This window comes from Vibrio phycocola (assembly GCF_054404255.1).
Genome location: NZ_JBTAMQ010000004.1, coordinates 288,358 through 346,028 on the forward strand (window position 1 = coordinate 288,358; position 57,671 = coordinate 346,028).

Here is a 57,671-nt window from a genome sequence, read left to right on the forward strand (position 1 = left end):
TAACGCCCAGCTTCTGCTGACTTTCATCAACTAAGCCTATGTGGATTTCGGCATAGTTATTTTCGTCGATGTTAAACCCGACGTGAGATTCCCAATCGTTTCCAAGTTCGATAGCAATCGCAGCACCTTGTTGGTCAAAGTCTTGCTCAAATTGACCAAGTTGAGGCTGCTCTAAATTATCGGGTGCCATTTCAAGAAAAATATCGTAGGCAGTATCGATAACATCGTCGTAGCTTAGTAATTGACTCATTTATTTATGCTCGACCCATAAATTTACGTTCAGCGATATTGATAACGATGCGTTCACCGGATGCAATGTATTCAGGAACTTGAACCACTAAGCCGGTTGTTAAACGAGCGGGTTTGGTACGTGCGGATGCCGACGCGCCTTTTATTGAAGGGTCTGTTTCTTCAATAACCAATTCGACTGATGATGGAAGCTCAATAGCGGCTGGTTGGTCGTTGACAAGAATAACGAATAAGCCTTGAACGTCTTCATTAATGAACGCTAGGTCTTCTTCAATATCGGACTTTTTGAATGGATATTGAGTATAGTCTTCGTTATCCATGAAAATGTAGTCATCGCCATCTATGTAGGAGAATGATGAGGCACGTTTATACATATCGACGGTTTTTAGCATCTCGTCACTTTTAAATGACTCTTCAACTTTTCCGCCAGTCGCAAGGTCTTTAAAACGGAACTTGAAAATTTTTGCACCGCCACGGCCACCAGGAGTAGTGATATCAAAATCTTTAACGAGCAGAATTTTTCCATTTAGGCTAACTGCAGAGCCTTTTTTAATGTCGCTTGCCTTTGGCATTGTGGTATTTCCTTCACTATAATTTGGCGTCATTATACCTAACCAAGGCTAAAAGGAATAACCTAAATAAGGCTATTTTGATGAACAAAGCGCTCAAGGTGTCTATGATTGCCGTAATTAATGTTTAATTGCGTATAATATATGTCTTCAAATATCGATTTTATATAGGATTTTTATCACGACCATGGTTCTAGATGTCATTGATAGTACCGCACCGTTACAAGTGGAATACCAGCCTGCGGTGAACGAGATCGTTCGTGCTCTTAAGCAAGGGTTGGGGGATAACTTACATAGTCTATATCTTTACGGGAGCATCGCTAGAGGAAGTGCTCGACCCAATCGGTCGAATGTCGACGTTGTTGTTGTAACGCATCGAGAGTTAGGATCGAATAAAGCAACGATATTCAATACGATACGTTGGCGCTTTCAAACAAAATATTCATTTATTACTGATGTGAATATAAAAACGGCATTGGTGAGCGAGGTAGCTTCACTCGAGAGCCTGTTTTCCTGGGGATTCTTATTACACCATTGTTCAATTTGTTTGCATGGTGATGACTTAGGTGAATGTTTTGGTGATTACGAACCGAGTTGGGAAATTGCTAAATATTGGAATATGGATATTGCTGAACGTCTTGAGTGGCATCGTGACAAGGTCGCAAAGGCTTCCAGTGCCGAACAACAGATTGAAGCCCAACAACAAGCTGCGAAAAAACTTCTCAGAGCTGCGTATGGAGTGGTGATGCATCGTGATAAAAATTGGTTCGATGATCCTCAACAATGTGGTCACGAATTTTTGCGCTATTACCCAGATAAGGCGATTGAAATACAGCGTCTTTCGATTTTACTGGAAACGAAATTGATTCCTAAACGATCGGTGGTCGGTTTGTTAGATAGCTTTGGCCAGTGGCTGGTAAAAGAATATAAAAAAACCGAGTTTCGTATTGGTTAGTCAATAGTACCGGCGGTTAGAATAGCCCTAATTGTGGCTTGATTAAATTATCAAATTCTAAGCCAATAAAAGGTAATATTGCGTTCGCAACTGGTTTAAGTTGCTTCTCGATATAATGGTCATAATCAATAATGCCATTTAGGTATTCTTTGGGCGCTGGTCCTTCAACTGTAATGACATATTCAATCGTACCTTTATTTTGATATTGAAGTTGCCGTCCTAATTGCAAATTTATTTCGTCGGCTTTTCGCGCGGCTCGTACTTGAGGAGGAATATTTTTTTGATACTCCGAAAGTTTGCGCCTTAAGCGTTTTCGGTAGACTAATTGTGCGTCAAATTCACCATTTAAGGTGCGCTCGACCATGGAGCGTACGTAAGACTCAACAGGTTGTTGATTAAACACACGTTGATATAACTCACGTTGAAAAGTTTGAGAAAGCTCAGTCCAGTCAGTTCTTACACTTTCAAGCCCTTTAAATACCATTTCATCTGAGTCATCAGCGTGTTTAATTAGGCCAGCATAGCGTTTCTTCGAGCCGGTTTCGGAACCACGAATCGTTGGCATTAAAAAGCGACTAAAATGTGTTTCAAATTCAATTTCAAGATGACTTGTTAGTGAAAACTCTGTATCCAAATAGGATTTCCACCATTGATTGATGCTTTCGGCTAACTGTCTGCCAATGATGTTCGCCTGTTGTGGACAATGCTCGTTTCCAAGTGCCACAAACGTCGAATCAGTATCACCGTAAATCACCTCGTAACCTTGTTGTTCAATTAAAGTTCGAGTTTTCTGCATGACTTCTTGCCCTCGCATTGTAATGCTGGAAGCCAGTCGTACATCAAAGAAACGGCACCCAGATGAACCTAACACTCCGTAGAACGAGTTCATGATAATTTTTATAGCTTGGGATAGCGGTTTATCTTGATTGCGTTTGGCCAGATCACGTGCTTGCCAAAGTTGTTGAATTAATTCAGGTAAAATATGATTTTGACGGTGGAATTGGCCGCCACAGAATCCCAACACAGCTTGATCTGGTGCTTTGCCTATCTCTTGTCGCAAACCTTTGATAAGTCCCAACGGGTCAATAAGAAAGGACAGAATCAAAGAAGGGTAGAGGCTCTTATAATCGAGAACCAAAACCGATTCGTAAAGCCCGGGCTTAGAATCCATCACGTAACCGCCAGGACTTGCTTGCCAGTTTTCACTTTGTAGATTTGGTGCTACATAACCAGCACGGTGTAACCGAGGAAGATAGAGATTGGTAAATGCAGCGACGGAACCCCCCATTTTATCCAATTCAAGTCCAGTTAATCTTGAACGCTGAATGGCGAAATCGAGCAGGTGAGTATGGTGAAAGATTCGAGTAACTAATCGGCAATCTTGGAGATTGTAATGGGCAAGCTGAGGTTTATCTTTACGGAACATATGATTGATCTCAGCCATACGATCATGAACGTTGTGGATGGCTTTACCTTCACCTAAAAGTTGCTGAGATACGGCCTCTAGTGACCAAGACGGGAAGTGATAGGTCGCGGTCTTTAATGTATCGATTCCGTCAAGCACTACTCGTCCGGGGACCGATATGAAGCCTTGATTAGAAATCGACGACTGTCGAAAATAGCTGCTGCTGTTTCCCCGTCCTATATTCAATTTGAGTTGGTGGTGGTGCGCGCGTTTGTGAAGCAGGCGAAAATCAAAATCTATAATGTTCCACCCAACAATGATATCTGGGTCATACTGGCGAAACCATTCAATTAACTGTAAGAGAAGCTCTTTTTCATTGTTGACCCATTGAATGTGGCATGAATAGTTATGAACTTGAGGAGCGCCAATCATAATAACGCGTGAATCCAGTTCACTTTCAAGTCCAACCGAATAAAGAATGCCTTTCTCTGAGCATTCGATGTCCAATGAAACCATGGTTAACTCAGGAACAAATTCGGCCGATTTACATTTAGTACCACGTATTAGGTGAAAACTATTTTTGTTATGTGCTTCACCGGTAAACTCAATACTGCCTTGGATGAACCGTTCCATCAAGTATCGGTCGACGAGGCGAATATCACCTTCCCAGACTCCAAGATCAGCAGCACTTAAGAGTTTAACAAAATGCTGGCTTTGTTTGATGGTGTTGAGGTAGCAACCAAGTACAGGACTTTCTCCAAAGGTTTGTAGGTCAAGGGGCTTGAACTCAACATCGATTTTGTTTTCATGCGCTATCTTTTGGGCATCATCGAGGTTCATCTGTTTTATAAAGCAGATGACTTTTTCTCCGTGAATTTGAAGTAATTTGATGCCCGACGAGGTCTTTACCCAAAGTTCAATTTGAGTTTGTTGGTGTATATCTCTGGCATGACGGCTAAGAATGAAGCCTTGGTCTCGAAACAAATTGTTTGCTCTGTCGATAATGAGGTAGTGATTGTATCAAAGCTTGGAAGGTGAAATAACCTCAGATTTTATCGATATTGAATGATAATGAGATTTCCCTTTATGATCTTTTCTACGAGATTGATATAATGTCTCAAATTAAAGAGTCGTTGAGAATTATAGTGACGTTTAACTCTTTGAATTGGTGTTGTATACAATGACTTGAAGATTATGAGCTTGATTCTCAATTGATTTAGGCTCATAGTCGACAGTTAAAATTGCACTCTGAATCACCGTTGATAACAGCGGTGACTCAGAGTGTTGTGTTGAGCCAAATGATTTTGGAGAGACAAGTTTGATTAGTGTTTTCCTGGTTGATGATCACGAACTGGTTCGCACAGGGATAAGACGTATTATTGAAGACGTCCGTGGAATAAGTGTCGCAGGGGAAGCAGACAGTGGTGAGCAGGCGGTTAAGTGGTGCCGCAATAATAATGCTGATGTGCTATTAATGGACATGAATATGCCCGGTATTGGTGGCCTAGAAGCAACAAAAAAAATCATACGTTATAATCCGGATGTTCGCATTATTGTGCTAACCGTGCACACAGAAAATCCGTTTCCGACAAAAGTAATGCAAGCAGGAGCAGCGGGCTACCTTACTAAAGGAGCGGCTCCTGATGAAATGGTGAATGCTATTCGTGTGGTCAATAGCGGACAACGTTATATTTCACCAGAAATTGCGCAACAAATGGCATTAAGCCAGTTTTCACCAGCGGCGGAGAATCCGTTTTCTGAACTCTCTGAACGTGAGCTTCAGATTATGATGATGATAACCAAAGGCGAAAAAGTTACGGATATTTCAGAACAACTGAATTTAAGTCCAAAAACCGTCAACAGCTACCGTTATCGACTTTTTGCCAAGTTAGATATTAGTGGGGATGTCGAGTTGACTCATTTAGCAATACGACATGGAATACTCGATACCGAGAGCCTATAGTGTCTGAACGATTTGATTCTGCTTCTTTTCTAAAAGATGTTACCAGTCAGCCCGGCGTTTATCGCATGTATAACGCCGAGTCTGAAGTTATCTATGTTGGTAAAGCGAAAAATTTAAAGAATCGTTTATCGAGTTATTTTCGTAAAAAAGTCGATCGTGAAAAGACGCGAGCTTTGGTTTCCCATATCACCAAAATTGATGTGACGGTCACCCACACTGAGACCGAGGCTCTGATTCTTGAGCACAATTATATTAAGCAATACTTGCCAAAATATAATGTGTTACTTCGAGACGATAAATCCTATCCATATATTTTTATTAGTCAGCATCGTCATCCTAGGCTGTCGATTCATCGTGGAGCGAAAAGAAAAAAGGGTGAGTATTTTGGCCCTTATCCAGATTCTGGAGCCGTGCGACAAACTCTCCATTTGATGCAAAAAATTTTCCCGGTTCGCCAGTGTGAAGACACCGTGTATGCGAACCGGACTCGCCCTTGTTTAATGTATCAAATTGGTCGTTGTGCTGGTCCTTGTGTTAGTGCGCTGATCAGTGACGACGATTACGATGAGCTTCTTGAACACCTGAGGCTTTTCCTGAAAGGTAAAGATAACCAAGTTTTACAGACTCTAGTAGGCAGAATGGAAAAAGCCAGCTCTGATCTAGAGTTTGAGATGGCTGCAAAGTACCGAGACCAAATTCAAGCCATTCGCCGAGTTCAAGAGCAGCAATTTGTCTCCGAAGATAGCTTAGACGATATTGATGTTGTTGGTTTTGCACATGAATTTGGTTTGGCGTGTGTTCACTTATTGATGATTCGTCAGGGAAAAATTTTAGGTAGTAGAAGTTATTACCCTAAGATCCCAGCCAATACCCCGACGGATGAAGTATTCGATAGTTTTATTAATCAATACTATCTATCGCAAACAGAAGGGCGGACATTACCTGCCAAGATAATTGTAAATAAAGGGTTAATTGCCGATGAAAGTTTGTCAGCAGTACTGACAGAGATGGCAGGGCGAAAAATACGATTCTTAATTAACCCAGGTTCTGCTAGAGGACGTTATTTAAAGCTTGCGAACACCAACGCTTTAACCGCTATCACCACCAAGCATAATTCAAAGCTAACGATACATCAAAGGTTTATAGAACTGCAGCAGGCGCTAAAGTTGGATACGATTCAACGTATGGAGTGCTTTGACATTTCTCACACGATGGGAGAAAGCACGATTGCCTCATGTGTGGTATTTAACTCTGAAGGCCCAGTGAAGAGTGAATATCGTCGTTTTAACATCAGCGGTATTACTGGTGGAGATGATTATGCTGCGATGGAAAAGGGGTTGTTGAAACGCTATCAGAGACAAATTGATGTCGAGAACATTCCTGATATTGTTTTTATTGATGGTGGTAAGGGACAACTTTCTCGAGCTTATGAAACCATACAGGCTTGCTGGCAAGATTGGCCTAAACACCCATTATTGATTGGGATCGCTAAAGGGGTCACGCGCAAACCGGGCCTTGAAACATTAATCACGGTAGCTGGAGAAGAATTTCATTTACCCAGTGATTCACCAGCGTTGCATTTGATTCAACATATTCGAGATGAAAGTCATAATCATGCGATCAGTGGTCATCGAGCGAAGCGTGGAAAAACTCGTCGTACGAGCTCACTTGAGGGAATCGAAGGAATTGGACCCAAGCGACGACAAGCATTACTCAAGTATATGGGTGGATTGCAGGAGTTAAAGCGAGCAAGCGTTGAAGAAATAAGCAAAGTGCCCGGTATTAGTCGCACTCTGGCAGAAAATATCCATCAGGCATTGAAACAATAGTAAAAATCCATCACCATAACCACGTTTCCCATTAGAGCGATAGATATGCGTCTTACAATTCCAAATATGTTATCTCTTGTACGGCTTGGATTAATTCCTGTTTTCGTGGTCGTATTTTATTTGCCTTATGAATGGGCGCATTTTGCTGCGGCTTTGATATTTGCCGTTGCAAGTATCACAGACTGGCTTGATGGAATGCTGGCCCGAAAGCTTGGGCAAACAACGCGTTTTGGGGCATTTATTGACCCAGTTGCTGACAAGGTGTTAGTCGCTACCGCTTTAATTTTGATCACCGAAGATTTCCATACGTTTTGGATAACGGTTCCTGCAATGACGATGATTGCACGTGAGATTATTATTTCAGCGCTTAGGGAATGGATGGCGGAGATCGGAAAGCGAGCCAATGTTGCTGTTTCATGGGTTGGCAAGGTTAAAACGGGAACACAAATGACCGCGTTACTGGCTTTAATTTGGAGCTATAACGAATGGATGGTTTGGCTTGGTTATGCGGCAGTGTATGCAGCAATGTTCCTTACTTATTGGTCTATGGTTCAATATTTGAGTGCAGCTAAAGCCGATTTGTTACATCCCGATGCTCAGTAACATCAATAACTTTTTTATTCTAAGCTGAATAGTATTATTCAGCTTTTTTTTTGCTCCCTCCTTTTTTATTTACAGATCACATTTTGACATAGTGTACTTCACGTTCCCAATCGGGTGTTTTTCCTTTTTTAATTATCATCTTAGTTAGATCTACTCTTTTATTTATGCTCGTCTATCTTGCGGTAAAGGAATTTAGGGGCTTTTTTGTTAAAGATTTGTAAGCGACTGGTGTGGCTATGACTATACTTTAAGTAATCTAGGTTTCAGTAAGCCCATTAGGTGATGATCAAAATGAAATTTACAATAAAAAGTCGACTTATTATTCTTACTTCTCTTCCTGTTTTATTAATAGCTGTTGCTATGTTTACCTTGAACTATTTTGAGGCGAAGAAGTTAAGCAAAGCGCAAAGTGAATTAAGCTATAACTATGCAATCGAAATGAAAAAGGAAGAACTAAAGTCTTACGTTGAAATTGCAACCAATACCGTTGTCACTTTAATTAAGTCTGGTGGTTCAAAAGAAGACGCGATTGTTTATTTGAAAAATATGCAATCTGGACCAACTTCATTTTTTGGTTATAGCCCATCAGGGGTTAGGCTATTTTCCGGTACAAATAAGGGGATTGGAAAAAACTTCTGGGACTCTAAAGATGCGTTAGGCAAAAATCATGTACAGGCATTAATTAATAACGCTAAAGAGGGAGCTGGAAAACATACCGCGTATCACTTCCCAAAGCCAAATTCAGATGTTCCTTTACCTAAACTAAGTTATTCAAGTTATATACCTGAACTTGATATGGTGATTGCAACAGGGTTCTATATTGATGATGTCGATCTTCTCGTTGCTAACATGGTTGAGCAAACCAATGCTCAATTAGTCGAAAGTAGCATTAATACCTTAATTATACTTGCGGTACTGATCGCCGTTGTCTATGGATTTAGTTATGCCGTCAGCAGAAGTATACTGACCCCCCTAAAAGTATTTGGTGACTCTATTGAACGTTTTGCTCAAGGAGATGCCGATTTAACGGCGAGAATTGACAAGTTTAACGTGCCAGAATTTGAAAAACTACGCAATAATTTCAATCTGTTTGTTGGCAATTTACATGATTTAGTCAGCAATGTTACTAGGGTTACAAATGATGTTGAGCATGAAACAAATGAAATGACGCAACGTGCACAGTTAGTGAATCAACTTAGTGCGGATCAACGTGTTGAAACCGACCAAGTGGCAACAGCAATGACCGAACTGACCAGTTCAGCCCATGAAATCTCTCAAAATGCTGCTGAAGCGGCCCAGTCTGCAGAAGTAGTGGAAAGTAGCTCCGACAATGCATTGAAGACAGTGAATTCCGCGGTCGATTCTGTTGCGAGCCTAGCTGATGAAATTGCAGAGGCAAGTAATGTTATATCGCAGCTTGAGCATGATGTTCAAAATATCTCAACTGCGCTTGAGGTCATTCAAAGTATCGCCGAACAAACGAACTTGTTAGCTCTTAATGCTGCGATTGAAGCAGCGCGGGCTGGAGAGCAAGGTCGTGGGTTCGCAGTGGTTGCGGACGAAGTAAGAAACTTAGCAAGTCGTACTCAGGACAGTACTGGTGAAATCAATGAGATGATCTGCAAGTTGAAACACGCTTCAGATGCGTCGGTTAAGGCGATGCAATCCAGCCAAGAAAGAGGGCTGTCGACTGTTGAGGAAGCGAATGTTGCTCGTGAGTCAATAGAGCAAATTCGTCAAGCTATCGGCAATATTATGGATATGAATTCTCTTATCGCAACCGCAACTCAAGAGCAAAGCGTCGTCGGCCAAGAAATATCTGAGCGCATTGTTGTTATTTCAGAGAAGAGCAGCGAATCATCGGAATACGCGAAGACGAACAGCGGAGCGAGCCACACATTGAAGGTCAAAGCATCAGAGCTCGGCGATTTGGTTAACCGATTCCAATTATAAACTGTGTCAAAAAAGCTAATGAGAGTTCATGCTACATGAGCTCTCATTTTTGTTTGTTGAGTCATAGCTGGGCTGGGTAATCGAGCTAGAATCGCTTTAACTGACCACCAGATAATCGTCATAAATATAAGCCCCAGATACCCATCAATCGCATAATGCCATGCTAGGTGTACCGATCCTATTTCAATGATACCCGCATAGACCCAAGCCAGTACGCCAAGTTTTCGATTTATATTAAACAGTGACATGGCCATTAATGATGCAATTGTGACGTGCATACTAGGCGCGGCCGATATGCCTGCTCCCATACTATTAGTATTAGATTGATAGCTTTCCCATAGTAAGTCCTGAGTATCCAGTGCCCACACATCAGGTAAATAGCTTATAGTTTTTAACCAATCATTTTGCTGATGTAACCTTTCCATTAATTGGAAAAATAAATCGGTATCGGGAAAAAAGTGACCATAATAACAAGGTCCGACAGATGAAAATAATAGTCCGCCGATGTTGCCATTAATAACCCAAGCCAGACAGAAAGAGATAATCACTTGTTGGCGTAAACCTGGTTTATTCACTAATAACATGAATGAAATAAAAAAGATCGAAAAGATAAAAAACCACAGGTTATACATTAGGTTAATAATTGATGTGGCGATTGGGTGTGAAAACCAAGAGTGAGTCAAAACCCATGGCGTATGGCCAAAATGCAGCCATTGATCTGCATTGGCTAACCAGGTATCGAGATAGTATGGTACCACTGCGGGGATTGAATATTTTGTATTAGTGTATACCGAAAACACGATCGATATCATGAGTGCTAGCAGAGCGAAGTTGATGGCTTCTCGCCAATAAACGAAAGGAAGGGCGACTAATTTACCATAGGCTTTTAGTGGGTGAGGGTCGCGCTTACCAATCAGGTAAAAAAAATAGCCACAAAATCCAACGGCAGCAGTAACTCCAATAGCATTCATAATGGCTTTCAGATAGAGCCATAAATCGTAAGCTTGATCACGAATATAAATATGATGATATATCGAATAGCAACATAAGATGATGAGGCCTGTAAAGTAGATATATCTGTCTCGCACGATAGGTTGAACTAAATGCTTTATAAATGGCATTACTACAGTCTCTTTATTTATATTGTTTAACCAGAGGAGCGCTATTTGCTTGATTTACGGCATCTGACAACACCCCAAAACGGCGATATTCATCGATCATTTCTCTTAAAAGTGGTGTGATTTCCGTTTCTGTTATCCCAGATTCGACGATAGGTTCATACATTAGCTGAATCAATACGACGTCTAATGGCGATAAGTAATTTTCTGGTGAAGCATCGTTAAACACCGAGGGGTATGCTTGCTCGGTATCGTTTCTTAGTCCTAGCGCTTGAGTTGTTTCCTCGATGACGCAAGAGACTAGCTTTCCATGTTGCCTAGCCCGATCTACGGGGATAACAACAATCGAACGAGCAATAGAATAATCCTGCTGGCTAATCGCACTACCAAATAAGCATAGTGCATTATCAGTATGTTTCCCGGATTCTTTTCCCATCGTTTTGTTAACTAAAGCTTTCCATCGTGACTGCGTTGTAAAGTAAATAACAAAATTTGCGCGTTGCTCTGACGATGCTTTCGAAATCGAGAGATCGGTCAGTTCTCTAAGTTGTTCAAAATGGAGTTCGACCAGTTCTTGATGAAACACTTTGTCGTTTGTATCATGATGGACCCAATAGTGTATTGGCTTCTCCCATTTTGACAGTGGGTACGTACCACGTCGGAATTCATCATTGAAGACGACTTGTTTAAATGCTCTTTCGACAAAAAAGGTATCTAACCAAGTATTGGTTGTGTTAGCGGATGAATAAAGCGAGAACAATAGGCAGAAACAGAGTAGGGAGATTGCTCGCATCATTAATATCTCTTTATGATTTGGTCGACGTGTATAAGGGTGACTTACTAAAATGACTGTCGATCATACGTCGAGTTACATTATGTTTCGGAGCTGTCAGTACATCCTGAGTTGGACCGGACTCGACAATTTCACCTTGATGCATAACCACAATCTTGTCGGTGATGTGTTTGACTATGCCAATATGTTGGGACACATAGATAAATGAAACTCCCATCTCTTCTTGGAGTTCTAGAAACAAATTAATAATCTGCGAGCGCATTGCCATATCTAGGCCGTTTAGTGCTTCATCGGCGATGATGATAGAAGGCTGGAGAATTAAAGCTCGTGCTAAACAGACTCGCTGTTTTTGTCCGGTTGCGAGCATTTGAGGATAGAAGTAGGCATGCTCTGGTAGAAGACCCACTTTTGTTAGCGTTGTTTTTACACGCTGTGACCTTGCTTCTGCTGTCATATCTGTATTTCGTTTTAAAGGTCCTTCCAATATACGCCCAATTTGAATTTTCGGGTTCAGCGATGTATTAGGATCTTGGAAAATCATCCGAACGAGCCTACATCGATTGGCGTAGTCACCGTATTTCAATGGCTCACCATTGACCAATATTTCCCCACCACTTGGTTCGACAACACCGGCAATCATTCGAGCAATGGTCGATTTCCCTGAACCATTTTGACCGATGAAACCAATAGTTTGACCTGCCTCTAAGCTGAAACTAACGGGTTTAACCGCTTGCTCTATTTTTTTACGAAAGAACAGCCGTGAGCGAGTTTCAAAGTTTTTTGAAAGGTTTCTAACCTCTAATAGTGATTCTGTCATGGCTGTTTTTCTTCATTAGTATTGAGTGGAAAATGACATGAAAACTTATGGCCTTTTATCTTTTTAGAACGAGGCATTTCCACACATTGACGACGAGCATAAGGACAGCGAGGTCCTAAACGACATCCGATTGGTAAGTGTTTTAATGGTGGAATTGAACCTGGAAGTGATTCGAGCTTTTGCTTATGTGGAATCACCTCACTGAAATCTGGCATCGCAGTTAGCAGTGCAGATGTGTATGGATGTTTGGGTTTCGCTAAAATCGCTTTTGTCTCAGCCGATTCTACAGATTGTCCACAGTACATTACTGTAATTCTATTGGCCCACTGTGTGATCGAGGTTAAGTCGTGTCCGATAAGCAAAATTGTCGTGTTATTGACTTGATTCATACGGCTAAGTAAACGCAGTATTTGTTTTTGTGTTACTGGATCCAAATCGTTCGTTGGTTCATCAGCAATCAGCAGTTTGGGTTTTGCTGCAATCGCCATCGCGATCATCACTTTTTGGCATTCACCAACAGTAAGCTCATAGGGGTAAGAGCTTAATACTCGGCTGTGTTCTTTGATTCCGACTTTATGGAGTAGTGCAATGGCCTGCTTTTTTCGCCACGTTAATCGCTGCCACCATCGGCCTTCAAAGGCGCGGTCGGGTATCGCCTCCATCAACTGCTTCCCAATTTCATCGGATGGATCGAGGCACGAATGAGGCTCTTGAAAAATCATTGCAATGTCACGTGCGATGACTTTGCGACGCTCTCGAGGGGTTAACTGTAACAGATCGATATTGCCTAGACGCATTCTATCGGCGGTGATACGCCAATGCTCTTTTCCAACACCGACAATTGCTTTCGCGACTAAACTTTTCCCTGATCCGGATTCACCTACTAGCCCGCGAATTTCGCCTTCTGGCATAGTTAAGCTCATGCGATCAACCGCTTTGACAAGTCCTTGAGGGGTATCAATTTCGATCGTTAAGTGACGAATATCTAATAATGCCATTATTCGACACCTGAATTGAGAGCTTGACGAGCACCTTCGCCGACAAGGTTAACGACAACAATAGTAAACATAATCATAAGGCCAGGCAGAATAACTGTCCAAGGAGCAAGGTAGAGCAATTCAACAGAGCTACCTAACATTGCTCCCCATTCAGTTGTAGGCGCTTGGGCACCTAGATTTAAGAAACCAAGCGCGGTGATATCGAGAATTGCAATCGTAATGGCAAGAGTGGTTTCTAAGGCGATTACGGTTAAAATATTTGGCAAAATTGAGTTGAGTAAAAGATAGATGTCACTCGCTCCATCAAGGCGAGCCGCCATAATATAATCTTTTGCCATTTCCGTATTAATTGCGGTATACAGGCTACGAATAAACCGAGGCGTTAGTGCTAGCCCTATGGCAAGTAGCACATTCGTTTCGCCCGGGCCTAAAACGGCAACAAAAATAACCGCAAGCAACAGCGAAGGAATCGACATCACGGTATCAAATAAGTGATTGAGAACGCTCGATAGTAAGCCAGATGTCATTCCGGCCAATATACCAATGAACCCACCGATACATAATGCAACTAGCGTGACTAATAAAGCATAACCAAACGAATGACGAGTCCCAGCAATAAGGCGAGATAAAATGTCTCTCCCTAAATCATCTGTACCTAAAAAGTAATCTATGGAACCGGTTGGATCCCATGATGGTGGCAATAAAAGATGTTCCGATGGTGCAATCGGGTTATGAGGTGTAATCCACGGTGAAACTGCAATGATAATAAGCAATAAAATCATACACCATAAGCCAAACATGGCGAGATTATTATGTTTAAAGCTTCGCCAGAAACGTTCGAACTGAGTTGGGATATGTTCTTCCTGATAAATACTATTTGTTAGCATACCAAGCCTTCCTAACCAGAGGGTTAATCATTGTACCTATTAAATCTGAGACAATATTGGTGGTTAAAACGAGTGACGCAACGACGATTACTCCAGCTTGAATTGAGACATAGTCACGCTCTGATAAAGCATCCAGTAACCAACGCCCAATCCCTGGCCAATTGAAAATAGACTCCGCAATAATTGCAAAGGTAAACATGGTTGAAAGTTGTACACCGAACTTTGACACCAACGAAGGTACTGCGTTACGTAATACGTGTTCGATGACGATGCGATAGTGAGATAACCCGCGAATACGAGCAACACGAATGTAGTTCTGCTGCATGATGTCAGCGACCGCTGCTTTCATTATTCGTATGACCTGTGTTGTCGGTGCGAGCGCCAAAACCATACAAGGAAGAATCATATGTTCGATTACGCTTTGTAGTAATTCAACCCGATTGGGGCTTTTAGACAGCGCAGCATCTATTAGAGCAAAGCCAGTCATATGATCAAGCTTATACAGTAAATCGTAGCGCCCCGACACGGGAAACCATTCATAGTTAAGAGAAAAAATGAATATCATCGATAGTGCGACCCAAAAAACCGGAGCGGAATAGCCACACATTGCGATAAAGGATATGACTTTTTCAGTAAATTTTCCTTGCTTCATTCCTGCGATTGTTCCCAAAGGGATTCCGATCGAAAGAGAGAGTACAAATGCAACAAAACAGAGTTCTAGAGTTGCAGGGAAAACGAGAAACAATTCGTTTTTTATCGGATTTCCATCGTGACTGACGCCGAAATCCAATTGCGCTAAATTACTGACGTATTGTGTCCAGCCGTGCCAGAAATCCAGGTCATGTGACCACGAGTTAGGCTCAAGTCGAGATAAATGAAACCCAACAAACGTGAGAATAAGTAAGGTAATTACGAATAAGTTGAGTTTTCTAATTGTATAAAAAAACATTATTTCAACCTCTCAACGTGATTGAAGGGTTGGACATGGAAAGGGTTAACGGCGAAACCCGTCAATGAATTATTATAGGCTTTAAATTGTCGACCATGCGCGATTGGAATAACAGGTACATTTTGGTTGATGATATTTTGTATCTGTTTGTAGAGGTTTAGGCGAAAACGAGGAGCGTTGATTTCCAAAGCCAAGTTAAGCAGAGAATCGAAACTGTCATTACACCAATGGGTTAAATCAGCGCCTTGATTATGTGATTGGCAACTCAGTACTGGGCGTAGAAAACCATCAGGGTTCGCTGAACGTCCAACAATCCCAGTTAAATATAAGTCGACATTGTTATCAAATTGGACTTGGTTATCTCGGCTAACACTTTGAGGTACGAGTTTTAATCTAATCCCAATATCGGAAAAGTAACTTTGGATTAAAGCAGCCGATTTTTGTGGGCTTGGGTTATAGCTGGTGGACTCCGTAGGAACGGACATTGTTAATGTTAATCCATCAACGTAACCTGCATCTTTTAATAAACCAAGAGCAAATCGTCTATCATACCGAATTTGAGTGGTGTTTTTAGAGTAAGCCCACGACACTGGCGGAAGTATATTATAGGCAATGGAACCTCGTCCGTAATAGACGGAGTCAATGATCTTTTGTCGGTCTATTGCATAGGAAAGAGCTCGTCGTACTCGTTGGTCATTCATAGCTTGGCGTTTAGTGTTGACAGCAATGTATGCGGTATTCATAGCTAGAGAGCTAAGTAAACTAATATGAGATTGATCTTGAATTACAGGAATTTGACTTGATATTGATGAGTTAAGAACATCGCATTCATTGAGTAATAGTTTTGCCAAAGAGCCCGTTCCGCGTTGCTCAATATCAAATACGACTTGCTCCATTTTTGCTCGACCATTCCAGTAATCGTCATGACGTTTCAGGCGTACATAGTCACCGACAAGGTATTCGTCTAATAAGAAAGGCCCTGTTCCTACAGGTTGGCTATCTATCAACGATTTTTCATTTCTCTCAATAAGTTGTTCAGCGTACTCTTGCGAATGAATGACGGCATAAGGGGTCGACAATAAAGATAAAAAGGTATTATCAGCATGGTTCAAATGAAATTTGACTGTATGCGAGTTCGGGGTCTCAATAGATTTAACCAGTTGCTGAAAATTGTTGCCTCTAAACCAAGGGTAGGCACTGTTGCCGACGGTATGAAATGGGTTTGAAGAGAGCAAGATACGCTCAAAACTAAAACGAATATCATCAGCACTAAGTGGTCTTGTTGGTGTAAACCATGATGTTGTTTGAAACTCGATATCGGATCTAAGTTCAAATTGATAAACGAGACCGTCGTTACTGACATGCCAAGAATGTGCGAGATTTGGTTGTGGCAGATGAGTACTGTTATTTAAAGTCAGTAATGTATCAAACAACTGTGGAGACAGTGCATCTACGGTAACGCCGCCATCAACGAGCTGCGGATTGAACGTCGTCGGCTTACCTTGCCCACAATAGACAAAGCCGGTTTCTCTAATTTTACTATGATCGATATTTTGTTGATCGCATCCTGCCAAGAGGATTGTGCTGATTAACGCCGTCGCGAATGTTAAGTATTTTTGCATATGAAATCAAAGAAGAGAAACGAGGACCATTATTAATATAAATGCCTCAAAGATTCGGATAATTTACCACTATTACACTATCGAACCAATCAAAAACCGCGTACAGGAATTACTCTGCATCAAATTTATTGGTGATTGCGTACTTTCGGATTAACCCGCGCAATTGATGATACGACAATCCTAACAACTGAGCAGCTTGCTGTTGATGAAACTTTGCTTGATTTAAAGCATGCTCAATAAGCTGTTTTTCATGATTTTGACAATGATCCTTAAAGTCGATAGGGAAGGACAATGACTCGATTTCCGTGACACCTTGAAGCTCATTTTGTTGGATTACGTTTTGGTGCTCATCCTCATCGTTTTGAATGCTCTGCTCTTGCCATTGTGGTACGAAGGGATTGGTTTGCAGAGTTGTAATCGGTAGAGTGAAATCAATATTTTGATAGACAGCGCGTTCAACGACATTTTTTAGCTCACGTATGTTGCCAGGCCAAGAGTAGTCGAGAAGTTGAGTTTGGATTTCTGAAGAGAACCCGACAAAATGCGAAAGGTGTAGCTCATGACACATCTTGACGGCAAAATGATTTGCCAGTGGCAAGATATCTTCCCGGCGCTTACGTAACGGTGGAAGGTGGATAACGTCAAAGGCTAAACGGTCGAGTAAATCGTGACGAAAGTGATTTTGATCGGCCATTTCGACGAGATCGGCATTGGTCGCAGCGATGACTCTTACATTTGCATTAAGCACGGTACTTCCGCCGATGCGCTCATATTGACCATATTCAATGACTCGCAGGAGTTTTTCTTGGACAGAAAGTGGGGCATTGCCCAGTTCATCTAGGAATAAACTGCCACCTTCAGCCCGTTCAAAACGTCCCATATGTTTTGCTTTGGCTCCGGTAAATGCTCCTGATTCGTGGCCAAATAACTCAGAGTCAATTAACCCTTCAGAAAGCGCAGCACAATTTAGTGTAATTAAAGGTTCATCCCAGCGTTTAGATAAATAGTGCAGTCGTTGAGCGATCAACTCTTTTCCCGTACCACGCTCACCCATGATGAGGACTGGTCGCTCAATAGGTGCGAGGCGAGATACAGTATCAAGCAGTGCGAGAAACAAGGGTGATTCACCAATGAGAGGATTATTCATCACGTTAACCTTTTTATATTGAGATGGTTAAATAAACCAATTTTTGGCTAAATTGGCAAATATATCTTTTTTGTTTGTGAGGTGCGAATTAATAAGCTTTTGATTTTAAAGGATTATATAGTTGGCACGGAAATAGCTATATACATTGGGAAGCTTGAATTTGGTTTGATGAGATTATTGATAGAAGCGTTTTAGGCTCACAGACTGACTAACATATTATTAGGAGAAAGATCATGGGTATATTTTCACGTTTTGCTGATATCGTTAATTCGAACATTAGTTCATTGCTTGATAAAGCGGAAGATCCAGAAAAACTTATTCGCCTTATTATCCAAGAAATGGAAGATACATTGGTTGAAGTAAGAAGTAATTCAGCAAAAGCTATGGCGGACAAAAAGGAAGTCGTACGCAAAATTGAATCTCTTGAACAACAAGTATCGGATTGGAGCAATAAAGCCACGTTAGCATTGGCCAAGCAAAGAGAAGATCTCGCTCGAGCTGCATTAATTGAAAAAAGAAAGCTAGGGCACAATTTAGACGGTCTTAAAAAGGAGCTTGTGTTAGTTGAAGAGACGGTTGATAAATTAACTGACGAAATCGCCAAATTGGAAGCGAAAATTACAGAAACCAGAGCAAAACAGCAAGCGCTGATCATTCGCAGCCAAGCGGCAGGTGATCGTCGCGATATTCAACGTCAACTACATCAAGGAAAGTCGGCGGCGACCATGGCTAAATTTGAACAATTCAGTCGTAAAATCGATGAACTTGAAGCTGAAGCTGACCTGTTCAATCAATCAGGAAGCAACCAAACCCTAGACCAGCAGTTTGCTGAACTGCAAGCGCAAGAAGAGATTGAACAAGAGCTGGAAAAAATGAAACAGCAAATTCATCAGAGTCAATAATTGATATAAGGATACAAAATTATGTCAGGAGCATTTTTTACGGCACCGTTGATTGTTTTTATGGTCTTTGTCGCGCCGCTTTGGTTAGTTTTGCACTATCGAAGCAAGCGAAAAGCGACGAATGGAATTAGCGATGAAGAATTACAAACATTAAATACTTTGTCTCAAAAAGCAGATCGTCTTAGTAGTCGTGTAGATACGTTGGAAAAAATCTTAGATTCGGAAACCCCTGGTTGGAGGAACAAGTATGACTAGCCGAGGATTGTATCGTGATCCTGTAAATTCGAAACTGACGGGTGTGTGTGCGGGACTTGCTAACTATTTTGAGATGGAAATTTGGTTAGTTAGAATTTTGTTTATCTCCGCCGCACTATTAGGTGGTACATTCTTGGTGGTATTGGCGTACTTTGCGCTCACATTGATGCTAGAAAAGCCACCAAAGCAGTATCGTGACCAACAGCAAAAGCAACAAGGTCACAAATTAAAAAGTCGCCATTGGAAACAAGGTGAATCCGCGTCACAAGTGATTCATAATTTGCAATCTGAATTCGATGAAATTGAACAGAATGTGAGAAACATTGAAGCGTATGTTACGTCAAACGCCTACAAGGTTAATAAAGAATTCAAGACGTTATAAGGAGATATCATGGAAAGCGATCACGGTGTATGCGAATGGGCAACGAAAAATTCCTTAGAACGTGAGTATCATGATAATGAATGGGGCAAGCCAGTCTATGACGATCAGAAACTGTTTGAGTTCATTACCTTGGAAGGCGCCCAAGCTGGGCTGAGCTGGCTCGTAATATTAAAAAAGCGAGCGGGCTATTACCAAGCATTTGACGGTTACGACTTAGAAACGTTAGCCCAATATGATGAACGTCGTACCGAATCCATTATTGAACAGTTCGATGTCGTGAAACATCGCGGTAAAATTAATTCAGTGTTTAGCAATGCTCAGGCAGCACTAAAACTTCAACAAGAGTATGGGTCATTAAAAGCGGCGCTATGGCAGTTTGTCGATCATGAGCCGATCATAAATCATTGGACCTCAATGTCTGACGTGCCCACATCGACGGATTTATCTAAGGAAATGAGTAAATTTCTGAAGAAAAAAGGATTTAAGTTTGTCGGTGAAACGATCTGCTATTCATTTATGCAAGCGGTCGGCATGGTTAACGATCATCTCGTTGATTGTCCAGCACGATAGAAAAGGGTCAGATGTCGTTCTTAACAACATCTGACCCTATTTATTATTGCGTTAGAGATAGAAGGCTACTGAGGTTGTTCCGCCAACACTCGATTGTACTCAGCAAATCCTTGCTCTAGATCGGCGATCAAGTCCTGAACATCTTCCAAACCAATGTGTACTCGAACAAGCGTGCCACTAAAATTTGGGTTCGCAATCGTACGTAGTGCATTAAAACTTTTTGGCTCATTGGCGAGAATTAAACTCTCATAGCCGCCCCATGAATACCCCATACTGAAGTGTTTCATGCTGTCCAACAGTGCGGTAGTTGCTCGAGGGTAACTGCTGTTTAGAACAAATGAAAATAGCCCGTTGCCACCCGTAAAATCACGTTCAAAGAACTCATGCCCCGGGCATGTTGCCAATGCTGGGTGACGAACATGATCCACTTCTGGGCGATTAGCGAGCCAGTTTGCGACTTCTAAGCTATTTTTCTCATGTTGTCTTAGTCTGACATCTAAAGTTCGAATTCCGCGTAATCCAAGGTAGGCATCATCAGGAGAAACACACTGTCCTAACAAGTAGCTATTTTCGCGCAACTGATCCCAATATTTTTCTGAAGCTACTGCGGTACCTAGCATGACATCTGAGTGGCCAACGATGTATTTGGTTGCTGCTTGAATTGAAATGTCGACGCCAAATTCAAACGGAGAAAAGTTAACGCCAGCTCCCCATGTGTTATCCAGCATGACAATCACATCAGACTCGTGCGCAATACGTGAAAGTGTCGGAATATCCTGTACTTCCATCGTGATAGAACCTGGGGATTCGGTAAATAAAATTCGTGTGTTCTCTTGAATAAGGTCGCGAATTCCTTCACCAATTAATGGATCGTAATAGGTGGTTTCTACGCCCATTTTCTTTAACATCACATTACAGAAATCACGCGTTGGTTCGTAACAAGTGTCAACCATTAAGATATGATCACCCGCTGAGACAAACGAAAGAATGGCTCCTGTTATTGCCGCGGTGCCACAAGGATAGAGAGCACACCCAGCGCCACCTTCAAGCGTCACCATTGCATCTTGAAGAGCAAAGTGAGTATTGGTACCACGACGGCCATAAAATAGCGTTTGTTTTTGTCGATTGATTGTCGCCTGATTTTTTTCGGCTACGGTATCAAATACGATAGTTGATGCTCTTTGGACCGGGGGATTTACCGTACCATTGGTCCATTTCTTACTTCGACCAGCGCCAATTAATTGGGTTTTTTTCTCTTCTGACATGGTAGTTCCTTGTAAAAACGTGTTGTCTATTTAAAACATGTCAACGTTAGGGATTCAACCTTAGATTGAAAACTTATAATAAAGGGTTGAACAGGTAATAAATGCGTTCTAGAAAACGGTTAAATAATGGCCGAGATTGCCACTGTTGTTTTTCGATTAAATAAGATTGATCGATATATTCTTGTTGTAGTTGAAAAAGCTGTTTTGTGAACACTTCATCGTCAACGGCGAGTGTTACTTCAAAATTCAGCCATAGACTGCGCATATCCATGTTTACGGTACCGATTAAACAAAATCGTTCATCAATTACGACAGATTTTGTATGAAGTAGGCCACCATAAAATTCATAGATATTGATTCCTACCTCTAATAGTTCCCCATAGAAAGAGCGAGAAGCCCATTTCACCATAGTTGAATCATTCTTATGAGGGATAATAATATCTATTTTTATACCACGTTGTGCGGTCATTTTTAGTGTCGCAAGCAGATCACGGCTTGGTACAAAGTAGGGCGAGGTAATTCTGATTGAATGATTTGCCTGGTGAATTGCAATGATCAGCGCTTGGATAATGAGTTGCTCAGGCATTGCAGGGCCTGAAGGGACGACTTGAACTGGGTGCAGAGAAACTGGATTATCTAGTTGGCATTCAGGTAATTGAGGAAATGAACGCTGACCCGTTTCAATTTCCCAGTCCCAACTGTGAATCGCGGATAAGATATTTACTGTCGGTCCGGTTACGCGCACCATAATATCGACCCACTGGCCCACATCGGCATCGAGCTTAAAGAATTCAGGGTCAATCATGTTCATTGAGCCGGTGTAGGCGATTTGATCATCGATAACCACGATTTTTCTATGCTGGCGCAGATCCAATCGACTTAAAAATATTCGCCATGGTTTTACGGGCAATGCTTGTACCACTTCAATGCCAGCACTGCGCATTGTTTTTGCCCAGCCACTGTTAAAAAATCGGTGGCTGCCTGCTGAATCGAGCAGTATTTGTACTTTTACTCCTCGCTTAGCGGCGTGGATAAGTGCTGATGCAACAGTATCGGTTTTTCCCCCAGGGTGCCAAATGTAGAACACCATTCGAATACGATCATTTGCTTGCTGAATATCTTCGACCATCGCATCGATGATTTCATTTGGTGTTTTCTTTAGATCGAGATGGTTACCACTGAGTGCGGGAATACTCATCCTTTGGTTGCACAACTCGTCAATCTTATAAATATGTGTTCCCAATGTTTCAGTGACATGCGCCTGACAATCATTAAGGCTGGAAAACCAATCGCGAAATGGTGTGAACATTTCTCGTGCACGTTCAGCTCGGCGACGACCTAAATTAAGTTCGCCAAAAAGAAAATAGGCAATGACACCAATAAAGGGGAGAACATAGATCATTAAAAGCCATGCCAATGAGACACTTATGGCATTCTTCTTAACCACAACGCGAATCGTCACCGAGGCAACTAATAACCAATAAACAACAAAGCTTAAAAGTACGATGAATTGATAAATTTTGTCCATTGGGCGATCAAACAAACCTAAAGAAAGAAACAATATGATAGTAATCGCATTGGTTTAGGATTGAAAGCGAGATTTGAACAGGGGTGTTGAAAGCTTGAACGTTACATCGATTGGTGAGGTTTTGGATGCTTTTTGCTCGAAATGTGGCTTGGTGAATAATGTGTCGTGTTAATTCGTTGGATTGTATCTATGGTCTAGTTATACTCGTGCTTCACGCTAAGAGGTAACTATGTTCGACATTCTTTATCGTCACGATGATTTTATTGTCATTAATAAACATTTTAACGTTTCAGTACATAAAGATGATGGTGAAACCATGTTGGTGTCAGACGTTGCTCGTGCGTTGAATTTGCCAAAGCTCTATTTGGTCCATCGTTTGGATAAGATGACATCCGGTATTTTATTGCTTGCGACAACCTCTGAAAGTGCTCGCCAATTGTCGGCTAACTTCTCGAATAGAGATGTTGAAAAATTCTACTTGGCGATTGGGTGTAAGAAGCCGAAAAAAAAACAAGGTTTGATTAAGGGTGATATGACCCGCTCTCGTCGTTCAAGTTGGAAGTTACTTACCAGTCAAAATAATCCAGCAATCACTCAGTTTTTTTCGCTTTCAAGTGACAACGGGCAGCGAGCTTTTCTGTGTAAACCCTACACTGGAAAAACCCATCAAATTCGTGTTGCGTTGAAATCTGTAGGCTCGGCAATTGTCGGTGACCGAATTTATAACAGTGCAGATAGTGAGAGTGACCGAGGCTATTTACATGCTTTTGCGATTCGATTTAAATATGATAATCAAAGATTTGAGTTTATCTGTGATCCTCGATGCTACGAAGGGTTTGGGTGCTTATGGTCTCAACCCATAATGTCGAATGCTATTGACCAATGGTTGACCCCTTGGGACTTATCTTGGCCCAGTGTGAATCCTCCTTCTGTAAGTAAACTGTCTATTAGTAAAAAAGTGAATCCATGAATATACAACAATTGCCAATATTCTTTGGCGAGTTAGAAAAACAGCTTATTGAAATACCTAATGAAGCAAGGCGTTTATTTCATGGCCGGGGTCAGTATTGGGAAGGATTAGAACAACTGACCGCTGACTGGCTTCAAGGTCAATTAATTGTCTGTGTTTATAAACTTCAAGATGAAGACTTTATTGCCGCTCTCCAACAAGGCTTAAGTCAATTTTGCCAATCAAGTGCGTGGCGTGATAAAGCTGGCTCTTCAATTGTATTGCAGCATCGTTATCGTGATGGTGCGCCAGCGGAAGTGATTGTGGGTGAATTGAATTCAAACCCGATTGTTGAAGAAAATGGTTTGAAATATCAGTTGAAGTTAGGTCGAAATCAGAACATGGGTTTGTTTCTCGATATGCGTTATGGGCGACAGTGGGTCAAAGACAACTCAGCTGGTAAGCGAGTTCTCAATCTATTTGCATACACATGTGGTTTTTCTGTCACGGCGATGGAGGGCGGCGCGGAGAGTGTCGTCAATGTCGATATGGCTCGAGGAGCGTTAGATACTGGAAAAACAAACCATAAGCTTAACCAGCACGATCTTTCAACGGTGCACTTTTTTGCTCATGATATTTTTCGATCATGGGGCAAAATCAATCGCTATGGGCCTTATGATTTAATCATTATCGACCCGCCATCATTTCAAAAGGGCAGTTTCGCGCTAACAAAAGATTACCGCAAAATTTTACGTCGGCTACCAGATATGCTTAGCGAGGAAGGTCAAGTATTTGCGTGCGTCAATTCACCAGTCGTAAAACAAGATTTTTTGACCAACAGTATGGCGGAAGAAGCGCCTATGCTGCAGTTTGAAAGACGTTTAGACAACCCTCCTGAGTTTGTTGATATCGACCAAGATGCCAACCTCAAAGTCTTGCTATTTAACAAACAAGATTAAAGCTTGCCACGTAAAATAACCCGCTTTATGCGGGTTATTTTATAAATTATGAAATCAAAGGGTTAGCGTTACTTTTACTTTGATTTAAACGTCAGGGAGTGATCTCGATTTATTAACACCATTTCATCATTTTTTACGCTAAAGGTGCTCCATTCAGTTAACACTTTTCTTAACTTATTATCTAATCGATTTTGAGCTTTATTACACAATTTCATTGTCGAGCCCATTTTCGGTAGACTGAATTGGTCACCTTGAATATTCGCCTCACCAAAGAAGGTATTACACCCAGCATAACCTTTCGCTTGCATCTGTTGATCGACACTTAACCATGGTGCTTTTTGATTTGGTCCAAGTGATAAGGCTTGGCCATCAATTTCGACTAGAACCCACTGAGATGCGGCTAAGTTATCAGTCGTAGCTTGACCACCATTACTTGAACAGGCTGACAGTGTCGCTACTAGAGCAACAGAAAAACATAAAGACTTTACAGTGAATTGCATGATACCAACCAATAATTATCGAATCTTGATAATAAAAATAAGCACAAAAATAGGATAAATCAAACTGTTTGAAGCGAAGATGTGCAATGGTAAATATGAGATTTGAGTCATTGATTGATGAAGGTATGGTTTAAACTTGTTGAAGATTGAATTAAGGTAAATATGAAAGGTATTTATTATTGAAACGAGAGTCACACCCTATGGAGCAATTAGATTTTTTTGATGTTAAGAGCCCATGTATTCGAGTTTGTACGGTCGATGATAAAGGTTACTGTACTGGTTGTATGCGCAATCGTAAAGAGCGTTTTGGCTGGCTTTCAATGTCTACTGCAGAAAAACTGCATGTGATTAAATTGTGTCGATTACGGTATTACCGCAAAAAAGCACGACCTAAGAATGATGAGTCTGCAATAGATGAAGTGAGTCCACAAAAGGATCTATTTAGTTAGCCTTCAGTTTGTTTAAATACCCCTTCCAATTTCTCCCCTGAATGAATCTTAAAGTAAAAATTTCCCGGTTAGTGATACATATATAATTAATATGGGTATTTAATTGTTTATAATCACTATTTTAATCATGAGTAAACTAGATAACTCAAAAATCTAGTCTATAGTTTATTAATAAACTATGCAGGTTATAAGGATCGTATTTTGCAGACTAAAAACGTGGTGAAACCGCTGTTAATTTTCACTTTGTGTTTTTATTCAATGTTTGGGTGGGCGGCTTCTGGTCCTAGTGTTGTTTTTCTTAATCCAGGCGAACCGACCGACCGCGGTAAAGGGATGTTCTGGGTTTACACTGCTCAGGTCATGGAGGTTGCTGCAAATAATTTTGGTTTTGATCTCGAAATACTCTATTCCGAACGAGATCATCTATTGATGTTAAGCCAAGCGAAAAGTGTGGCAAAACGAGCGACTCTTCCTGATTACGTAATTCTTACTAATGCAAAACTGCTTGGCCCTAGATTAATGGAAGTCTTCGCCAACACCTCGGTTAAAATACTCTTAATTCATAACGATCTCACGACTGAACAGCGTCGAAAATACGGTAACGAACGTGAACACTTTTCGAATTGGATAGGAACAATAACAACCAATGAGGAAAGTGGTGTTTCTCGTATGATGGATGAGTTGTATCGACAGCTCGGTGATCGTGAACCCCAGATCATTGGTATTACAGGTGACCGAAGTGCTCCTGTCGCCCTCGAGAGAGCAATAGGTGTTGAGGATTTTGTTTCAAAGTCAGAGCGAGGGGAGATACTCCAGTTAACTTATAGCAACTGGGCGGTTGAAGAAGCGAGAAAAAAAACCGAAGTATTACTCTCACGATACCCGCAAACCAATATTATTTGGGCTGCCAATTATGCAATGGCACAAGGAGCGTTACAGGCTGTTAAGGAGCGTGGTGTCAATGTATTAATTGGTTGTGTTTCTGTTGCACCCTATTTAAAAACCAAGATGGAAAACCAGGGCATATCTGTCAGTATGGGAAGTCACTTTTTTATAGGGGCGTGGGGGATGGTTTTACTCCATGATTTTCATAATGGCGAAGATTTTTCTCAGCATGGTGGTGTCAGATTAAAATCGGATTATTTGCATGTTATCAACTCTGATAATGCGCCAACTTATTTCCATACGATTGACGATAATATCGATAAACTCGATTTTAGTCCTTATTCTCAATTTATATCTCCTAACCCTCACGGCTACTCCTTTTCCTTAGCGCCTTTTTTGGGAACTAATTAGTATGTTTAAATCAAAGTTAAAGCGTTACTCATCAACTCGATTGCATACTAAGTTAATGTTAGGGTTGGCAATTCTAGTTTGTATTGCAATGGTCTCGTTTACTTTTGTATTTATTGAACAAGAAAGAGAAACCCGTCTAGCGGAGTTGGAGCGTCGAGCTGACCGTGTCACAACGTTAGTCAGTCGTTCAATCGCATATGCAGTATGGAATATCGACTTTGTTGCAATTGATGAACAACTTGCATCACTTATCTCAGATCCAGAAATCGTTCATGTGAGTATATCTGCAACGGGATATGGGGAGTTAAAAGCGGCGACTAAGCCCTACGAAATTTTGGTTGATCCCATAGAGCGTGAGCAGCCGATATTCTTCTCAAACGAAGGCTCGAATATGCAACAGATCGGTACTGTTCATGTCGTTCTAACTCGCGAAGTGGTTGAGAACGCCATTGCTCTTGGTTATCGAGTCGCGATGATATTTGTGTTAGTCATTTTGTCCGTCGTTACTGGGGCTACGTACATTCTTCTGAGAATGATGGTAGGGCGTCCCGTTAATCATTTGCAAAATGTCGTCGAACAAATCTCTGAGGGAGATTTCGAGGCGCGTTGCATGGTGGAGTCAGGTGACGAGCTTGGTAGCTTAGCGACGCGAGTAAATTTAATGGCAGACAGGCTCCGAAATTCAGACCGAAGGATGAGAGATAGCCAAGAAAACCTAGCCATCACACTTGATTCGATAGGTGATGGTGTCATTGTTACCGATGAACAAGGTTTAATTACTCGAATGAATCCAACAGCAGAATCGATGACTGGTTGGGCTCAATTTGACGCTCTTGGATTACCGTTAACCGATGTCTTTCATGTTATAGATTCAGAGACTCGTGAAAAGTCGGTTAGCCCGGTACAACAGGTTATCGAGCATGGTCAAGTCATGGGGCTGACTACCCACACTATTTTGATTTCACAAGACGGTCATGAGTATCAAATTGCTGATAATGCAGCACCGATTCGTAAAATCGACGGTGAAATAGTCGGTGTGGTTCTTGTGTTTAGTGACGTCAGTGAACAATATGAGATGCACAGTGAACTCAGTGCTACTCAAGCCCACTTGCAAGCCGTTTTGGATGCTATTCCTGATCTCTTATTCGAAGTCGATATCGAAGGGAGATTACTTCTTTGTCATGCCCATGATAGTAACTTGCTAGTGGTTTCAGCTGAGCAACTTATTGGAAAACTGATTGGTGAAATATTGCCACCAGAAGCGACGCAAATATGTATGGAAGCCATCGCAGAAGCGGCTAAAAATGGCTCGTCGTCTGGTGCCATCTATTCATTAGACTTAATAGAGGGAGAAATGTGGTTTGAATTGTCGATCGCGGCAATGCAAAAAAGCGAAGATAAAAGCCAACATTTCATTATGCTCTCTAGAAATATTACCGAAAGGAAAGAAGCTGAGGCTAAGCTTCAACAAGCGGCAAGTGTATTTGTTAATGCTGGTGAAGGGATAATTGTAACCGATACCCAAGGTATAATATTGGATGTGAACCAAGCATTCACTCGTATTACAGGCTTCGAGCGAGAAGATGCGATTGGCAAGAAGACCAATATTCTTCGCTCAGACCGCCACGATGACAGTTTCTATAAAATGATATGGAGCGAATTACATCGAGTCGGTTCATGGAGTGGTGAAATATGGAATCAAAGGAAAAATGGTGAAGTCTTTATTGAGCTATTAAGCATAAACTCTGTGCGCGACACTAAAGGAAAAGTATTGCAGTATGTCGCTCTTTTCTCTGATATCACGTCAATTAAGGCTCATCAACACCAATTGGAATACATCGCTCACTTTGACGCACTCACCAATTTACCTAACCGAGTACTGCTCGCTGAACGTTTACTTCAAGCGATGGAGTTATCGAAAGAACATGGCAAGCAGTTGGCGGTGGCATTTTTAGATTTAGATGGCTTTAAAGAAATTAACGATGTTCATTCTCATCAGATGGGTGACAATGTTTTGGTCACTCTTACTCAACGTATGACAGAAACATTGCGTGAAGGTGATACTCTAGCTCGTATCGGTGGCGATGAATTTGTTGCCGTGTTTAATGGCCTCGATAGTCTTTCAGATAGCTTACCGTTAGTGGGTCGTTTACTTACTGCTGCTGCACAACCGATGCAAATTGGCTCTTTAAATTTACAGGTATCGGCAAGTATTGGACTTACCTATTATCCTCAAGACCAAAACATCGATGCCGATCAATTGCTACGTCAGGCCGATCAAGCCATGTATCAGGCGAAAGTTTCAGGCAAAAACCGCTACCACATATTTGATGCCGACCATGACAGCAATCTGCGTTGGTTCCATGAGAGTTTGGATCGCATTCGTTTGGCATTGGAGAACGACGAGTTTGTTCTGTTCTATCAACCGAAAGTAAATATGCGCAGCGGAAAAGTTGTCGGAGTAGAGGCTTTGATCCGCTGGATGCACCCAGAAAAAGGATTAATGGAGCCAATCTCTTTCTTACCAATCATCGAAGATCATCCTTTAGCGGTCGACATCGGTGAATGGGTTATCGAAACGGCGTTAGCTCAATTGGATGAATGGCAACGCGCTGGTTTAGATCAATTAGAAATGAGTGTAAATGTTGGCGCTCGTCAGTTACAGCAAGAAAGCTTTGTGTCTAGCCTAACGTCAATATTGAACAAGTACCCTAACGTTGACCCTAGCCAATTACAGATTGAAGTACTTGAAACCAGTGCATTAGCAGACATGGATCTGGTATCGAAAGTGATTGGTGAGTGTGCTGGCATTGGCGTGTCGTTTGCTCTCGATGACTTCGGTACAGGATACTCATCGCTGACATACCTTAAGCGTTTGAATGTTGCCATGCTTAAGATTGATAGAAGCTTTGTGAGAGACATGCTTGATGATGCCGATGACTTAGCGATCTTACAGGGCGTGATTGGGTTAGCAATGGCATTTAAACGTCAAGTTATTGCTGAAGGCGTTGAAACGATTGAACATGGCGACGCTTTGTTACAGCTTGGTTGTGAATTAGCGCAAGGCTTTGGTATCTCTCGTCCAATGCTTGGAAAAGACATTCCTGATTGGATTGGAGAATGGCTACAGAGCGAAACGTGGAACAAGCTCAATCCAAATAAATGGGGCACTCAAGCGGATATTATATTCGATTAATGACAGAAACTAGGTACCACACAACAAATTAGTCTATATTCAATGAACACAGTAACATACTGATAATTTGGTATTTTATTGCTTGGTCTTAATCTAAAAATCTTCGACTAATATTGAGAATAATTAGTTGGGCGATTTGAGATTATAGATACTCATTTAGAATATGAAGGCTTGTGAATGATTTTGTGTGATAAAAACTATAGTGTTGTTTTACTAGCCTTCTTATTATCAGGTTGTGATGATACTGATCTCGTTGAAGCGGGTACTGATTATCTTTCTGATAATGTTGAAACTGAGTTCACCGCAGATACTGAATACACTTCCGAGCCCATCGACACTACTGAATCTTCTATCACACTGGAAGCATTCAATCTTACCGATATCATTGCGTCGTCACTTGACGCCAAAGCGATTACCGTTAGCTGGACTTCAGCCTCCGAGGAACTAGGGGTAACTTACACAGTGTGTAAGAAAGATGCTGACCATCCCGAGAACTGCAATACGCTTGCTTCAGTAATCGATGCGTTAACCACCACAGCAACCGTAGATAGCTTGGCGGAGGCATTAGTGGCTGATTATTTCGTACTCGCCAGTGCTGGTGGCAGTTCAGTTCTTTCTTCTGAGGATAACCTTACCTCAGAATCTATTACCGAAATGGTCGGTTACTTCAAAGCGTCAAATTCGGGAGCGAATGATTATTTTGGTTATAAAGTTGCGCTTAGTGGGGATGGAAACACCTTAGCCGTTTCGGCGCGTGACGAGGAGAATGATGAACAAGGCGTAACCATGGGACTCGGCTTTACAGATACCAATACCGCTGGCGATTCTGGCGCGGTATATCTTTTTAGTCAAAGCAATGGAAGTTGGGAACAAACGGCTTACATCAAAGCGTCAAATTCCGATGCGAGTGACCGCTTTGGAGAAAGTATTGCTCTAAATCTTGATGGGACAATATTAGCTGTCGGTGCTCCTCTTGAGGATAATGTGGGCGCAACAGATTCGAGTTCTGGCGCAGTTTATGTATTTAACTACGAGAATGACATCTGGGACGAAGTGGCTTACCTCAAGGCGTCCAATCTAGGTAGTGGTGATGAGTTTGGCAACAGTATTGCGTTAAATGACTCCGGAAATATTTTAGCAGTTGGTGCTTACAAAGAAGACAGTAGCCAAGGGGGTATTGATGCCACTTATAATGAAGCCGCTGCAGAATCTGGCGCGGTCTACATATTTAGTGATATCGGTGGAACCTGGGGACAGACGGACTATATTAAAGCCTCCGCACCAATTGCTGGTGATAATTTTGGCTATAGCATCTCACTTGATAGTGATGGCGTAACGTTAGCAGTTGGCACTTATAAATATGGTGCTGATGATGCCGGAGCGGTTTATTTGTTTAGTGATAGTGACGGTAGTGGTTGGCAGCAGGTTGACCTGCTTCAAGCGTCGAATGCGCAAGGATTAGATTATTTTGGGAATAGTGTTTCACTCAATGGTGATGGAACACTGCTAGCTGTGGGAGCCTATTGGGAAGACAATAATTTTAATAGTATTAGTTCCACTATCCATTTTTCTGATTCGAGTACCATAAATTATTCAGGAGCCGTGTATTTGTTTGAAAACAGTGGTGGCACCTGGGATCAAACGACTTACATTAAAGCTTCGAATGTTGGTTCTGGCGACAACTTTGGAAACGATGTCATGTTGAGCCGAGATGGCAGTACGCTCGCCGTTGGTGCGTATATGGAAGACAATGGTGGAGTTGGTATCATTAATGATGTCAACATTAGTGATGACTATTATTCACAAAATGCAGGCGCGGTGTACATGTTTAGTAACGGCATATCGGGGTGGGAGCAAACTGCTTATATAAAGGCATCTAATACAGGTTCGCGCGATAACTTTGGAAACAGTCTTGCATTAAGTGAAGATGGGAATACGTTAGCGGTTGGGGCACATCAAGAAAGTAACAGTGTATCTGAAATCTTGACCGATGGTTCAGAGATAATCAGTTCTAATGATGACGCCTCAAAATCTGGAGCTGTATATTTATATTAAGTCGAATAAGTGGATGTCCACATAGTAATACGATCACCTTTATAAATTCCAATTCTCTAATTCATCAGTATGCATGTGATCCACCTCTCACCTTGTGTTCAATTTATATTCAATTCAATAAAATTACCGCTGTGATGTTTTACACATCATGCCATTTAATAATACAATAGCATAATTGCCTATATCCACGACTTACCACCCCTTTTTATTTGAAGAAGAGAATCAGTATGAGCGATCAAAAATCTCTTGATGCCATCAGGAAGATAAAGCTAGAAAATGACACGTCAGCAGGAAACCTTGTTGATATTATGCCAATCGAAGTTCAGAAAAGAGACTTCGACCTTTCATTTTTAGACAACCTTGCAGTAGAGCGCCCACGCTTACTTATTCAAGCTAATGATCTTGAAGAGTTTAAAGCGAAAGTAAAAGCAGACCCAAGCTACTGCATGTACGATGACTTTATCAATAATTCGACTAAGAAGTTTTTCGATACCGAACCGTATGACGAGCCTCAGGCTTATCCTGAAGAGACTGTAGGTAAGGCGTCATTGTGGCGTCCATACTGGCGTCAGATGTACGTTGATTGTCAAATGGCGATGAACGCAACGCGTAATCTTACTATTGCAGGTATCGTAAATGAAGATGAAGCGCTGATCGCAAAAGCAAAAGCGTGGACATTGAAACTGGCAACGTACGATCCAGAAGGTGTGACATCTCGTGGCTATAACGATGAAGCGGCATTCCGTGTTATCGCGGCGATGGCTTGGGGTTATGACTGGCTAAACGCGCACTTCACCGATGAAGAACGTGAAACGGTTAAAAATGCCCTGATTGTTCGTTTAGATGAAATCATGCACCATCTAAAAGTAACGGTCGATCTCTTGAATAACCCGCTAAACAGTCACGGTGTTCGTTCAATTTCTTCTGCGATTATTCCTACGTGTATCGCGCTTTATCATGACCACCCGAAAGCGGGCGAGTACATTGCCTACGCACTAGAATACTACGCAGTTCATTACCCACCATGGGGCGGTGAAGATGGTGGTTGGGCTGAAGGTCCTGACTACTGGAACACACAAACCGCATTCTTAGGCGAAGCGTTCGATCTACTAAAAGCGTACTGTGGCGTAGATATGTTCAACAAAACATTCTACGAAAACACTGGTGATTTCCCGCTTTACTGCATGCCTGTGCATTCACAACGTGCAAGTTTCTGTGATCAATCGTCTATCGGTGATTTCCCGGGTTTGAAACTGGCGTATAACATCAAGCACTACGCAGGTGTGAACCAGAAACCGGAATACGTGTGGTATTACAACCAGCTTAAAGGTCGTGATACTGAAGCGCACACTAAATTCTACAACTTCGGTTGGTGGGACTTTGGTTACGACGATCTTCGCTTTAATATTCTTTGGGATGCCCCAGAAGAGCAGGCGCCATCGAACGATCCTTTGTTGAAAGTCTTCCCAATCACAGGCTGGGCGGCGTTCCACAACAAGATGACAGAGCGTGATAACCATATTCACATGGTGTTTAAGTGTTCTCCATTTGGTTCTATCAGCCACTCACACGGCGACCAAAACGCATTTACTCTTCATGCATTTGGTGAAACGCTTGCGGCAATCACGGGTTATTACGGTGGTTTCGGTGTGGATATGCACACTAAATGGCGTCGTCAAACGTTTTCGAAAAACTTGCCATTGTTTGGTGGTAAAGGTCAGTACGGCGAGAACAAAAACACCGGTTATGAAAATCACCAAGATCGTTTCTGTATTGAAGCGGGCGGCAACATTTCAGACTACGATACCGAGTCTGACGTGAAGATGGTTGAAGGTGATGCAACGGCTTCTTATAAGTACTTCGTACCGGAAATTGAATCTTACAAGCGTAAAATTTGGTTTGTAAAAGGTAAAGTGTTTGTGATGCAAGACAAAGCAACGCTGTCTGAAGAGAAAGATATGACGTGGCTAATGCACACGACGTTTACCAACGAAGTTGCAGAAAAATCATTCGCGATTCGTGGTGAGAAAGCACACTTAGACGTTAACTTTATCAATGATTCTGTCGACGGCATTGTGTCAATTAAGAACGTTGAAGGGTTTGGTGACGTTGACCCATATGAGTATCAAGACCTTGAGATTCACCGCCATGTGGAAGTTGAATTCAAAGCGTCTAAAGAGCACAACATCTTAACCTTGTTGGTTCCTAACAAGAACGCTGGCGCTCAAGTTGAAGTGTCTCAGAAACTTGTTGGTAATACTCTAGAACTAACGGTTGATGGTGAAACGGTAACTATCGAGTTATAAGTTGAGCGTTACATTTACAATAATAAGAGAAACCACCGCATCGCCGGTGGTTTTTTATGCCTCAAAGGTTTAAGGAAGTCTCGTTTATCTAGAGAAAAAATGAGAAATAGGTTACATATTATTAGGTTAAGTATGAGTATCATTGGGATAACATGCCAAAATTGAAAGGCGTTTTGAGTTGGCTCGTTTTTCTGGTAGTAAATTGGGTGAGAGGTTAATATTTATCCAATATAAAACAGTTGGTTGGCAGTTTCTGGGGCTATAAAGTTAGCCTGTGAAAACGAGCCGGCATATTATTGAAAATGTTATGTGTCAGTGTTTTACGGAGAGTTGAGAATTGAGTCATAGTTTTTACGAACAACTAATTCAGAATCCGACGTTTTGTGAAAAACTCGGTCGCCTTACTTTGATGGCAAACCAATTAGAATCAGTTTTGAAGTCATTAATTAAGAGTGCTGGAATCACAAAAAAATTGGATAAAGCAACTCTAGGAGTGCTTAAGCAAATTTGTGAGGATAATGAAATAATCGATGATGGTGTGATTGAAGATCTTATATTTATTCACACACGTAGAAATTATCTCATCCATAATCTTTTTCCTTTATTCAATGAAGAGATTGATGTCACTCTTTTACCAAGAGATAACTTGTCAGAATTAGACGCTGAACACTACTTTCCTGAATGTGTTGAAATATTAATAGACCGAATTCAATATGTTCTATCAGATCTGTCGGTGCAAAAATAAACACATAACAAGCGCTTTAAACGGAACAAAAACAGTTGGTTAGGTTCCGCTTCGCTCCACATTATAACCAACAATTTTCGTCCGCTTAAGCGGGCGTTATGCGTATGAGAGAGGAGGTCAATTGGCTAATTTACAGTATAAAAATCAGAAAAAGCCTCTACTTGTTTCTAAAAAAGAAATAGATAGAGCTGCAACTTCTATTCGTCACGGAGTTACCGAAGGCGAAAGATTAGCTGCAATAAAAACGATTCAAAATTTCAGAGAATTTCATCTTTACCCGCTGATGCTCTTGAAAAATCATTTAGTTCGAACATCTGCTAAGGTTTCAGGTAAAACAAACGTTGCACGGCGATTAAAACGTTTATCGACAATTGTCGACAAACTAGAAAGAACTACGCTTGATGGGGAGAGTACCAATGCAATCAAGCTTACAAGAATGCAAGATATTGCTGGCTGTCGAGCAATCGTTAAGGATTTAAAAAAGCTCAAAGCTTTACAGCAGCGTTTAGAGAAAAGTACGTCTGTTCATAGAATTATCAAAACTAGAGATTACTTGGTTCCAAAGCCGAGTGGCTATGGTGGTGTTCATTTGATTTATAGTTGCTACGAAGGGCAAACTGAGCCACATGAATGGAAAAAAGCCAAAGTTGAAGTTCAGTTACGGACTGAATTACAACACGCTTGGGCAACGAGCCTCGAAATTATTGATACATTAGAACAGATAAATTTAAAAACTAGCCACGATGGTTATGAAAAGTGGCGTGAATTTTTTTCAATAGCAGGCAAATTAGTAGCTCATCATGAGACTGCGTGCATTATTGAAGATCCCAAAGAGCTGAATAACCTCAGGGTTAAGCTTACTGATTTGTCTAATGATCTAGAAATTGTATCAAAAATTGCACGATATACGTTGGCAATTAACTTTGCAACTGACAAGAAAGTACCTAAACGAAGCAAGAATGGGCAAGGTATGTTTTTGGTCAAAATGTATCACCCTGATGTAGAACAAAAGCAACTTAGAGTAGCGGTTGAATTTTTCCGATTAAAAGAAAGTGATGCTGCTCTTGAAAGGTTGAATGAAGCAGATCTTGATGAAACTATAGCGATATCAGCTTTAGTTTCCGCATCAGATGTTCGTGCTTTAAAGCAAGCGTATCCAAACTACTTTGGTTCAACTAAAAAGTTTATTGAATTTTTAGCAGATCAAGTTCAGTTGATCGAAGACTAAAATACGCATAACAAGATAATTGGACTCCCGCTCTAATACGAAGCTAACCTTAAAGGCGAGCAAATGACTCTGGGAGAAAGCGATGAATACGACAATTATCGGAATTCCAAATCATTTGATATATCTAAAGGCAGTAACACGTTCAAAGGAATGATGATGAAGTACATAAGCGAGTTAACGGAAGAGCATCTACAACAGCTTCTGACATTGTATCAAAACGAATGGTGGTCGAAAGACCGAACCATAGAAGGGACAAGAACGTGTGTTGAGAACTCCACTGTTATTATCGGAATTGTTGATAAGTCGAACAACCTTATTGGTTTTACTCGGGTACTTAGTGATGGGGTCTACAAAGCAATAATTTTTGATGTCATTGTAGACCCAAACTATCGCGGTAAAAACCTTGGGCAATCGCTAATTATGAAAGTGAAAGACCACGAATTGTTGAAGAATGTACAACAATTCGAATTGTACTGCCTTCCGGTAATGGTCCCATTTTATGAAGCGCATGGATTCACCACTGATATCGGCGACATCAAACTGATGAAATGTGTTTGTGGTTAGTCAGCGCGATTGATCCCTCTAAACTTTATTATAAAGAACGGGCGTTTTACTTTTCCAACGATTCCATAGTTCGGCGTCGTTTAGCAAATCCGCCATAAACCTAGCGACGTTAATTCGACTCGTTTGTTGGCTCTGAAATATTGGGTCAGACAGCGGAGAAGGATAAACCTCATAAGCCGATGCGCTTTCCTGATCAACTAAGCTATCTGGCCTTACCGCGACCCATTCAACTGGAATTGTAGATTGAGTAACGCTATGTAACAGATAATTGGCGGCTTTTTCATTATCGACATGCGGTGGAAGCAGGCAGCGAAGCAGTCCGATGACGGCTTGGTGCTTGAGGCTGACTTGCTCATTTTGTAAATGGTTTTGATATCCTGTGGTACTCATTAATATGAACTTTATCGGTAAACTCGGATTCAGTTTCTTAATCGCTTGGCAAACGGTGGTGGTGACATCGGAAACCAGACACCGAGGATGACCGTAGATTCCACGAAATGTTAAGTTATGTCCAAGACAAGATACTACTGCGGTACAGTCATGCAGTTGCTCCATCATGTCATTTTCGGAAAGTTGGTGCACGTTAGCGAGCGTAACGATTACCTTGTCATTATTCACAAACTCCGGCATCAGTCGGTCGAGTGAACGTACGATAACCTTCACGGTTTCCTCTTTATTTAGCAGTGATTTAACCACCTGTTTGCCTGTCGCACCTGTAGCCCCAAGAACTAGAACGGCCATTAATGTTTTCCTTGTGTTGAATCGATTAAGGGGTACTATATCTATACATATTTGTAATTTAAATTAGCCAAATTAGTATATGGGTATGCGTATTTGTATGAACTGGTCTTCGATATGTTTTGATTGGAATCGCACTAGAGCCTTTTTAGTGACCGCTGAAGAAGGAACGTTATCTGCGGCCGCTAAGGCTCTGGGCATGACTCAACCGACGTTAAGCCGGCAAATATTGGCGTTAGAAAGTGAAATTGGCGTGTCACTATTCGAGCGCTCGGGACATCGATTGATACTCACGTCGAGTGGGGTTGAGTTACTCAATGTAGCTCGTGATATGGGGGAGGCAGCGAGTCGATTTTCAATGATTGCGAAAGGGCATTCAGAGGATATTGAAGGAACCGTTGTTATTTCGGTATGTGAACTGGATGCAACGTATCGGATGCCAGCGATTTTAGCGAAGTTAAGAGTAGCAGAGCCCAAAATCACCATCGAAGTGGTCGTGACCAATGATGTCAGTGATTTAAAGCGTCGTGAAGCCGATATCGCGATACGCAATGTGAAGCCAACTCAGCCCAACCTGATCGCGCGAAAACTTGGGGAAGAACGCGTTAACTTGTATGGTACTCATCAGTATTTATCGGCCTTTGTGGACTGTCGTTCTACGAAGGATATCCAAGACGATCTGCAAATTATTGGTTTTGGCCAAAATCATCAAATTATCGAACAACTTAATCACCATGGCTGGCAGCTACATGATGGTAACTTTAAGCTTTCGACTGCATTTCAACCGATGCAAATTGAATTATGCCGAGCACATTTAGGCTTAGTATACTTAACAGAAGATGTTGGTGATCGGGACTCTCAAATACAAAGGGCGTTTGAAACTTTAGTGCCACCAATACATTTATCTGTTTGGCTCGTATGCCATGAGGAACTGCGTACAAATTTACACATTCGAAGGGTGTTCGACTTGCTTGCAACTGAGTATCAACATCATCTAGATTGCGAAAAGTCATGAATACAATCAGAACATTACCGCGAAATGTAAAAACTGATAGCCTTTTATCTAATTGTTGGTCACGATAGAGTTATTATTAATGATTCCTGGACTAATAAACCGTATTGATAGAGTAGGCGATGGCATTAAGTAGACTAAAACGCTCCCGTAAAAATAATTGGCGAAATGAGGGCTGTGCGCCGGATTATCGCTTCTCCCTAGCAAACGAACGAACCTATCTCGCCTGGATTCGAACCGCTTTAGCCTTACTTGCGGGCGCGATCGGTATTGATCAACTTACTCCTGAATTGGCAAGCCCAAGTATTCGTATCATGCTTTCGGCATTTTTATGCTTATGTTCTGGCTTATTAGCGGTATTTGCCTACCGTCGATGGTCTGCAAATGAGAAAGCAATCCGCAACAATAGTCAGCTTGGCTATACCAGTTTCTTGAAGTTAATCAGCGGTGTTATGCTCGTGCTAACTTTGTTTGTTATCTGTGTTATTGCTCTATGAACCGAGATCCCGGACTTCAACCAGAACGCACTTCGATGGCGTGGCTAAGAACTCAATTGATCATTATTGGGGTCGGTATTATGCAGTTTAAAGTCGGTGAACAACATGGGTTTATTGGGCTGGAAATTACGGGCATAGCGATGATTGTGTGCTCAATCCTGAGTGTGATTTATACACAAAAGCGTTTTTCGAAAGAATTTGGATGTGATGAGAGTGTGTCGACGGCTGAATATCGGATAAAACTGGTGACGTCGGCTCTAGTTATTGTTAGTTCGATTATCTTTGCGTTGTTTATGGTGAGCGACTTTATTTCTAATTAAGAAATTCCAACTCTTAGGACTCAATGCGATTTCTACCATTATCTTTAGCTTGGTAGAGCATTTTATCGGTTCGGCGCAAGGCGGATTCAATATTTTCATCCGGTGAAACTTCGATCAAACCAATACTAACAGTCATTGGTGGAATTACATCGTGGTTGTTAGATTCTTGAGCCAAAGAGCATTGAATACGTTCACCAATGATTTTTGCTTCTTCAAGACAGGTATCAGGCAGCATGAGAGCAAACTCTTCGCCGCCAAGCCTTCCCAGTAAATCGGGTGGGCGAACAAAACGTTTGCAGATTTCCGCAAAGAGTTGCAGTGCGAGGTCACCCGTGAAGTGACCTTTGGTGTCATTAATCGCTTTAAAGTGATCAATATCGAGCATCATAAGTGACAGCTTTGTTTGTTGCTGCTTTATGACTCTGATTTTATTAGTAGCACTTTCGAGAAAAAACCGACGATTGCTCACTTGAGTAAGATCATCGGTGCGAGAAAGTGCGATTAACTCTCTCTCCATCTTTTTCCGAGTACTGATGTCTCTGATAACCCAAATCACACCTTTGTTTAGATCCGAAGGAATATTCTTATCTATGGCTCTACCAGAGATAGATACCCATATCGACTGACCACTTTTATCTTTGATTTGAAACTCAGCTTCCGATACTTCTTGAGTCGTCAGGTTGGCATAAAACCGTTTACCAAACTCCTCAAAGGCTTCTTCGCCAAGATGAAAACCTTTGGTCGACTGACCAATCCATTTATCCGGTGTGCCACCAATCATATCGGCAAACGTTTGGTTCATCCGATGAATATAACGTCCATCTTTAAGGACAAGTATTCCCACAAGCGCATTGTTAAATATGACTTCAAGTTCGTTATACGCTTCGTTTAAATCGATTTCAGCTTGCTTTAGCCTTGTAACATCGTTAATAACCCAAACAACACCTTGGTTGAGCGAGGGAGGGTTTTGTTGAGAGACGAGGCAGCCAGACGCACTTATCCATATAATAGAGCCATCTTTCTTTTTAAATTGAACTTCTGATGTGACGATCTTTCTCTCTAAGATTGTCTCGGTATAGAGCTTGGTAAACGCATTGGCGATCGTTTGTGATATATGGAATTCTTGCAGATTTTTTCCTATCACCTGTTCGGCGCAATCATAACCAAGAATATTTGCTCCGGTGTGGTTTGCAATGATGATATTACGATGCTTATCAACCAGCGCGATACCGACCAGAGAGTTATTGAACATCGAATGAAACTCGTCGTTTTTTCGTTCAAGTTGTCTCTGTATTTTCTTAATATCGCTAATATCACGACAGGTGGTGATTCGGTGTTTTTTTCCACCTATTTCAACGGTTTCTCCTTGAAGCAACCCAATAAACTTTGAACCATCTTTACGCACCAATTTAAGTTCATAGGACGAGGTGTATTCGTGTTCTAATCGCTCCATAACAATGGGTAAATCATCGGTGTCGATTAAGAAAAACGGCTGCTTTCCGATTACTTCATCAGGAGAATATTGAAAGATTCGAGTAAATGCTGGATTGATATCGACACAATACTGGTGATCGTCATAGATAGCGATTGCTTCAAACGACTTATCTTCAAACAATTGTTTGTTGGATTGATATGTATTAATTGTCGATTCCATTGATACCACGTAATTCGATGTTATTGCTTGTCATTTTTCAATCGGTGTCTCTATCGCAACATTTGGATACAGATAGCAGGCCTTTTTAATGCAGCCTAAGCATAATATACCTTGAGTCGGCAGCAGTAAGAAAGCGTTTGGTCAATAAAGGAGTAACTAATATACATTGTTGAATTAGGTTGTATATAGCGGATACTATCAGCCTCACCGAGAGGTGACTAATGTCTCAAAATGTTCATTTAGTTAACTCATTTCCACTTTAATTTCCTCACGTATATGGTTTATCAACTCTCGTGATGCGGGAGAAAGCAGTGTGGGTTTTGTGACCAAACCAATGGAGGTTTGAGGCAGCGCGGGAAAACCATCGGCTTCTCTTAGGATCCGAAGATCGGGTGTGACTGTGATTTGAGACATCACCGCGACCGCAAGGCCCGAATGAACAAACGCCGATACACCATCGTGGCTGGGTGATGAATAGGCGAGACGATAGTTAATACCTGTATCATCAAGAGCTTGTTGAGCCCATTTCCCCCAACGACAAACCCCTTCCAATGCTAACGGAAGCGGTGACTGCTCATGTGTAAGTTTATTAGCCGAACTCACCCAAACAAGCGGGCAGGTCACTAAAACTTCGTAGTTTGCCTCGTTGGCGAATAAGTTCACCAATGAGAAGTCAAACTCGCCTTGCAGGGTATGTTCAATTAATTGGCTACTGCTGAGTGAGTGAAGCTTGATGTGAACATTTGGGTACTTCTCCGCAAAGCTCACCAATATAGGCGGAATAAGGCTCGTCACGTAGTCATCACACACACCAAAGCGTACCTCGCCTTGTATTTCAGGGTTCGCCAAAGTTGACATGACCTCATCTTGTAATTTGACAATACGTCTTGCATAGAGCAATAGATTTTCACCTTGTGAGGTAAGCACTGAACGCCGTCCTTGTTTTTCAAAGATGGGCTGCTTTACCACCTCTTCTAAGCGTTTGACCTGCATGCTTATCGCCGATTGAGAGCGATGTACCGTGGTTGCTGCGCCGGCATAACTTCCTGTGTCGGCGATGGCGATCAGTGTGCGCAGTAATTCGGTATCGAGATTATCCGCCATTTTATTACCTCAACAAAATTGATGTATAAGTTTAAATTTATTCGTTTGTTTAATGTTTGTCAAAGACCTAGATTAATAATTATTCAATCAAGGGAGATTAGAAACATGAAAACACTCTTCGCCGCCATCGTATTTACCACCGTTTTAGCGCCTGCTTATCTATCTAAACAGACCGATCAGACACACGTAAATCACGCGGATTGTTTATCGAAAAATGACATCATCTGGTACCAAAATCGGAGCAAATCTGGCATTGCTCGCACGTGTACTGAACAGGTATTGGCCAACAACCTCAGCAAGGGGGAATGAAGAATGAGAACATTAAACCTAAATAGAAATCGCGTGCTCTTCGCTGAAAGGCAGTCTCAATTGAACCTCTCCAATTTGATGACAATTGAAGGAGGTAAAACGGGTGGACGTGTTCAACTTTGGTTTGAACGAGCAAAACAGAGAAGAACATTAAAGCAACTTGCCCTGAATCCTCAGTTTCTTGAAGACATTGGTGTGTCGTATCAAGAGGCCATCATTGAATCACGTAAACCGTTTTGGAGAAAATAGGTGGGTTGGTACAAAACAGAAGAGAGCGGGATAAGCTCTCTTCTGTAATATCAGATATAAAGTATCGAGCTTTACAAAATACTCTTCGGGACCACAATTCGCGATTTCACTTTTAATCGCTTACCTAAATTGACTTCAGAATCAGGATTCCATTGCAGGGTAGTTTCCCATGCGTTTTCGGGTTGCATCTCAACTAACATGGACGCTTTGACTTTTTTGGCAATCGCTTCTGAAGGAATAACAGTAATACTTTCGGTATTTAGATTTGCGCTACGCGGATCCATATTAAAGGTGCCGATAACGGTGATATGGTCATCAATCACCATCGATTTAGCGTGCAAGCCAAAAATAGGGGTGGTCGTTAGCTGAGTCTGCATCTCTTTCGACATCACCTTTTTTCGAATATGGGCATCGGGCTTAAATTCAAAAATGCGTACTCCAATTTCGAGAAGAGCTTTACGTTCTCTTTGATAGCCGCTAAACGCTTCTAAATTATCGTTAGACGCTAGGCTATTGGTTAAGATTTTTACCTCAATCCCTTTTTCTATTAGCGCCTTTAATAGCGATTTTCCGACATCGGTCACCACTAAGTAGGGTGTTTGTATGGTTACGGAGTCTTCGGCATGCTCAAGTAGCTCGATCAACCTCTGTGTCGAAAGCCCACTGCCGCCGAGAAAGGTTTTACCGTCATTTTTTCCCGGTACGTCGGAGACATATTCGACATTATCCAGCCAATGTAAATCGCCATCTTGTACCGCTTTTTTAAACGCCAGTGGCATGGCATTAATTTGCTCTCTAATTTCAGGAAGAAAGTTCTCAGGGTTACAGGCGTATTGATGCAAGCGCTCAAAATTGGGTGGTGATTGTTGAGAATCTTCAACCTCTAACAGATCGGTAACGGGAACGCTTAAACTGTCTTGCCAAAACTCTTCAAATGAATGTTCGATGGTCTTTGCAGTTTGGCCAAGTACCAACACATCTCGATCTCTGAAATTGTACTCATGGTCATAGCCGAAATATTCATCGGCAACATTCCGTCCACCGGTAATGGAAACTAGGCTATCGACGGTAAAGGTTTTATTGTGCATCCTTTGGTTAAACGCATGAAAGTGAAGCGCTAGGTTTGTCAGCTTTTGGACGATATTTTTCCCTACATTGGCGAGTGGGTTGTAGATCTTAATCGAAATATTGGGATGAGCGTTGAGTGTTAATAGCTCGTCACCGCTCGCTTCTAGCATTATGTCATCGACCAATATACGGACTTTAACGCCACGTTCCGCTGCTCTAACCAAGTAGTCGATGGCCAATAATCCAATATTGTCGGTAGAAAAAATAAAGTACTGAACATCGATAGTGTTTTGAGCGTGTTCAGTTAACCATGCCCGGGTGAACATGGCTTCAGTGCCTTGCTCTAATACATAGACGCCGGTTTGGTTGTTCTCGAGTTGAGAGGAATATGGAGCAAGCAGTTCGGCAAACGAATTATTATTATCAAACGTAACTTCCTGACAAAAATCCTCAGTGGTTTGTTCAATTCGTTCCGTTGGGGGAGAGCACGCTGAAATTAACCAAACGCTTGTGATGATAGTCAGTATTTTAATGCTGTGTCGTTTCAAACTTAGAAAACCTTGTCTTGTATGCATAACGAAAACCAAACTCACTATTTTTATAATGATGACAATGCAAATATACTCGTTATCATCTTCATGTCTATGTCTAGAAGGAGTACAAATTGTTAAACTCAATTCATCATGTCGCGATAATTTGTTCGGATTATGAAAAGTCTAAGCACTTTTATACGTCGATTCTAGGGCTTAATGTTATTGCCGAGAACTATCGGGAAGCACGACAATCTTATAAACTCGATCTTGAATTACCCGATGGTTCTCAGATAGAGCTCTTCTCTTTTCCTTATCCACCTGAAAGGCCAAATCGACCTGAAGCATTAGGGTTAAGGCACTTGGCGTTTACTGTTGATTCGATTGAGGAAATGACAAGATATCTAATATCCAAGGGCGTATCTGTCGAACCCATTAGGGTTGATGAATTCACAAATAATCGATTTACATTCTTTCGTGACCCTGATGGATTGCCAATAGAGATAGTGAGCTCTTAGTTCTAACCGAGTTCGTTCGACGATTACCATTATGCGTTGTATGCTGCGGCGAGCTGCATTCTTCACTGGTGATAATAGAGGTGTAATTAGTATGGCAAGATTAATTTTAGTTTGTGGTCCAACAGGCGTGGGTAAAACGACGTATTCACTTTCTCTCGCAGATGAAATTAAGGGCATACGGTTTTCGATTGATCCTTGGATGCAGACCCTGTTTTCCAAAGACATGATAGAGCTTGATTTTGAATGGATGATGGAACGAGTAAACCGTTGTTCAGACCAGATTTGGCAAGTCAGTGAGCAAATCTTAGCGCTTGATGGCAATGTCATTCTAGACCTTGGTTTTACTACCAAAGCACAAAGAGACATATTTGCCGATAGAGCAAGGCAGCTAAATATCGACCCCGAGATACATTATTTAAACGCTTCCAGCGAGACACGAAAGCAACGAGTCCATAAACGCAATAGCGAAAAAGATCCATCGGTATACGCTTTTGAAGTGACAGACATGATGTTTGAATTTATGGAGCCAAGGTTTGAGGCTCCAGGTGAAGAAGAACTTAAATTTGGCCGAACTGTTAGCACATAAGGCGATAACAAAAGTCGTCAACGCTATGGTTATTAAACCGACAATGTTTGGTAAGTGGTGTTATTGAACTTCGCTTACTGAGCCGTGTCTTAATCGAATAAATTTAAAATTGGAGAGGTAGAATGAGTAAGTATTTATTGTCGGTTTTTACGGTATTGGTTGTCGCAGGTTGCAGTAATGAACAATTATATAAAGCCGGTCAAGACTATCAAAGAAGCCAATGCCTAGCAGACGCTTCGTCTGGACAGCACCGAAGCGATTGTGTCAATTCTGAAGATATCAGCTTTAAAGAATATAGTCGCGAGCGTTCAGACAGCATTCATTAACTCGTGGTGCTTGGAGACGCTTCTTTTGGTTCTGATGGCGTTTTCTCTTGACTCAAAATGACGCCAAAAAAGATCACTCCAATCGTAATCCATTGTATGGCATCTAAACGCTCGCCCAGTAGTAGCATCGAAAAAATCAACGTAAAAGCTGGAAGTAAGCTGACGTATCCTGCTGAAGTAGAAGCTTTAATGTAAGAAAGCGAATAGTTATACAAGCCATAGCCACCCAGAGATACGATCAAACCTAAATAGATGATGCTACCAACCGCGTTACTTGATACCTGACTTGGCCAGTCTGATGCCAATGCTAGCGGCAAGAAGAAAATCGTACCGGCAAAGCTTTGAAGTGCGGTTAAAAAGAACGCCGAATATCGTTGTGTTAAGTGCTTAATGAGTAGGGTATAACCCACCGCCATCACCATCGCACCAAACTCAAGTAAATTGCCCAGTATTGGATTAGGGGCTTGTTCACTTTCTGTCCCGCTTAGAGTCATCCACACCACACCAAGAACGGCAATAAGCAATCCAACCCATTGTCGTGGCGTGTTACGTTCTTTCAAAAGAAAATATGCCGCCACAGCCACCATCAAGGGCAACATAGCCGTTACCATTCCAGCTTGACCTGCACTGGTGTAACGCATCGCTTGAGCTTCGAAAATAAAATAGAAACAGGGTTCAAATAGGGCCATTCCCACCAACAATTTCCAGTCACCAGCTTGATAGTCGATTTTGTGATTAATCCATTTCCAGATAATCAGAAACGTCAGTGAACCCAAGACCATTCGAGAAAAGATCACGATCATTGGTGCGACTTCGCTTACCGCAACTTTTAAAGCAATAAACGACGTTGCCCAGATAACAACCGCGGTAAATACCGCCAAATGGGCTTTAAATATTTCTCGATTCATAAGGGTTCCAAGAGGAGTGAAACGTGGTAACCAAGATAGCGCTCAAAGGTGATCATAGCGGACGACATGGTAAGTAATAACTTATGATGCCTAAAATTCTATTGGGTTACAAACAATGGTTTACGGCTTTTTAAAAGTCACCCTTAATGACGGGAGTCACGAAAGCAACCTGAAAAACAGCAGTATGTCTCAGCTTGAAATAGAGCAATATGATCCGAGTCCAAAATGACAATGTTGTCATACTTGTTGCGAGTTCGATGGGTCAAATGAGATACTTTATTTCTCTTATCAAGGTCTCCCATTCGATGAAAATATTACTTGTTGAAGATGAACAGAAAATTGCTGATTTTGTTTGCGAAGGTTTGCGGACTAAGCATTTCACGGTCACTCATTGTTCAGATGGCAACCGAGGCTATGAAGTCGCGAAAGAAAATCGACACGATGTTATTGTTCTCGATATCATGCTTCCCGGTCGCGATGGTCTGGATATCCTCCACTCTCTTCGACAACAAGGTATCGATACTCCGATTATTTTACTCACCGCTCGTAACGAACTAGGCGACCGGATTAAAGGCTTAGAGTTAGGCGCCGACGATTACTTGGCGAAACCGTTTTATGTGGAAGAGTTGAATGCTCGTCTTCATGCCTTGCTTAGGAGACACGAAGGAACACAGCAACACATGGTTGAGGTGGGGGCGTTGCAGCTTGATTGCATTCATCGCAACATTCATTGCCATGGACAATCTGTGGATCTGACCAGTCGGGAGTTTAGTTTGCTTGAGTATTTAATGCGTTCGCCAAATCAAATATTCACACGAGGACAATTGTTGGAGCATGTTTGGGGCTACGATTTTGATCCCTGTACCAATGTTGTTGATGTGTGCATTAAACGGATTCGCCGAAAACTGGCCTCTTTGGAGAGTGCCGGGAAAATGGTTGGCGCGATAGAATCGGTACGTGGTACTGGCTACCGTTTAAGCCCTCGTTGAGGAAGTAACATGTATTTTCGTACTCGGATCTTTGCTATCTCGATTCTAACGGTGAGTGTCGTGCTTGCGGTTGTGATTACGTTTGGGTGGTCTCGAATTATGAAGGTTGAGCTCGATCATCTCGATTCTCGCCTGTGTATGGAAGCTAAGCGAGTCATGCCAACTACGGGTGACCAGTATTCTCCGATTAACGTTACTCAATTAAGTGGTCACGATGTTCAGGGTGGCAAACTGATTGATGACTTGGTGGATAAATTAAGAGTCAATCTACCGAATGAGTTGATGGTATTTGTTGAATCCAATGACCATCATATTCTAACCAAATCAGACAATGCGGATGTACAAACGTTTACAAATCGGTTTGATTGGGAAAACGTTGATTCAATAGAGTCAACCACGTCAAATAACACTCATCTTTCATGTCAGTTTATTTTCTTCGAACATCAGCAGAATGAATGGCGAGCCAGTTCATTTACTATTCCGGGTGTACAAAGTGTGATCGCTGTTGATATTTCGGCCACGACCAGCGAGTTAAAAAGTACCGTAAAATCCGCTCTTATTTTTATTGTGCCTTTCTCATTGATCCTCAGTATTCTTGGTGCTGGGTTTATTGCCACCAATTCCATTCGGCCAGTGAAGCGCTTGCATAAATCTATGGGTAAGGTGACACAGAAAGATCTGAGTCATCGTTTATCGACTCACAAAGAAGATAAGGAATTTAAAGCACTAATTGATACCTATAATGAGATGTTAAATCGATTAGAAAACAGCTTTCAACAATCCTCGCGATTTACCGCCGATGCGGCTCATGAATTAAAAACGCCACTTACTATTTTAAGAGGAAAACTAGAGCAAGCGGTGATTAGTGAAGACCTAGCGCAGGTAGACCTTAGCGCCATTCTTGATGAAGTCGGACATCTTTCCGCGATAACTCGAAAACTACTGCTTCTTTCTCAAGCCGATTCTGGCTCGATGGCACTTCATCTTGAGTCGATAAATATCACCGATTTACTCGATGAGTTAACCGCTGATATGGAGCTATTATCGGATGATTTAGTGTTGAAATGTACGATTGAACGAGAGCTGACTCTTAAAGGTGATGTGGTGTTACTAAGACAGCTCCTCAATAACCTGCTGGTGAATGTGATGCATTATAGCCTTCACGATAAAGGCGTCACTATTCAAGCCAAGCAGTCTGAAACGACAATTGATGTGCTGATCATCAATGCGTGCAAGCCCATTTCTAACCAGACTCGAAGCCGACTATTTGAACGCTTTTTCCGAGGAGAACCTGACTACACACAAGGTATCTCTGGTAGTGGTCTGGGTTTAGGTTTGGCTCGCGAAATTGCGCGTGCCCATGGCGGTTCTCTCACCATTGAACCCTGCGATCAAGAGACGTTTTCTATCCGTTTAGTACTGCAAAAACACAAAGCCTAATATCGTTAAATGACAGCATTGTCATCCTTCTCAGAAGCCCACTGTATAGACTTAAGGTAACGCTTACATTGTTACCTTAATCACTATGGACACTGGGTTATGAATCGTAAAATCATTGTTTCTATCGCAAGTATGATACTGCTTGTTTCGTCGTCAGTAACCGCCGATGCTTTACTTGAACTGACCAGTTCAGCCTTTTCCGATGGTGATTCGCTACCGATCTCCTTTACATGTGAAGGAGAGGGGATTTCTCCACCATTAAGTTGGAGCGGTGTGCCGGAAGGAGCGCAGTCTTTGGTTATGATCATGGACCATCAACCGGAGTTCGAACCAGAACCTAAGTCAAACCCAAAATCTAAGTTAAACCCGAAACCAAGGCCCGCCACAGAAATGATGCAAGCTAGGGAGGGAAAACCGGAAGGACTTCGTTGGTACTGGACGATGTACAATATTCCCACGGATGTATCTGGTGTTGATGCTGGGAAGTCAGTTGGGATCCTAGGTAGCAATGTGGTCACTGGAGGTAACGAATACGCCTCACCTTGCTCAAAAGGCCCAGGTCCAAAAAAGTATACCTTTCACCTTTATGCCCTGTCAGACTCATTGGCAATCTCTCAATCTGAACCCGTTTCAGAAGCCACACTTAGAAAGCACATGAGTGGCATTGTTCTGGATTCGGACTCTCTAACGGTCAGTTTTACACGAAGCTGCCGCTCTCAATCAAACATGCTCGACCAACCTCGACGTCAGCCGATAGGTTCAAAGAAAGATCACAGCGCTGGGCAAGCAAAACATCAACGTCCTTCACCTTCAGAGTTACCGTTATGTTCACAAGTTGAAAAAATATCCGTGTTCTCACCAATTTAAGCCAAACAACCGACAAAAACCTGAGAGATTAAGATGAAGAATAAACGTTCTAAAGTTGTGATATTGCTCCTTGTCTTCGGCAGTATTGCGGCCGGTATTACCTATAAATACCGCGTGACAGGAGAAGATCATCCGGTGTATACCACTGATATTGTTTCACGAGGCAACATTGAAAATGTGGTACTAACCAACGGCGTGTTATACCCATCAAAATTGGTGAGTGTGGGTTCTCAGGTCTCTGGTCTAATAGAGAGCATTCATGTTCAACTCGGCGAACAAGTAAAAGCAGGTGACTTGATTGCGCAAATCGATAATCTGACGCAACAAAATGCATTAAGAGAAGCTAAGGCATCCCTGAAGAGTAATAGTGCGCAATATCAGGCAAAGCAGGCTCAGATAAAAGATGCATTATCTGAATTTAAACGTAAGAAAAAGATGTTGAAAGATGGCGCGACGTCGCAATCGGATTACGACACTGCGGAGCTCGTATTGTCGGTCTATCAAGCAGAGTTGGAGCAGCTCGACGCTGAGAAAGAGAAGTCGATTATTAGTGTCGATAATGCGGAGTTGGAGCTTGGTTATACCACGATTGCCTCTCCCATTGATGGCACCGTCATTTATGTCTCAGTTGAAGAAGGACAAACCGTAAACAACAACCAAGGTACGCCGAATATTATCGAATTAGCGCAGCTGGATGTTATGACCATCAAGGCACAGGTGTCGGAAGCTGACATTATTCGTATTCGGGCAGGGCAGGAAGTTTACTTCACAATATTGGGTGCAACGGGAACGAAATTTCGTGGCACATTGCGCGCCATTGAACCAGGGCCAACATTGCTAACGGGCGATGATAGCGATCTGATGATTGGTGATGAAGAAGCCATTTACTATAACGCTCTGTTTGATGTTGAAAACCCGGAAAACCTGCTGCGTATCGGAATGACCGCTCAAGTCTCAATTGTGTTAGATAGCGCAAAGGATGCTTTACTAGTTCCGTCGCAAATCTTGCTCAAGAAGCACGGACCAAATTCATCTTATCAAGTCAAAGTGAAAAACGGATCGACCGTTGAATACCGTGATGTTGAAGTCGGGATCAACAATAAAATTTATGCTCAAGTTCTATCGGGTCTTAAAGCAGGTGAAGAGATTGTAGTCGGTGAATCGACCGGCCGCAGTATTCAGACTTCTGGATTATCAATGATTAGCGCTCAGCAAGGCGGTATGCCAAGGCAAGGTGGTCCTCGTCCTGGCGGGGGGCGATAGGTTATGACTGAAGCACTATTGAATATTGTCGGTGTGAGTCGTTGCTTTGCTGCCGGAGAGCAGGACTTGACGGTGTTAAAGAAGATTGATCTTAAGATTCACCGTGGTGAAATGATCGCGATTATCGGTACCTCTGGTTCAGGAAAATCTACCTTGATGAACATTCTTGGTTGTCTTGATAAGCCAAGTAAAGGCCGTTATTTCATCAACGGACAAGATACATCGGCTATGGGGGAAGATGATCTCGCGAAACTGCGACGAGTGTATTTTGGTTTTATCTTTCAACGCTATCACCTTTTAGGAGATTTGACCGCGCTCGGCAATGTTGAAGTCCCCGCTTTGTATGCCAATGAAGACAAGCATTCTAGACAAGAAAAGGCCGCAAAATTTCTTACCCGACTCGGATTAAGTGATCGCTTAGATCACAAGCCCAGTCAACTGAGTGGTGGGCAACAGCAGCGTGTCAGTGTCGCCAGAGCCCTAGTGAATGGTGGTGATGTCATTCTTGCCGATGAGCCAACCGGTGCATTGGATAGCAGCAGTGGCGAAGAAATGATGAAACTTCTTCAAGAACTGCATAAAGATGGGCACACCATTATTTTAGTGACCCATGACCCGCATGTCGCGAGCTTTGCTGAACGAGTGATTGAAATCAAAGATGGTGAGATTATTCGCGATACTCAACATTGTGCAATAGACAGCAATAGTCAACGTCAAGTACCGAGTGCCAAAGAGAGAAAGCCCAAAGTAAAAATGGCCATTAACTGGGCAGGGCATATGGAAGCGTTGAAAATGGCACTACTCGCGATGTCGAATCATCGCTTACGTACCTTTCTTACCATGCTCGGAATTATTATCGGTATTGCCTCTGTGGTTTCTGTGGTGGCGTTGGGCACGGGATCGCAGCAAACGATTTTGGATAATATTGCTTCAATGGGTACCAATACCATTGAGATCAAACCCGGAACAGGACTAGGGGATCGCCGAGCTGGGCGAGTTAGGTCACTCACAGCAGAGGATGCCTTAGCACTCAAGACATTGTCATTTGTTGATAGTGTGACGCCCACGGTACGAGCCAATGTTGTCATTCGGTATTCGAGTGAAACGGTGAGTGGTTCTGTTCAGGGAGTGGGTACTGAATTCTTTCGGGTGCGGGGGTATTCGTTAGCGCAAGGGCAGTATTTTGACCAGGCAAGTGTCGATACGTTGGAACAAGTTGCAATTATTGACGCCAACACAGAAGAAGAACTCTTTTCTGATGGTGACGCACTCGGCAGTGTTATCTTTCTTGGTCGCCTTCCGGTTCGAGTGATTGGTGTTGCTGAGCCGATTGAAAGTGTGTCAGACAACAGTGATGAACTTAATATCTGGTTGCCTTACACCACGGTATCTGGGCGGATATTTCGGCAAAACTACGTAAACGATATCACGATAAGAGTGAAAGATAATGTTTCCAGTGATGCAGCCGAGCAGGGGATCATTAGCTTGCTCACTATGCGTCATGGCTTGGTTGATTTCTTCACGATCAACACTGATACGGTGCGCAAAAGTATCGAGCAAACTTCAGAAACCATGACATTACTCATTTCAGCCATTGCCTTTATCTCGCTTGTGGTTGGTGGTATTGGGGTAATGAACATTATGTTGGTTTCCGTGACCGAACGAACACGAGAAATTGGTATACGAATGGCCGTAGGCGCAAGGCAAATGGATATCATGCGCCAGTTCTTAATTGAAGCGGTATTGGTCTGCTTTTGTGGGGGTGGTTTGGGCATTGGGCTCGCCTATCTCGTTGGCGTTATTTTTTCCTATACCAATAGCGGCTTTTCGATGATCTATACCAGTTCCTCCATCATTGCGGCATTCGCCTGTTCAACATTAATTGGTGTTTTGTTTGGCTATTTGCCAGCCCGAAATGCCGCAAAACTCAACCCAGTTGATGCACTCTCAAGAGATTAAGGTGAGGAAGATATAATGAAAATAAGTAGATTCAATTTCATTACGGTGATGTTGTGCTCGACAACGTTAATTGGGTGCAGCACAACTCGCAGTGACTTTCATTCACCAGAACTCGATATACCTACAAATTGGTCTCAGACACAAGGCGAGAAAATTGAAGCGGTGCATCAGCCAAATAAATGGTGGGAATTATTTAACGACTCACAGCTAGACAGTTTAATTGATCAGGTTTTTGCTTCAAATAGTGACTTGGCAAAGGCCACGTTGACCTTAAGAAAAGCTCGATTAGAAGCAGGGTTAAGCGAGAACAACAAATTGCCTAATCTCGGATTCTCAAACAAATCGTCACTTGAGTATGATATTGGTGATGACTCAACGGTGAGCTCTAGTTCGAGTTTGTCTCTAAGCTATGAATTGGATCTGTGGGGTCGTGTCGATGCGGTTGCCGATGTGGATGAATGGATGGTGAAAGCGAGTTATCAAGATAGAGAAAGCACCGCACAAAGCTTAGTCGTGACCACGGCAACGCTCTACTGGAAGGTAGGGTATCTCAATCAGATGATAGGATTAACCCAAAAGAATATCGATGGGACTGAGCACGTTGCAAAATTGACTCAAAATAAATACGACAGCGGTTCAGCGACTCGTTTGGAGGTCTTAGAGTCGAAGCAAGCTTTGTTTACTCAACAAATACAACTAAGCAAACTGCAACAAGAGTTAGCGGCAGCTCAAAACGCGATTTCGATCTTGGTTAATCAACCTTTACAGGACATAGGAATCCGTATTGACCAATTGTCGACGATACCGGTACCCGAGGTAGAAGCGGGGATACCTTCGGATCTGTTACTGCGCCGGCCGGACGTAAAAGCGACTTTATATGCGTTGAGATCTTCTCTTGCTAATCAAGATGCCGTAGCGTCTGGCTATATGCCAACAATTACCTTAACCAGCTCATTGAGTTCTTCTTCTTCAAATCTAATAGACTTACTTCAAAACCCCATCGCGAAATTAGGAAGCGGCATAGTTCTCCCTTTTCTAGAATGGAATAAGATGGAACTAAACAAACGTATTTCTGAGATAGATTATGAGATTGCGGTGGTAAATTATCGAGAGACCATTTATCAAGCGTTGGAAGAGGTTGCAAATCTGCTGACAACCAAAGAGAGCTACCGCCAACAAGGCAGCGTGTATCAGCAGCAGTATCTTAATGCTCAGGAGATCGAACGTATCTATTCCAGTAAATACCAAAATGGCGCGAGCGATATGATTGACTGGATTAATGCGATGGAATCACGGCGGAGTATCGAATCGACGGTGTTAGAAAACCGATACAATCAATTTGTTACCCAGATTAAACTCTATCAATCACTCGGTGGTGCCGATAGTGTTCCTCAAAGTTAACGGATTCCTTGGCAAAGTTAAGGTCAGAGATGTTACTGGCCTTAACGTCGTCATCAACTCACGACCGAATCTTTATTGAGTTATCTCCTAACAGCCTAAGGTTGTGTTTTGTATTTGTTATCAAGTAGCCCATCTGACGCCATTAAGTTCGGGATAATATTGTCACGAAACCATTGATGGGCGTGATCGCTGTTATGTTTCTCATGCCAGTAAATAGACCAATAAACGTTCGGTAGATCAATGGGGATGTCTATGTAGGTAAGGTTGAAATCTGACGCAACTGCGCGAGCGTGATGGCGTGGCACAAATGCCAACATATCGCTCTTATTTACCGCAGAATACATTGGGAAATAGCTTTGGGTATTCAGCTTTATATTTCTCGTTAGCTTTAATTTCCTTAGTTGCCTTTCTACCTCTTTATCAATTCCACTGCCAGTGAGTACACGTACAAAAGGGTAGGCGAGTATATCTTCCATGGTGGGCTGCTCGAGATGAGTTAAAGGGTGGTCATTTTTCATTAGGCACACCCAAACCCCACTGTCGACGCGCTTGCGCACAAAGTTTGCGCCAAAATCCTCTTCAATTGAAATAACAAAGTCGACACCTCCATCCAAAAACAGTTTCCTCGATTGCTGATCCCAATTCAAAATAGAAAATTCAAGTTCATTATCATTGTTAAGGTATTCACTGATTGAATCGTAGAGTGCATAGGCTGACACATAGTCTGGACATGCAATCACAAACTGTCGCTTGTCTTTTTCTGGGTGGAATACTGAGAAAAACATCTCATTGATTTCCGTTACTAAGGTATCTAAATCGGGTTTTATAGCGAGTGCTTTAGGCGTGAGTTGATAGCCATTTCCGACTCGAACCAATAGGTTGTCATCCAATAATTCACGCAGAGTGGCTAAGTGACGGCTCATGGTAGGTTGGGTTGAATTCAAATATTCAGCCGCAGCACTCACACTTTGTAAATCTAACAGTGCTTTTAGTGGGACCAATAAATTTAGGTTGAATTGTGCAAGTGTTTTGAGCTCATTCATGATAACCGTTCTCTATAGGTATTCATATTATGGATATTTAGTATGTACATTACGGCATAGGTGAACATTGTCAATAGCGATACCATGGCGTTAATTAACCTATCTTAAGTATAAACGTCGGGAGATAACATTATGCTATTTGGTCCTATTTTGAATGGTGTGGCTGTGATAATTGGCGGCATTGGTGGTGCGACTATTGGTGAGCGAATTCCGAAGCGAATGCGTGATAACTTACCGATGATCTTCGGCTTGGCCTGTATTGGTTTAGGCTTGGTTATGACAGGTAAGGTCGCTTTTTTGCCAGCGGTCATATTAAGTCTGGTTTCCGGTTCTATTATCGGCGAGTCGATCAACCTAGAGAGGATTATTGATAGCAGTGCCAGAGGAGCCAAGAAAGTCGTTGATGGATTGTTTAAGGCCAATACCAGTGATCTCTCTGAAGATGAGTATATGGAGCGATTCATTGCAGTAACGGTTCTGTTCTGCGCCAGTGCAACCGGTGTGTTTGGGGCGATGAACGAGGGGATGACAGGAGATGCTTCATTGCTGATCACAAAATCATTCTTGGACCTTTTTACTGCGGCGATCTTTGCTATTAGCTTAGGTTTTCCTGTTGCGGCGATTGCTCTACCTCAGTTTATTGTTCAGGCAATTCTTTACTTTGGTGCGCAATCTATTTTGCCTCTAACAACTCCTGAGATGATTGCTGATTTCTCTGCGGTTGGCGGCTTAATTATGTTTGCAACCGGTACGCGAATTTGTGGCATCCTCTCTTTCCCTATTGCGAGTATGTTACCTGCGTTGGTTGTTGCAATGCCTATCTCCTTCCTTTGGGCCACTTATGCCGTGTAACGCATAGTGTCACTTATCGATGTCGTTTATCACCGAGTGCGGAGTTCGTTATGATACTGCCGCACTTATCCAACCGTGGCCTAGGGCACATAGAATCCTGCTGCGGTTCGGCAACCTAACTGTCACGCGTAACACTCGAAATGAAATCGAGATGACTTTCCCTAATCAGGAACTGCTGTTACTTTCTTTGAGAGTCATACAAATATTTAAAATGTTGTTCCAACGTTTTCTCGCCATAGGTTGGTGCGATCATATCTTGGGCACAGACCGTCAGAAAGAACTCGAAAGGGCCACCAATACGTTCCGGGAGACGACGGGCGATAAGTAAAGAGGCGGTTCGAACCCAATCGGGTAAACAGGTTATCTTGGCGGGATTTTGTTGAGTTGAAAACCCAAGTTCAGCAATGTCATTGATTGAGAGAATGTCTTGTCCACCGACATCTAATTCTGTGTCATTTCTATCGATGGCTTCGAGGCAGAAATTGGCCAAATCACTTCCGTGAATAGGGTTGAGCTTAATCTCACCTTGACCAAATACGTAAGCTCGACCTTGCTGGGCCATCTTATAGTACTCTTCCAAATCTGAGAAAAAGCCATTCGGTCGAATCACACATGGGGTGATTGCTTGAGCATTGAGAAGTTCGCTTGCAAACATTTCTTTCGCTTTAAGCAATCGTACACCCTGATAATTTGGAGCGTTAAAGGCAGAGATATAGATGAATTTTTTTACGCCCGATTTTTGTGCTTCCTTCAATAGGTTACTGTTCGCCTGATAATCCACATCTTGATAGCCTAAGCCATCTTTTTGTTTTGTAATCCCGACACACGAAATAACGACATCAATATCGTCACAGCACCCTATCAAACTAACGGGGTTGGTTACCTCTGCGATGGTGATCTGTTTATCGCTCAACCCCATTGTTCTTAGTTTGTGGTCGTGTCTGGCGAGCGCATAAAATTCAGCACCTGAACCTTGTAAAGCTTGGATGATGTAACTGCCTAGATAACCTGTGGCCCCAGCGACTAGAATGC

At 42.1% G+C, this 57,671-nt stretch carries 55 protein-coding genes (2 of these 55 only partly in view); 34 read left to right on the forward strand and 21 right to left on the reverse strand.

From position 1 onward, the window contains the following. Both ACXJY6_RS07540 and efpL read right to left on the reverse strand, forming a co-directional pair. Positions 1-250 carry the 5' portion of an HI1450 family dsDNA-mimic protein gene (locus tag ACXJY6_RS07540; protein WP_456049530.1) on the reverse strand. It extends 80 nt beyond the left edge of the window, so the window shows 250 of its 330 coding nt (coding positions 1-250); its start codon is at positions 248-250; its stop codon lies beyond the left edge, outside the window. Between the two features lie 4 nt (positions 251-254). After that, positions 255-821: an elongation factor P-like protein EfpL gene (gene efpL / locus ACXJY6_RS07545; RefSeq protein ID WP_458768085.1), complete on the reverse strand. Its 567-nt coding sequence runs from the start codon at positions 819-821 to the stop codon at positions 255-257. 184 nt (positions 822-1,005) lie between these two features. On the opposite strand from efpL, the gene ACXJY6_RS07550 reads away from it, so the two are divergent. After that, on the forward strand, positions 1,006-1,773 hold the full coding sequence (locus ACXJY6_RS07550) for a nucleotidyltransferase domain-containing protein (protein WP_458767924.1): 768 nt from the start codon (positions 1,006-1,008) through the stop codon (positions 1,771-1,773). 16 nt (positions 1,774-1,789) lie between these two features. Here the strand turns inward: ACXJY6_RS07550 and ACXJY6_RS07555 are convergent, their stop codons facing one another. Continuing rightward, positions 1,790-4,162 (reverse strand): DNA polymerase II, encoded by a 2,373-nt coding sequence (locus ACXJY6_RS07555; RefSeq protein WP_458767925.1) that lies wholly within the window; start codon positions 4,160-4,162, stop codon positions 1,790-1,792. A gap of 334 nt (positions 4,163-4,496) precedes the next feature. Between ACXJY6_RS07555 and uvrY the strand changes: the two genes are divergently transcribed. From uvrY to ACXJY6_RS07575, 4 genes are all read left to right on the forward strand, one after another. Continuing rightward, the gene (uvrY, locus tag ACXJY6_RS07560) at positions 4,497-5,141 is read left to right on the forward strand and encodes a UvrY/SirA/GacA family response regulator transcription factor (protein ID WP_456049534.1); all 645 of its coding nucleotides are present in this window, start codon (positions 4,497-4,499) and stop codon (positions 5,139-5,141) included. Beyond that, positions 5,141-6,970, forward strand: coding sequence for an excinuclease ABC subunit UvrC (gene uvrC / locus ACXJY6_RS07565; RefSeq protein ID WP_456049535.1), 1,830 nt, complete (start codon positions 5,141-5,143; stop codon positions 6,968-6,970). The genes uvrY and uvrC overlap by 1 nt, the downstream gene beginning before the upstream one ends. Positions 6,971-7,015: 45 nt before the next feature. Beyond that, a complete protein-coding gene (gene pgsA / locus ACXJY6_RS07570; protein ID WP_456049536.1) occupies positions 7,016-7,573 on the forward strand; it encodes a CDP-diacylglycerol--glycerol-3-phosphate 3-phosphatidyltransferase in 558 nt (185 codons plus the stop codon). Between the two features lie 291 nt (positions 7,574-7,864). Next, positions 7,865-9,526: a methyl-accepting chemotaxis protein gene (locus tag ACXJY6_RS07575; protein WP_458767926.1), complete on the forward strand. Its 1,662-nt coding sequence runs from the start codon at positions 7,865-7,867 to the stop codon at positions 9,524-9,526. Positions 9,527-9,552: 26 nt separating this feature from the next. Here the strand turns inward: ACXJY6_RS07575 and ACXJY6_RS07580 are convergent, their stop codons facing one another. The 8 genes from ACXJY6_RS07580 to pspF form a co-directional block, all read right to left on the reverse strand. Next, positions 9,553-10,647, reverse strand: coding sequence for a phosphatase PAP2 family protein (locus ACXJY6_RS07580; protein WP_456049538.1), 1,095 nt, complete (start codon positions 10,645-10,647; stop codon positions 9,553-9,555). A gap of 13 nt (positions 10,648-10,660) precedes the next feature. Further along, a complete protein-coding gene (locus ACXJY6_RS07585) occupies positions 10,661-11,440 on the reverse strand; it encodes a DUF2927 domain-containing protein (RefSeq protein WP_456049539.1) in 780 nt (259 codons plus the stop codon). A gap of 10 nt (positions 11,441-11,450) precedes the next feature. Continuing rightward, positions 11,451-12,254, reverse strand: coding sequence for a peptide ABC transporter ATP-binding protein (locus ACXJY6_RS07590; protein WP_456049540.1), 804 nt, complete (start codon positions 12,252-12,254; stop codon positions 11,451-11,453). Continuing rightward, a complete protein-coding gene (locus ACXJY6_RS07595) occupies positions 12,251-13,252 on the reverse strand; it encodes a peptide ABC transporter ATP-binding protein (protein WP_458767927.1) in 1,002 nt (333 codons plus the stop codon). Before ACXJY6_RS07595 ends, ACXJY6_RS07590 begins: the two co-directional genes overlap by 4 nt. Continuing rightward, entirely contained in the window at positions 13,252-14,139 is an 888-nt protein-coding gene (locus tag ACXJY6_RS07600) for an ABC transporter permease subunit (RefSeq protein WP_458767928.1), read from the reverse strand. Before ACXJY6_RS07600 ends, ACXJY6_RS07595 begins: the two co-directional genes overlap by 1 nt. Continuing rightward, entirely contained in the window at positions 14,126-15,088 is a 963-nt protein-coding gene (locus tag ACXJY6_RS07605; protein ID WP_456049543.1) for an ABC transporter permease, read from the reverse strand. The genes ACXJY6_RS07600 and ACXJY6_RS07605 overlap by 14 nt, the downstream gene beginning before the upstream one ends. Beyond that, complete coding sequence (locus ACXJY6_RS07610; RefSeq protein WP_458767929.1) at positions 15,088-16,710, reverse strand: ABC transporter substrate-binding protein; 1,623 nt, start codon at positions 16,708-16,710, stop codon at positions 15,088-15,090. The genes ACXJY6_RS07605 and ACXJY6_RS07610 overlap by 1 nt, the downstream gene beginning before the upstream one ends. A gap of 109 nt (positions 16,711-16,819) precedes the next feature. Next, the gene (gene pspF, locus ACXJY6_RS07615; protein ID WP_458767930.1) at positions 16,820-17,857 is read right to left on the reverse strand and encodes a phage shock protein operon transcriptional activator; all 1,038 of its coding nucleotides are present in this window, start codon (positions 17,855-17,857) and stop codon (positions 16,820-16,822) included. A 233-nt stretch (positions 17,858-18,090) separates the two neighbouring features. Between pspF and pspA the strand changes: the two genes are divergently transcribed. From pspA to ACXJY6_RS07635, 4 genes are read left to right on the forward strand one after another with little or no spacing between them, the layout of a single operon-like run. After that, positions 18,091-18,759, forward strand: a complete 669-nt coding sequence (gene pspA / locus ACXJY6_RS07620) for a phage shock protein PspA (protein WP_456049546.1) — start codon at positions 18,091-18,093, stop codon at positions 18,757-18,759. Positions 18,760-18,780: 21 nt separating this feature from the next. After that, positions 18,781-19,014 carry an envelope stress response membrane protein PspB gene (gene pspB, locus ACXJY6_RS07625; RefSeq protein ID WP_456049547.1) on the forward strand — a complete coding sequence of 78 codons (234 nt, stop codon included), beginning with the start codon at positions 18,781-18,783 and terminating at the stop codon, positions 19,012-19,014. After that, positions 19,007-19,396, forward strand: coding sequence for an envelope stress response membrane protein PspC (gene pspC, locus ACXJY6_RS07630; protein ID WP_456049548.1), 390 nt, complete (start codon positions 19,007-19,009; stop codon positions 19,394-19,396). Before pspB ends, pspC begins: the two co-directional genes overlap by 8 nt. A gap of 9 nt (positions 19,397-19,405) precedes the next feature. Continuing rightward, positions 19,406-19,966 carry a DNA-3-methyladenine glycosylase I gene (locus tag ACXJY6_RS07635; protein ID WP_458767931.1) on the forward strand — a complete coding sequence of 187 codons (561 nt, stop codon included), beginning with the start codon at positions 19,406-19,408 and terminating at the stop codon, positions 19,964-19,966. A gap of 65 nt (positions 19,967-20,031) precedes the next feature. On the opposite strand, the gene ACXJY6_RS07640 is transcribed toward ACXJY6_RS07635, so the two are convergent. After that, positions 20,032-21,231, reverse strand: coding sequence for a cystathionine beta-lyase (locus ACXJY6_RS07640; RefSeq protein WP_456049550.1), 1,200 nt, complete (start codon positions 21,229-21,231; stop codon positions 20,032-20,034). 73 nt (positions 21,232-21,304) lie between these two features. Then, positions 21,305-22,759, reverse strand: coding sequence for a cardiolipin synthase (gene cls, locus ACXJY6_RS07645; protein ID WP_458767932.1), 1,455 nt, complete (start codon positions 22,757-22,759; stop codon positions 21,305-21,307). A 229-nt stretch (positions 22,760-22,988) separates the two neighbouring features. On the opposite strand from cls, the gene ACXJY6_RS07650 reads away from it, so the two are divergent. Next, complete coding sequence (locus ACXJY6_RS07650) at positions 22,989-23,729, forward strand: TIGR01621 family pseudouridine synthase (protein ID WP_458767933.1); 741 nt, start codon at positions 22,989-22,991, stop codon at positions 23,727-23,729. Beyond that, positions 23,726-24,667, forward strand: coding sequence for a class I SAM-dependent methyltransferase (locus tag ACXJY6_RS07655; protein ID WP_458767934.1), 942 nt, complete (start codon positions 23,726-23,728; stop codon positions 24,665-24,667). Before ACXJY6_RS07650 ends, ACXJY6_RS07655 begins: the two co-directional genes overlap by 4 nt. Positions 24,668-24,741: 74 nt before the next feature. Here ACXJY6_RS07655 and ACXJY6_RS07660 read toward each other — a convergent pair whose 3' ends face one another. Then, positions 24,742-25,167 (reverse strand): META domain-containing protein, encoded by a 426-nt coding sequence (locus ACXJY6_RS07660; protein ID WP_458767935.1) that lies wholly within the window; start codon positions 25,165-25,167, stop codon positions 24,742-24,744. A 200-nt stretch (positions 25,168-25,367) separates the two neighbouring features. On the opposite strand from ACXJY6_RS07660, the gene ACXJY6_RS07665 reads away from it, so the two are divergent. The 8 genes from ACXJY6_RS07665 to ACXJY6_RS07700 all read left to right on the forward strand — a co-directional run bounded on the left by ACXJY6_RS07665 (position 25,368) and on the right by ACXJY6_RS07700 (position 37,006). Then, positions 25,368-25,616: a DUF1289 domain-containing protein gene (locus tag ACXJY6_RS07665; RefSeq protein ID WP_458768086.1), complete on the forward strand. Its 249-nt coding sequence runs from the start codon at positions 25,368-25,370 to the stop codon at positions 25,614-25,616. 201 nt (positions 25,617-25,817) lie between these two features. Beyond that, complete coding sequence (locus tag ACXJY6_RS07670; RefSeq protein WP_458767936.1) at positions 25,818-26,912, forward strand: ABC transporter substrate-binding protein; 1,095 nt, start codon at positions 25,818-25,820, stop codon at positions 26,910-26,912. 1 nt (position 26,913) lies between these two features. Continuing rightward, the gene (locus ACXJY6_RS07675) at positions 26,914-30,108 is read left to right on the forward strand and encodes a bifunctional diguanylate cyclase/phosphodiesterase (protein WP_458767937.1); all 3,195 of its coding nucleotides are present in this window, start codon (positions 26,914-26,916) and stop codon (positions 30,106-30,108) included. A gap of 177 nt (positions 30,109-30,285) precedes the next feature. Then, positions 30,286-32,163 carry a hypothetical protein gene (locus ACXJY6_RS07680; RefSeq protein ID WP_458767938.1) on the forward strand — a complete coding sequence of 626 codons (1,878 nt, stop codon included), beginning with the start codon at positions 30,286-30,288 and terminating at the stop codon, positions 32,161-32,163. 227 nt (positions 32,164-32,390) lie between these two features. After that, entirely contained in the window at positions 32,391-34,469 is a 2,079-nt protein-coding gene (locus tag ACXJY6_RS07685; protein WP_458767939.1) for a DUF4962 domain-containing protein, read from the forward strand. Between the two features lie 337 nt (positions 34,470-34,806). After that, a complete protein-coding gene (locus ACXJY6_RS07690; protein ID WP_458767940.1) occupies positions 34,807-35,214 on the forward strand; it encodes a hypothetical protein in 408 nt (135 codons plus the stop codon). 121 nt (positions 35,215-35,335) lie between these two features. Beyond that, positions 35,336-36,442 (forward strand): RelA/SpoT domain-containing protein, encoded by a 1,107-nt coding sequence (locus ACXJY6_RS07695; RefSeq protein ID WP_458767941.1) that lies wholly within the window; start codon positions 35,336-35,338, stop codon positions 36,440-36,442. 63 nt (positions 36,443-36,505) lie between these two features. Continuing rightward, the gene (locus ACXJY6_RS07700; protein ID WP_458767944.1) at positions 36,506-37,006 is read left to right on the forward strand and encodes a GNAT family N-acetyltransferase; all 501 of its coding nucleotides are present in this window, start codon (positions 36,506-36,508) and stop codon (positions 37,004-37,006) included. 18 nt (positions 37,007-37,024) lie between these two features. Here ACXJY6_RS07700 and ACXJY6_RS07705 read toward each other — a convergent pair whose 3' ends face one another. Next, the gene (locus ACXJY6_RS07705) at positions 37,025-37,747 is read right to left on the reverse strand and encodes an SDR family oxidoreductase (protein ID WP_458767946.1); all 723 of its coding nucleotides are present in this window, start codon (positions 37,745-37,747) and stop codon (positions 37,025-37,027) included. A 97-nt stretch (positions 37,748-37,844) separates the two neighbouring features. On the opposite strand from ACXJY6_RS07705, the gene ACXJY6_RS07710 reads away from it, so the two are divergent. From ACXJY6_RS07710 to ACXJY6_RS07720, 3 genes are all read left to right on the forward strand, one after another. Continuing rightward, positions 37,845-38,759, forward strand: a complete 915-nt coding sequence (locus tag ACXJY6_RS07710; protein ID WP_458767948.1) for a LysR family transcriptional regulator — start codon at positions 37,845-37,847, stop codon at positions 38,757-38,759. A gap of 119 nt (positions 38,760-38,878) precedes the next feature. Next, complete coding sequence (locus ACXJY6_RS07715; protein WP_456049564.1) at positions 38,879-39,253, forward strand: YidH family protein; 375 nt, start codon at positions 38,879-38,881, stop codon at positions 39,251-39,253. Then, positions 39,250-39,573, forward strand: coding sequence for a DUF202 domain-containing protein (locus ACXJY6_RS07720; protein WP_458767950.1), 324 nt, complete (start codon positions 39,250-39,252; stop codon positions 39,571-39,573). The genes ACXJY6_RS07715 and ACXJY6_RS07720 overlap by 4 nt, the downstream gene beginning before the upstream one ends. A gap of 13 nt (positions 39,574-39,586) precedes the next feature. On the opposite strand, the gene ACXJY6_RS07725 is transcribed toward ACXJY6_RS07720, so the two are convergent. Continuing rightward, the gene (locus ACXJY6_RS07725) at positions 39,587-41,227 is read right to left on the reverse strand and encodes a sensor domain-containing diguanylate cyclase (RefSeq protein WP_458767952.1); all 1,641 of its coding nucleotides are present in this window, start codon (positions 41,225-41,227) and stop codon (positions 39,587-39,589) included. 243 nt (positions 41,228-41,470) lie between these two features. Further along, a complete protein-coding gene (locus ACXJY6_RS07730; RefSeq protein WP_458767954.1) occupies positions 41,471-42,331 on the reverse strand; it encodes a LysR substrate-binding domain-containing protein in 861 nt (286 codons plus the stop codon). Positions 42,332-42,436: 105 nt separating this feature from the next. On the opposite strand from ACXJY6_RS07730, the gene ACXJY6_RS07735 reads away from it, so the two are divergent. Further along, a complete protein-coding gene (locus ACXJY6_RS07735; protein ID WP_458767955.1) occupies positions 42,437-42,640 on the forward strand; it encodes a hypothetical protein in 204 nt (67 codons plus the stop codon). 3 nt (positions 42,641-42,643) lie between these two features. After that, on the forward strand, positions 42,644-42,889 hold the full coding sequence (locus tag ACXJY6_RS07740; RefSeq protein WP_458767956.1) for a DUF1127 domain-containing protein: 246 nt from the start codon (positions 42,644-42,646) through the stop codon (positions 42,887-42,889). A gap of 71 nt (positions 42,890-42,960) precedes the next feature. Here the strand turns inward: ACXJY6_RS07740 and ACXJY6_RS07745 are convergent, their stop codons facing one another. Then, complete coding sequence (locus tag ACXJY6_RS07745; protein ID WP_458767957.1) at positions 42,961-44,532, reverse strand: phospholipase D family protein; 1,572 nt, start codon at positions 44,530-44,532, stop codon at positions 42,961-42,963. A gap of 89 nt (positions 44,533-44,621) precedes the next feature. Between ACXJY6_RS07745 and gloA2 the strand changes: the two genes are divergently transcribed. From gloA2 to ACXJY6_RS07760, 3 genes are all read left to right on the forward strand, one after another. Beyond that, positions 44,622-45,005 (forward strand): SMU1112c/YaeR family gloxylase I-like metalloprotein, encoded by a 384-nt coding sequence (gloA2, locus tag ACXJY6_RS07750; RefSeq protein WP_458767958.1) that lies wholly within the window; start codon positions 44,622-44,624, stop codon positions 45,003-45,005. A 91-nt stretch (positions 45,006-45,096) separates the two neighbouring features. After that, positions 45,097-45,591 (forward strand): P-loop nucleotide/nucleoside kinase family protein, encoded by a 495-nt coding sequence (locus ACXJY6_RS07755; protein ID WP_458767959.1) that lies wholly within the window; start codon positions 45,097-45,099, stop codon positions 45,589-45,591. Between the two features lie 122 nt (positions 45,592-45,713). Continuing rightward, positions 45,714-45,917: a hypothetical protein gene (locus tag ACXJY6_RS07760; RefSeq protein WP_458767960.1), complete on the forward strand. Its 204-nt coding sequence runs from the start codon at positions 45,714-45,716 to the stop codon at positions 45,915-45,917. Here the strand turns inward: ACXJY6_RS07760 and ACXJY6_RS07765 are convergent. Beyond that, positions 45,914-46,825 carry a DMT family transporter gene (locus ACXJY6_RS07765; protein WP_458767961.1) on the reverse strand — a complete coding sequence of 304 codons (912 nt, stop codon included), beginning with the start codon at positions 46,823-46,825 and terminating at the stop codon, positions 45,914-45,916. The genes ACXJY6_RS07760 and ACXJY6_RS07765 overlap by 4 nt on opposite strands. A gap of 209 nt (positions 46,826-47,034) precedes the next feature. Between ACXJY6_RS07765 and ACXJY6_RS07770 the strand changes: the two genes are divergently transcribed. From ACXJY6_RS07770 to ACXJY6_RS07795, 6 genes are all read left to right on the forward strand, one after another. Beyond that, positions 47,035-47,814, forward strand: coding sequence for a response regulator transcription factor (locus ACXJY6_RS07770; protein WP_458767962.1), 780 nt, complete (start codon positions 47,035-47,037; stop codon positions 47,812-47,814). A gap of 9 nt (positions 47,815-47,823) precedes the next feature. Then, positions 47,824-49,254, forward strand: coding sequence for an ATP-binding protein (locus tag ACXJY6_RS07775; protein WP_458767963.1), 1,431 nt, complete (start codon positions 47,824-47,826; stop codon positions 49,252-49,254). Between the two features lie 99 nt (positions 49,255-49,353). Next, entirely contained in the window at positions 49,354-50,121 is a 768-nt protein-coding gene (locus tag ACXJY6_RS07780; RefSeq protein ID WP_458767964.1) for a YbhB/YbcL family Raf kinase inhibitor-like protein, read from the forward strand. Positions 50,122-50,154: 33 nt separating this feature from the next. Next, positions 50,155-51,384, forward strand: coding sequence for an efflux RND transporter periplasmic adaptor subunit (locus tag ACXJY6_RS07785; protein ID WP_458767965.1), 1,230 nt, complete (start codon positions 50,155-50,157; stop codon positions 51,382-51,384). A 3-nt stretch (positions 51,385-51,387) separates the two neighbouring features. After that, positions 51,388-53,343, forward strand: a complete 1,956-nt coding sequence (locus ACXJY6_RS07790; protein ID WP_458767966.1) for a MacB family efflux pump subunit — start codon at positions 51,388-51,390, stop codon at positions 53,341-53,343. Between the two features lie 15 nt (positions 53,344-53,358). Then, positions 53,359-54,744, forward strand: a complete 1,386-nt coding sequence (locus tag ACXJY6_RS07795) for a TolC family protein (RefSeq protein ID WP_458767967.1) — start codon at positions 53,359-53,361, stop codon at positions 54,742-54,744. Between the two features lie 95 nt (positions 54,745-54,839). Here ACXJY6_RS07795 and ACXJY6_RS07800 read toward each other — a convergent pair whose 3' ends face one another. After that, positions 54,840-55,787, reverse strand: coding sequence for a LysR family transcriptional regulator (locus ACXJY6_RS07800; protein WP_458767968.1), 948 nt, complete (start codon positions 55,785-55,787; stop codon positions 54,840-54,842). Between the two features lie 132 nt (positions 55,788-55,919). Here ACXJY6_RS07800 and ACXJY6_RS07805 point away from each other — a divergent pair, with 132 nt between their 5' ends. After that, positions 55,920-56,639 (forward strand): DUF554 domain-containing protein, encoded by a 720-nt coding sequence (locus tag ACXJY6_RS07805; protein WP_458767969.1) that lies wholly within the window; start codon positions 55,920-55,922, stop codon positions 56,637-56,639. A 178-nt stretch (positions 56,640-56,817) separates the two neighbouring features. Here ACXJY6_RS07805 and ACXJY6_RS07810 read toward each other — a convergent pair whose 3' ends face one another. Then, positions 56,818-57,671: the 3' portion of an SDR family oxidoreductase gene (locus tag ACXJY6_RS07810; protein ID WP_458767970.1), read on the reverse strand. Its footprint extends 19 nt past the window's final position; the window shows 854 of its 873 coding nt (coding positions 20-873); its start codon lies beyond the right edge, outside the window — the gene reads right to left on this strand; it ends in the stop codon at positions 56,818-56,820.

Excerpts from the sequence above, each read along its gene's own strand:
- efpL (WP_458768085.1), bottom strand. The coding sequence starts at position 821 with ATGCCAAAGGCAAGCGACATTAAAAAAGGCTCTGCAGTTAGCCTAAAT.
- ACXJY6_RS07550 (WP_458767924.1), top strand. The coding sequence starts at position 1,006 with ATGGTTCTAGATGTCATTGATAGTACCGCACCGTTACAAGTGGAATAC.
- pgsA (WP_456049536.1), top strand. The coding sequence starts at position 7,016 with ATGCGTCTTACAATTCCAAATATGTTATCTCTTGTACGGCTTGGATTA.
- ACXJY6_RS07575 (WP_458767926.1), top strand. The coding sequence starts at position 7,865 with ATGAAATTTACAATAAAAAGTCGACTTATTATTCTTACTTCTCTTCCT.
- ACXJY6_RS07580 (WP_456049538.1), bottom strand. The coding sequence starts at position 10,647 with ATGCCATTTATAAAGCATTTAGTTCAACCTATCGTGCGAGACAGATAT.
- ACXJY6_RS07585 (WP_456049539.1), bottom strand. The coding sequence starts at position 11,440 with ATGATGCGAGCAATCTCCCTACTCTGTTTCTGCCTATTGTTCTCGCTT.
- ACXJY6_RS07590 (WP_456049540.1), bottom strand. The coding sequence starts at position 12,254 with ATGACAGAATCACTATTAGAGGTTAGAAACCTTTCAAAAAACTTTGAA.
- ACXJY6_RS07595 (WP_458767927.1), bottom strand. The coding sequence starts at position 13,252 with ATGGCATTATTAGATATTCGTCACTTAACGATCGAAATTGATACCCCT.
- ACXJY6_RS07600 (WP_458767928.1), bottom strand. The coding sequence starts at position 14,139 with ATGCTAACAAATAGTATTTATCAGGAAGAACATATCCCAACTCAGTTC.
- ACXJY6_RS07605 (WP_456049543.1), bottom strand. The coding sequence starts at position 15,088 with ATGTTTTTTTATACAATTAGAAAACTCAACTTATTCGTAATTACCTTA.
- ACXJY6_RS07610 (WP_458767929.1), bottom strand. The coding sequence starts at position 16,710 with ATGCAAAAATACTTAACATTCGCGACGGCGTTAATCAGCACAATCCTC.
- pspF (WP_458767930.1), bottom strand. The coding sequence starts at position 17,857 with ATGAATAATCCTCTCATTGGTGAATCACCCTTGTTTCTCGCACTGCTT.
- pspA (WP_456049546.1), top strand. The coding sequence starts at position 18,091 with ATGGGTATATTTTCACGTTTTGCTGATATCGTTAATTCGAACATTAGT.
- pspB (WP_456049547.1), top strand. The coding sequence starts at position 18,781 with ATGTCAGGAGCATTTTTTACGGCACCGTTGATTGTTTTTATGGTCTTT.
- pspC (WP_456049548.1), top strand. The coding sequence starts at position 19,007 with ATGACTAGCCGAGGATTGTATCGTGATCCTGTAAATTCGAAACTGACG.
- ACXJY6_RS07635 (WP_458767931.1), top strand. The coding sequence starts at position 19,406 with ATGGAAAGCGATCACGGTGTATGCGAATGGGCAACGAAAAATTCCTTA.
- ACXJY6_RS07640 (WP_456049550.1), bottom strand. The coding sequence starts at position 21,231 with ATGTCAGAAGAGAAAAAAACCCAATTAATTGGCGCTGGTCGAAGTAAG.
- cls (WP_458767932.1), bottom strand. The coding sequence starts at position 22,759 with ATGGACAAAATTTATCAATTCATCGTACTTTTAAGCTTTGTTGTTTAT.
- ACXJY6_RS07650 (WP_458767933.1), top strand. The coding sequence starts at position 22,989 with ATGTTCGACATTCTTTATCGTCACGATGATTTTATTGTCATTAATAAA.
- ACXJY6_RS07655 (WP_458767934.1), top strand. The coding sequence starts at position 23,726 with ATGAATATACAACAATTGCCAATATTCTTTGGCGAGTTAGAAAAACAG.
- ACXJY6_RS07660 (WP_458767935.1), bottom strand. The coding sequence starts at position 25,167 with ATGCAATTCACTGTAAAGTCTTTATGTTTTTCTGTTGCTCTAGTAGCG.
- ACXJY6_RS07665 (WP_458768086.1), top strand. The coding sequence starts at position 25,368 with ATGGAGCAATTAGATTTTTTTGATGTTAAGAGCCCATGTATTCGAGTT.
- ACXJY6_RS07675 (WP_458767937.1), top strand. The coding sequence starts at position 26,914 with ATGTTTAAATCAAAGTTAAAGCGTTACTCATCAACTCGATTGCATACT.
- ACXJY6_RS07680 (WP_458767938.1), top strand. The coding sequence starts at position 30,286 with ATGATTTTGTGTGATAAAAACTATAGTGTTGTTTTACTAGCCTTCTTA.
- ACXJY6_RS07685 (WP_458767939.1), top strand. The coding sequence starts at position 32,391 with ATGAGCGATCAAAAATCTCTTGATGCCATCAGGAAGATAAAGCTAGAA.
- ACXJY6_RS07700 (WP_458767944.1), top strand. The coding sequence starts at position 36,506 with ATGACTCTGGGAGAAAGCGATGAATACGACAATTATCGGAATTCCAAA.
- ACXJY6_RS07705 (WP_458767946.1), bottom strand. The coding sequence starts at position 37,747 with ATGGCCGTTCTAGTTCTTGGGGCTACAGGTGCGACAGGCAAACAGGTG.
- ACXJY6_RS07710 (WP_458767948.1), top strand. The coding sequence starts at position 37,845 with ATGAACTGGTCTTCGATATGTTTTGATTGGAATCGCACTAGAGCCTTT.
- ACXJY6_RS07715 (WP_456049564.1), top strand. The coding sequence starts at position 38,879 with ATGGCATTAAGTAGACTAAAACGCTCCCGTAAAAATAATTGGCGAAAT.
- ACXJY6_RS07720 (WP_458767950.1), top strand. The coding sequence starts at position 39,250 with ATGAACCGAGATCCCGGACTTCAACCAGAACGCACTTCGATGGCGTGG.
- ACXJY6_RS07725 (WP_458767952.1), bottom strand. The coding sequence starts at position 41,227 with ATGGAATCGACAATTAATACATATCAATCCAACAAACAATTGTTTGAA.
- ACXJY6_RS07730 (WP_458767954.1), bottom strand. The coding sequence starts at position 42,331 with ATGGCGGATAATCTCGATACCGAATTACTGCGCACACTGATCGCCATC.
- ACXJY6_RS07735 (WP_458767955.1), top strand. The coding sequence starts at position 42,437 with ATGAAAACACTCTTCGCCGCCATCGTATTTACCACCGTTTTAGCGCCT.
- ACXJY6_RS07740 (WP_458767956.1), top strand. The coding sequence starts at position 42,644 with ATGAGAACATTAAACCTAAATAGAAATCGCGTGCTCTTCGCTGAAAGG.
- ACXJY6_RS07745 (WP_458767957.1), bottom strand. The coding sequence starts at position 44,532 with ATGCATACAAGACAAGGTTTTCTAAGTTTGAAACGACACAGCATTAAA.
- ACXJY6_RS07755 (WP_458767959.1), top strand. The coding sequence starts at position 45,097 with ATGGCAAGATTAATTTTAGTTTGTGGTCCAACAGGCGTGGGTAAAACG.
- ACXJY6_RS07760 (WP_458767960.1), top strand. The coding sequence starts at position 45,714 with ATGAGTAAGTATTTATTGTCGGTTTTTACGGTATTGGTTGTCGCAGGT.
- ACXJY6_RS07765 (WP_458767961.1), bottom strand. The coding sequence starts at position 46,825 with ATGAATCGAGAAATATTTAAAGCCCATTTGGCGGTATTTACCGCGGTT.
- ACXJY6_RS07770 (WP_458767962.1), top strand. The coding sequence starts at position 47,035 with ATGATCCGAGTCCAAAATGACAATGTTGTCATACTTGTTGCGAGTTCG.
- ACXJY6_RS07775 (WP_458767963.1), top strand. The coding sequence starts at position 47,824 with ATGTATTTTCGTACTCGGATCTTTGCTATCTCGATTCTAACGGTGAGT.
- ACXJY6_RS07780 (WP_458767964.1), top strand. The coding sequence starts at position 49,354 with ATGAATCGTAAAATCATTGTTTCTATCGCAAGTATGATACTGCTTGTT.
- ACXJY6_RS07785 (WP_458767965.1), top strand. The coding sequence starts at position 50,155 with ATGAAGAATAAACGTTCTAAAGTTGTGATATTGCTCCTTGTCTTCGGC.
- ACXJY6_RS07790 (WP_458767966.1), top strand. The coding sequence starts at position 51,388 with ATGACTGAAGCACTATTGAATATTGTCGGTGTGAGTCGTTGCTTTGCT.
- ACXJY6_RS07795 (WP_458767967.1), top strand. The coding sequence starts at position 53,359 with ATGAAAATAAGTAGATTCAATTTCATTACGGTGATGTTGTGCTCGACA.
- ACXJY6_RS07800 (WP_458767968.1), bottom strand. The coding sequence starts at position 55,787 with ATGAATGAGCTCAAAACACTTGCACAATTCAACCTAAATTTATTGGTC.
- ACXJY6_RS07805 (WP_458767969.1), top strand. The coding sequence starts at position 55,920 with ATGCTATTTGGTCCTATTTTGAATGGTGTGGCTGTGATAATTGGCGGC.